Source organism: Pseudaminobacter soli (ex Li et al. 2025), assembly GCF_003012705.1.
GTDB lineage: Bacteria > Pseudomonadota > Alphaproteobacteria > Rhizobiales > Rhizobiaceae > Pseudaminobacter > Pseudaminobacter soli.
Genome location: NZ_PXYL01000003.1, coordinates 508,834 through 549,946 on the forward strand (window position 1 = coordinate 508,834; position 41,113 = coordinate 549,946).

A 41,113-nucleotide genomic window follows, 5' to 3' on the forward strand; every position below is an offset into this window, starting at 1 on the left:
TGTCGCTCGCCTTGATGCGCGAGAAATGCACCTGATTGGGGTTCATCAGGAACTGCGTGCCGTCGTCGTTGACGGCGAGCGAGAAATGGTTGGCCACCGCCTCGTGCATGTTCAGCCGCGCCGTCCAGCGGAAGGCGCAGGCCAGATCCACGCGCTCTTCATAATAGGGCAGGTTGCTGCGGTTTTTGGTCGACAGTTGCGTCACGCTCATGGCTTCTCCCCTCGGAGTCTTCGTTCCGTTTGGGGGAAGGATGCCCTGCCGATCACCTTGCGGCAACCGGATTTCGGTACTGCCTCAAGCGCTACGCTGCTGCTGGTCCACCGCAAGGCCACCGGTCTCGACGATGAAGTCGATCACCTTGTCCAGCCCCACGCCGCGCGACAGGTCGGTGAAGCCGAAGGGGCGTTTTCCGCGCGCATTGGCAGCGTCGCGATCCATCTGCTCCAGATCGACATTCACGTAAGGCGCAAGGTCGCTCTTGTTGATGATGAGAAAGTCCGAGCGGGTGATGGCGGGGCCGCCCTTGCGCGGAATGTCACCGCCCTGGCAGACCGAGATGACATAGAGCGTCAGGTCTGCGAGATCGGGCGAGAAGGTGGCGGCGAGGTTGTCGCCGCCCGATTCGATCAGCACGATGTCGAGGTCGGGAAAGCGCCGGTTCATCTCGGCCACCGCCGCCAGATTGATCGAGGCATCCTCGCGGATGGCGGTGTGCGGGCAGCCACCGGTTTCGACGCCGAGGATGCGGTCTTCAGGCAGCGCCTGCAGCCGCACCAGCGCCATCGCGTCTTCCTTGGTGTAGATGTCGTTGGTCACCACCGCGATCGAATAGCGGTCGCTGAGCGCCTTGCAGAGCTTTTCGGTCAGCGTGGTCTTGCCGGAGCCCACCGGGCCCCCGATGCCGATGCGCAGCGGTCCGTTTTGCGAAGTCATGTGCGGAAAAGCCTCGAATTCTGGGTTTCGTGTCGCATGGCCATGATATCGGCCATGATGGTGGACGAGCCAAGATCGTCCAAAGTGGATTTCGCCGCCCGTTGTGCGGTCTCAAGGATCTGGGCTTCCAGCGCGGCCAGCGTCTCGACGCCGCCGCTCTGCCCGGTGATGCCGAGCCGGATAGCTGCCTGCACGAGGTTGGAGACATAGGCATGCAGCCAGGCGCCGAGCGCGTCGGCAAGGGCGATGCCATGCGCGCCGGCCACCGCGCCGACGGCGATCGGGTAGGGGCAGTCGTCCGGCAGTTTTTCGAGCAGCGGATGCGGCCAGGCCTTTGCGGCATCGAGAAAGGCGCGGCCCTGCAGCATCGTTTCCATGTGGCGCTCGCGCGAGCCGGCCAGTGCTTCGCCAAGTTCGGCGAGGTCGTCGATATTCTCTTCGGCCAGCGCACGCCGCCAGGCCTCGGCCAGCAGAACCGCATCGTTCCAGCCGGAGCCGAAAGCGACGAGCTGCGACAGCCAGTCGAACAGTTCCTCGCGGTTGCGCACCAGCCCGTTATGCACGGCCCGCTCCAGGCCGTTGCTGTAGGAGAAGCCGCCGACCGGAAAGACCGGGGACAGCCAGGCAAGGAGCCTGAGCAGCGCCCGTCCTTGCTGCGCGTCAGTCATGGTGATGGTGGTCGCCATGGTGGTGGTGGTGATGATGGTCATCATCATGGTCGTGGTGGTGATGCCCGTGGCCGTGCGAATGGCCATGCCCGTCGCCGGAATAGGCGCCGGGCGTCGGCTGGAAGCGCTCGACCGTGTCGATCACGCTCGCGCCGAGCCCTTCCAGCATCGCCTTGATGACATGGTCGCGCAGGATGAGTATGCGGCCGGCCTCGATCGCCGCCGGCAAATGCCGGTTGCCGATGTGCCAGGCAAGCTCGGTCAGATGCACCGGATCGCGCCCGCGCACCTCGTGCAGTTCCTCACTGGCGGACAGGATTTCCACCGTGCGGCCGTCTTCCAGCACCAGCAGGTCGTGGTCTTCCAGCGCCACGGCCTGCGGAAAATCGACCAGAACGCGCGTGCCGCCGGCCAGCTCCAGAACCTTGCGCCGCAGATGGCGTTCGTCATGCGCCAGAACGGCGTTGTCGAAAGGCTTTTGAGCAGTGCGGGCGTCTTCCGCCCGGCTGATGGAAACGGCACGAAACATCGAAAGCTCCAGGGTTCCGGCCGCGATTCGAAAACGCAGCCATCAGCGCTTTTCTACACGCGGAGCTTGCTCATCTGAACAGGATTTGTCGGCCGCACCGACCGCTCACGCAATGGTGTCGAATAGGCGCAAGATCCAAGATACCTGATAGGCCAGCGCAACCGCGACGAACAGGATATGGAACGTCCGGTTGGTGGTGAAGATCGCTCCAACGCAGAGCAGCAGGAAGATCGGCGTCCGGACGAGATATTCGTGGCCGAAGTGAGCGAAATGCGCATCGCCCTTCAGCAGCGTGTCGACGATGTCGAGCACGAAGGTCGCCGCCAGCAGCCCGAAGAACCAGGTCCTGCGCGAAATGAAGAAGTCCTCATAGCTTTTGTAATCCAGCATGCTGTCTGGAAACAGCAGCGCGCACATGAGGAAGAGCACCGTCGAATAGCCGATCAGGAAGAGATATTTGCCGAAGGTCCAGCTTTCGATGTGGAACAGGCCGAATTCCCACCACCAGAAATGCACCAGCATCAAGAACACCATGCCGACCCAGGCGAGGTGGACCGGATAGAGCGCGTAGCCGCGCGGGTGCTGGACGATGCGGGCGACGCCGGACAGGAGCCGAGTAAGGCCAAGGCCCACCACCATGCCCATGACGATGCGGATATGCGGAAACACGTCCGCGATGCTGTGAGTGGCCTGATCCATGGAACTATGCGTAGGTTCTAAAATGGCTTTTCCGCAAAGCTAGGCCAAGCGTCGCGGGATGGCAAAGAAAAACCCCGGCGCGCGGGACGCGGCCGGGGTTGGTATCGAGCTATGCGCCGATGATCAGGCAGCTTCGGCGACGTCGCCCTTCTTGAGCGCCTCGAGGATATTCTGCGGCGAGGAGACGCCGTAGGGATCGCTCTCGCAGTTGTCGGAGTAGCCCTCTTCCTCGAACCACTTCTCGACAGCACCGTCATTGATGACGGCGGCATAGCGCCAGGAGCGCATGCCGAAGCCGAGATTGTCCTTGGCGACGAGCATGCCCATCTTGCGGGTGAACTCGCCCGAGCCGTCCGGGATCAGCTTGACGTTCTCGAGGTTCTGCGACTTGCCCCAGGCGTTCATGACGAAGGCGTCGTTGACGGAGATGCAGTAGATCTCGTCGACGCCCAGTTCCTTAAACTCACCATGGAGCTTCTCGAAATCCGGCAGCTGGTAGGTCGAGCAGGTCGGGGTGAAAGCGCCCGGAAGCGAGAACAGGACGACGCGCTTGCCGCCGAAATAATCGGCCGAGGTCTTGTCTTCCCAACGGAACGGGTTCGGGCCGCCAACGGACTCGTCGCGAACGCGCGTGCGGAAGGTGACGGAGGGAACTTTTTTCCCGAGCATGCAGAACTCCTCGAAATGATTGGGCAATCCCGCGCCTTGTCGGAGGTGCAAGGGGGTCTGCCTTACGGATTTTAGGTGCGGCGCGAAGATAGCAATTGAAAAAGGGCTGTCCAGCTTCGGCGGCGTGGCATCAGGTCGCGGTCCACAGGCGCGTGAGCATGGCGCCAGCGATGGCCGGAGACTGATTGCTGCAGGCCTGCCGATTCACGAGCCGCGCTTCACGGAACGTATATCTGCGCATCCATGAAGATCACGGCATCGCCCTTGAGGTAGACGCGTTCGGCTGCAACCTCGCAGGCCAGCGTGCCTCCACGCGCGGAAAGCTGCCGCGCGGACAGATGCATCTTGCCGAGCTTTTGCGCCCAGTAGGGCGCAAGCGTCGCGTGCGTCGATCCCGTCACCGGGTCTTCGGGAATGCCCGCGCCCGGTGCGAAGTAGCGCGAGACGAAATCGCTCGTCTCGCCGCGGGCCGTTATGCAGAAGCCGAAGGAGCCGAGCTCGGCAATGCGCGGCAGGTCGGGCCGGAAGGCCAGCACCTCGGCCTCCGAAGCGAGCTCCGCAAAGAAGTTCTCGCGGTTGCGGAAGGTCTGCAACCAGGCATCCATACGCATGCTGTTGATGAGTGCGTCTGCCTGAATGTCGAAGTCCGGATCGAACCTTGGAATGTCCATCCGGTAGCTGCCGCCCTCGGGCGTGACGACGAGGTCGCCGACCTGCCGCGTCGAAAACCGCATAGCGCGGTCGATACCCTTGCGCTGATGAAGCGCGCAGGCCGAGGCGAGCGTTGCGTGGCCGCAGAAGGGAACCTCTTCGGTGGGCGTGAACCAGCGGATCTCCCACTGCTCGCCCTGCGGCTTCAAGAATGCCGTTTCGGCCAGGTTATTTTCCAGCGCGATCCCTTGCAGCACCGCATCGGGCAGCCAGTCGTCGAGAAGCACCACAGCGGCCGAATTGCCGGAGAACACCTTGTCGGTGAAGGCATCCACCTGGAACATTTCGAGCTTCATGCTTCCCTCCGCGATCGATCCGCCGCCTTCCTAGAACAAGAAATAGCGCTGCGCCATGGGCAGCACGGTCGCCGGCTCGCAGGTCAGAAGCTCGCCGTCGGCGCGCACCTCATAGGTCTCGGGATCGACTTCCATGTGCGGGGTGGCATCGTTCAGCAGCATGGAGCGCTTGCCGATGCCGCCCCGCGTGTTTTCCACCGGCACCATCTGCTTTTCGACGCCGATGCGCTCGCGAAGGCCCGATTCATAAGCCGCCTTGGAAACAAAGGTGATCGAGCTGTTGGTACGCGCCTTGCCAAAGGAGCCGAACATCGGCCGGAAATGCATCGGCTGCGGCGTCGGGATCGAGCCGTTGGGGTCGCCCATCGGCGCGGTGGCGATCCAGCCGCCCAAAAGCACCATGTCGGGCTTCACGCCGAAGAAGGCCGGGTTCCACAGCACAAGGTCCGCGCGCTTGCCGACTTCGACCGAGCCGATTTCCTTGCCCATGCCATGCGCGATGGCCGGGTTGATCGTGTATTTGGCGATGTAGCGGCGCACGCGGAAATTGTCGTTGTCGCCCTTTTCCTGGGACAGGGCGCCGCGCTGGCGCTTCATCTTGTCGGCGGTCTGCCAGGCGCGGATGATCATTTCGCCCACGCGGCCCATGGCCTGGCTGTCGGAAGAGATCACCGAGAAGGCGCCGATGTCGTGCAAAATGTCCTCGGCCGCGATGGTCTCCTTGCGGATGCGGCTTTCGGCAAAAGCGATGTCTTCGGGGATCGACGGCGACAGGTGATGGCAGACCATCAGCATGTCGAGGTGTTCGGCAATCGTATTGACCGTGTAGGGCCGGGTCGGATTGGTCGAGGCCGGAATGACGTTCTGAAACTGGCAGACCTTGATGATGTCCGGCGCATGTCCGCCGCCCGCGCCCTCGGTGTGGAAGGAGTGGATGGTGCGGCCCTTGAAGGCGGCGACCGTGTCTTCCACGAAGCCGCTTTCGTTCAGCGTGTCGGTGTGGATCGCCACCTGCACGTCGTACTGGTCGGCCACCGAAAGGCAGGTGTCGATAGCGGCGGGCGTGGCGCCCCAGTCCTCATGGATTTTCAGGCCGCAGGCGCCGGCCAGCACCATCTCTTCCAGCGCGCCGGGCAGAGAGGCATTGCCCTTGCCGAACACGCCGATGTTCATGGGCAGGCCGTCGAAGGCCTGCATGATGCGGGCAAGGTGCCAGGGGCCGGGCGTGCTGGTGGTGGCGAGCGAGCCATGCGCGGGGCCGGTGCCGCCGCCCACCATGCAGGTGATGCCGGCGCAAAGCGCCTCGTCCACCTGCTGCGGCGAGATGAAGTGGATATGCGTATCGATGCCGCCGGCAGTGAGGATCTTGCCCTCTGCGGCGATGATCTCGGTGCCGGGGCCGATGATGATGGTCACTCCCGGCTGGGTGTCGGGATTGCCGGCCTTGCCGATGGCCGCGATGCGGCCGTCCCTCAGGCCCACATCGGCCTTGTAGATGCCCGTCACGTCGACGATCAGCGCATTGGTGAAAACGGTGTCCATCGCGCCCTCGGCACGCGAGAGCTGGCTCTGGCCCATGCCGTCGCGAATGACCTTGCCGCCGCCGAATTTCACCTCCTCGCCGTAGATGGTGAAGTCCTTCTCGACTTCGATGAACAGCTCGGTGTCGGCGAGCCGCACCCGGTCGCCGACCGTGGGGCCGAACATCTGGGCATAGGCGGCGCGCGAGAGTCTCGCTGGCATGGTCTTCAGGCTCCTCTGCTGGGTTTTGCGGCGATGGGGGCGAAGCTTTCGCGCAAGGCGCGGACGGCTCTTGCCTTCGATGCCGCATTCGTGAGACGGACAGCTCCCAAACCGGACCGTTCGTCCTGTTTGAGGGAACTTGACCCCGATAGCGTTCGTTTGGTTCGGTAGGTGCGCAAGCCGCCGGTTTCACAATGACAGCTTACGAGGAATGACTGATGACGATCTCGATGAGCCGCGACCCGATATGGATGCATGTGGTCGCGGTTTTTGCCTTCCTTATCGCACTCTCGCCCAATGTCGCGCTGATGGCGCAAGGCCTGGACAGCAAGAAGGCCATCGATGCGATCATAGGTTCGCAGGTTCAGGAAGAGCAGGCCCAGGCCGAGGTCGACGCCGATCGCATCATCGCCGCGATCGAGAATTCGGCCGCCACCAGCAGCGAAGTGCGCAAGACCTCCGAGCTCGAAAAGGTCGAGATCGTCTACCTGCCGGACGTCGTCAAAAAGGGGCTGCCGCCCAAGATCGACGCCAAGCTCAAGGAGCATGAGAAGGACGTCGGCAATCTGCGCAAGGACCTGGAGGGCAACGCCATGCTCTACCACGCCATCAATTCGCATGCGGTCTTGATGCGGGACGTGCTGGCCGTCGAGTTCAACGGCCAGAAGAGCGTCATCATTTACGCAGCCGCCGCCAAGCCCGCCAAGTAATGGGGCGAGCGCAAAGGGACGAGCAGCAGTGCAGGCGTGCATTTCAGAGCGCGCCCATGATCTTCTGGCGGAAGCCGTAGACCTCGCGCTTGCCGCCGAGCGGCACCAGCGTCACGTCGCGCTCCTGGCCCGGCTCGAAGCGCACGGCGGTTCCGGCCGGGATGTCGAGGCGCATACCGCGCGCCTTTTCCCGGTCGAAGCGCAGGCCTTCATTGGTCTCGTAGAAGTGGTAGTGGCTGCCGACCTGGATCGGGCGGTCGCCGGCATTCGCCACTTTCAGCGTCACCGTCGGCAGGCCTTGGTTCAGTTCGATCTCGCCGGCAGCCGGAATGACTTCGCCCGGTATCATCGCGCGTTTCTCCCTTAGCCCGCCACGACCAGCCAGGCGCCGCCGAGAGCGGTCAGTGCACCGGCTGCGCGGGTCACCAGCGTTCCGGTCTGGCCGCCGAAGGCGCGCCCAAGGCCAAGGCCGATGGCAATGCCTGCCGCGTGCAGCAGCGCGGTGGAGAGGGCAAAGCCGAGGCCGAAGGAGGCAGCGCCCGCAGCACCCAACTCGCCGCCATGGGCATGGCCGTGGAAGAAGGCGAAGAAGCCCACCATCGCCATGCCGGCGGCGGTCGGCACCTTGAGCGCCATCGCAGTCATGAGGCCGATGACCACCACCGAGGCGAGGATTACCGGCTCGACGAAGGGCAGCGGGGCGCCCCCGATGGCCGCAACGAAACCGGCAGCCATGGTTCCGACGAAGGCGGCCGGAACCAGCCAGATGGCGCGGCCGCCGAGCAGTGCTGCCCAAAGTCCGACGGCCACCATGGCCAGGATGTGGTCGACGCCGAACAGCGGATGCGAAACGCCTGCCAGGAAGGAGCCATGCTCTGCCGGGTTCAAATGCGCGAAGGCCGGGGCAACGCCCGCTCCCATTGCCGCAACGAAAACCGCAAACCGCTTCAACATGCTTTTCCTTCCTTTCCGGTAGAGCATGACTTTTCGAACAAGATCATGCTTCAAAAACAAAGAATTGGAGCGAGATGGCATCTCGCCCGGGACCATTCGGGTCCGTCACGCAGCCTTGCCCGCGCAGCCTTCTGCCTTCAGCACGCGGCGGGTCGAGGCGGGGTATTTTGCCAGCATTGCCGCGGGACGGATCGGGCGCGGCGAAAAATTGCCGCCGCAATTGGGGCAGGTGCCGCCGAGCAAGCCCTCGGCGCAATCGGCGCAGAAGGTGCACTCGAAGGTGCAGATCATGGCATCCGTCGCCTCGGGCGGCAGGTCCTTGTCGCAGCATTCGCAGTTGGGGCGCAGTTCAAGCATCATTGCCTCCCTTGATGTCCTTCAGCGGACGGGTTGATGCACTGTCACGAGCTTGGTGCCGTCCGGGAATGTCGCTTCCACCTGGATGTCGTGGATCATCTCGGGCACACCTTCCATCACCTGGTCGCGGGTGATGATGTGGGCGCCGGCCTCCATCAGCTCGGCCACGGGCCGTCCGTCGCGCGCGCCTTCGACGATGAAGTCCGAGATCAGCGCGATCACCTCGGGATGGTTGAGCTTGACGCCGCGCTCCAGGCGCCTGCGCGCAACCATCGCCGCCATGGCGATCAACAGCTTGTCTTTCTCACGTGGCGCCAGGTTCACGAAACCCTCCTGGAAATCAGCCATCGGGCGCGTCCGGACGGGGCGTCCAAACACGTCAAAAGGCTCAAATTCAAAAAAGTGCCAGCGCTGCCCTCATGCATCCTGTTCGGACACGCGGTGCGCCAAGCTGATCGGTCTAAAGATCGGTCCTAAAGTGACCAAACTTTCGGCAGGCCTGCCTGCCCGTTCAGTAATGCGATAAGCGAAGTCAGCGGCTTGCGCAACGTATATCCGTCCTTGGCATGAAGCCGAGCAAGAAGCTTGCCAGTCTGGCCTAAACGCCAGAAGCTCGCCGCGCCTTGCTCGCCAAGGATCGCGCGCGCTTCGTCGAGCAGATATTCACAATTCGGCGAGATGAGCAGGACGGTGGCGATTGCCGCGTCGCCCCCGGTCACGGCCGAGCGGCCGAGCGTGGCATCGATTCGCGGGCCGATCGAAAAATCCTCGGCGTGAATCAACCTGCGGCCGCAGCGCACGCGCCAGCGGTCGCGGAAAAGACCGTCCTTCACCGTCTCGCCCATGGCGCTGCGCCCGAATATCGTGGCCTCGACGATCAGCGCCTCCGCGTCCTCCGCCAGGTCGACATCGAGCGTGCGCGAGAAGGCCGCGCGATCGAACATGATCGTTTCCTGCGGCAGCCAGGCGATTCGCCCGCCGGCACCGGCCGAGAGCTTGACCGACGTTTCCGCCCGCCCCGACAGCGCGCGGTAGACCTTTTCGCAGGCCTGGGTCGTCGCCGTAACGCTCGCGCCTTCCGCGGCCGAGATTTCCCAGGAAATCCGGTCGCCGCCGGTCATGCCGCCAGCAGTATTGATCAGGATCGCCTCAAGCGCGTCGCCGCCGCTGCGCGGCATGCGGATCTTGGCGGCTCCTTCCTGGTAAAGTTCCGAAAGCCGGCTACGCCCTGCGTCGTGCCGCACCGTCAGCCGCGCGCCTCCCGATACGCGCTGCATGCGCGGCTGGAGGGCGTTTGACGGGTCGGTAGGCACGGCGATGATCTCCTCTACTTTCATTTCAGTTTGCATGCTGCTTTTGAAGGACGTTCCGGTTGCCTCCCGCGATTTCGCTTTCTATAGATAAACATCAGCTTCTTGCCGTGATCGCTTGGTTTATTTCGAGTAGATATGGCTGCGGTTGGTCGTTGCGAAGCGCACGAGGAACAAAGCGACGTTCGAATTGAGAACGTCCAACGTTGGGGGAGGCCGAATGGCGGATCAGCTTTCGCAGGAAATCATCGAGAAGATCAAGGCCCATGCCGACATGGACGGCGGCGAGATCTCTCCGGAAACGGAGCTCAATGCCTTGGGCATCCACTCGCTCGAGCTGACGGAGATCATCTTCGACATCGAGGAGGCCTATGGCATCGAGATCGAGATGAACACGGTCGAAGCCTGGAGCAATCTCAAGAATGTCGGCGACATGGTCGCCGCCGTGCGCGACCTGATCAGCGCCAAGGCCTGACATGGCCCGCTCCCGCATCGTCATCACCGGGCTCGGCGGTTTGTGCGGGCTCGGCACCAGCGCACCTGCCATCTGGGAAGCCATGCGCGCCGGTCGTTCCGGCATCGGCGAGATCACCACGGCGCCACTGCATGAGTTGAAAGTTCGCGTCGGCGGCGAGATCAAACAACTGCCGGAACACGGCATCGAGAAGAAGCGCCTGGTCACCATGGACCGCTACTCCCTCCTGGCGATCATTGCCGCCGGCGAGGCCATTGCCCAAGCCGGCGTGAAGGTCGACGAGGCCAACACTTCGAGGATCGGCGCTGCCATCGGCACCGGCATCTTCGGTGCGGAAACCATCGAGGACAATTATCGCGGCCTGTTCATCGAGGGCCGCTCGCGCGCCAACGTCTTTGCCGTGCCGCGCATCATGCCCGGCGCGCCGGCGGGCCAGGTCAGCATGGCGCACGGCCTCCGCGGCCCGGTGTTCGGCGTCACCTCGGCCTGTGCCTCGTCCAACCACGCGATTGCGATCGCCGCCGACCAGCTTCGCCTCGGCCGTGCCGATGTGATGGTCGCCGGCGGCACCGATGCGCCGCTGGCCTATGGCGTGCTCAAGGGCTGGGAAGCGCTGCGCGCACTTGCCCGCGAAACCTGCCGGCCGTTCTCGGCCGACCGCGACGGGCTGGTGATCGGCGAGGGCGCGGGCGTGGCCGTGCTCGAAACCTACGAGCATGCAACGGCGCGCGGCGCCACGATCCTGGCCGAGCTTGCCGGCTCGGGCATGTCGGCCGATGCTTCCGACATCGTCTCGCCCACCGTCGAAGGCCCCGCGGCCGCGATGCAGGCCTGCCTTGCCGAAGCGGGCTTGAGGCCCGAGGATGTCGACTATGTCAACGCCCACGGCACCGGCACCAAGGCCAATGACGAGATCGAGACGGCGGCGATCCGCCGGGTGTTCGGCGCCCATGCCGACCGGCTGTCGGTGTCCTCGACCAAGTCGATGCATGCTCATTGCATGGGCGCTTCGGGCGGGCTGGAAATGATCGCCTGCGTCATGGCTATCCGCGAGGGCCTGGTGCCGCCGACCGCGAATTATCGCGAAAAGGACGCCGCCTGCGACCTCGACGTCACGCCGAATGTCGCCCGCTCGCGCGAAGTGCGCGCCGCCATCAGCAACGGCTTTGCCTTTGGCGGCACCAACGCGGTGCTTGCCTTCAAGGCCGTTTGATCGGCCTGCCGGCGTGGCAAGTCCGCGCCGGCATGGTAGAAAGCGGTTCGCGCAGCGCCGCCCGGCGCGTTGGCCGCATCCTTCTCCCAACCGATCAGGGGATATCATGACCGATCTTTCCGCCTTTCCGATCACCACCCGCTGGCCGGCCAAGCACCCGGACCGCCTGCAGCTCTACTCCTTCCCGACGCCCAACGGCGTGAAGGTGTCGATTGCGCTCGAGGAGATGGGCCTGCCTTACGAGGCGCATACGGTGAATATCGGCAAGGACGAATCCTGGACGCCGGAATTCCTGTCGCTGAACCCCAACGGCAAGATCCCCGCGATCCTCGACCCCAACGGCCCCGGCGGCAAGCCGCTCGCCATGTTCGAATCGGGCGCCATCCTGCTCTATCTGGCCGACAAGACCGGCAAGCTCATCCCCGCGGATGCGGCGCGGCGCTACGACACCATCCAGTGGGTGTTCTTCCAGATGGCCAATGTCGGGCCGATGTTCGGCCAACTCGGCTTCTTCCACAAATTCGCCGGCCGCAGCATCGAGGACAAGCGCCCGCTCGAGCGCTATCGCGACGAATCGCGGCGTCTGATCGGCGTTCTCGACAAGCGGCTCGCCGGCCGCCAGTGGATCATGGATGACGAGTTCACCATCGCCGACGTTTCGCTGCTCGGCTGGATGCGCAACCTGATCGGCTTCTACGAGGCCCGCGAACTCGTCGGCTTCGACAGCTTCGCCAATGTCGCCCGCTGGCTGGAGCAGGGACTTGCCCGTCCGGCTGTACAGCGCGGGCTGGAGATTCCGCCGCGCGGTTAAAGCCGCATCTAGGCTTCCGTCAGTGCGATGCTCTGGATGACCAGGTCGGCGGGGCGTCGCTTCTGCGTCACCCGCTCGATATTGGGCAGGTCGTTGGTGGCGATCCAGTGGCGCGCTTCTTCCTCGGTCTTGCCGTGCTCGTGCCAGCGCAGCATCAGCCGGCGCTCGAGTTCGCTGCGCGGCAGGTCGAGGAAAATGGCGAAGTCGAAGAAGGACGACAGCTCGTTCCATGGCTCTTCGTCGAGCAACAGGTAGTTGCCTTCCACCAGCACGAACTTTGCGTCGGAATCGATGATCGAGGCGCCCGCGCGCGAAAGCTCCATGCTGCGGTCGAACACCGGCACTGCGATCTCCGGCTCCATCGAGCGAATGCGCCTGAGCAGCGAGGCAAAGCCGGCATAGTCGAAGGTCTCGGGCGCGCCCTTGCGCGAGCGCAAGCCGCGCTTGTGCAGGATCACGTCGTCGAAATGATACCCGTCCATCTGGACGATTGCCGCCGAGCCTTCGGGAAACAGGTCGAGGAGGTGGTGCGACAATGTGGATTTGCCGGCGCCGGGCGCCCCGGCGATGGCAACGACAAAGCGCCGCCCTTTGCCGGCGCGTTTGAAGATCGTGGCGGCAATGCTGGCGATTTCAGACATCGTTGCTCCATCCGCTGGCAATGCGCCATCTTGCGGCGACATTCGATAAAATTCAAACCCCGTCCGGGCATTCAATGCGGACGATCCCGGCCCGGTTCCAAACCCCGCATGCTTAAGGGACCGGAAACCGGATTGTGGTAAATATAACGAAGCTATGGCCGCAAGCGCGGTCGTCAAAGCCTGTAGGGTACATTCTTGCGTTTCCTCTCGTTCCTTCGCGCCGCATTCCCCGCCAAGGCGGCCTGCCTGTTGTTCCTCCTCGGCGCCGTCGCGGGCTGCTCCACCACCGGTACGCTGAGTACGGTCCAGGCGCTGCGGCCGTCGGGCGACCCGAGCCGGCATGCGGTGATCGTGGTCGACGGCAACAACGGCAAGGTTCTCTTCCAGGCCAATGCGGATGCCGCACGCTACCCCGCCTCGCTGACCAAGATGATGACGCTCTACATGACGTTCGAGGCGATGGATTCGGGTCGTCTTTCGAAGACCACCCATATCCCGGTCTCGGCCTATGCCGCCTCGCGTCCGCCGACCAAGATCGGCTTCCGCGCGGGCCAGACCATCGATGTCGATTCGGCCATCTACGCGCTGGTCACCAAGTCGGCCAACGACGTGGCGGTTGCGCTGGGCGAGCAGCTGGGCGGCTCGGAAGAGCGCTTCGCTGAGATGATGACGGCCAAGGCGCGGCAGATCGGCATGCGCAACACCGTGTTCCGCAACGCTTCGGGCCTGCCCGACGACCAGCAGATGACCACGGCGCGCGACATGGCGGTGCTGGGCCTGTCGCTGCGCAAGCGCTTCCCGCAATATTATCGCTATTTCTCGGCCCGGTCCTTCGACTTCAACGGCCGCACCATCCGCGGCCACAACGACCTGCTCGGCCGCGTGCAGGGCGTCGACGGCATCAAGACCGGCTATATCCGCGCCTCCGGCTTCAACATTGTCACCTCCGTCAGCGCCGACGGACGCAAGCTGGTGGTGGTGGTCATGGGTGGCGACACCGCGCGCAGCCGCAACGCCGAGGTCGAACAACTGATCGAGCGCTATCTGCCGAGCGCAAGCCGCGGGCCGGTTCCGGCGGCGGCGCCCGCCGATTCCATGCCCGCACCTGCGCCTGAGATGGCGCTGGCGGGAGCCCCCGTCCGTCCGGAAATGCCGATCGAATAGGCCGCTCCTTTCGAGCGGCCGTCAGGCCGGCGCGCCGTTCGCTTCGGCCGCCGGGTGCCGCCCGCCTTCACCGGCCTCCGGCTCCTCGAGGCGGAACCAGGCAACGTAGAGCGCCGGCAGGAACAGCAGCGTGATCGCCGTGCCGGCGATGATGCCGCCCATCATCGCATAGGCCATCGGCCCCCAGAACACTTCGCGGGCGATCGGGATCAGTGCAAGGCTCGCCGCCGCCGCGGTCAGCGCGATCGGGCGCATGCGGTGCTCGCTCGCCTCGATCACCGCCGACCAGCGATCGGTGCCTTCGGTGACCAGCTCCTCGATCTGCACGATCAGGATCACCGAGTTGCGGATCAGGATGCCGATCAGCGCCAGCACGCCGAGAATGGCGACGAAGCCCAGCGGCGCGCCGCTGGGCACCAGGGCGGCGACGACACCGATCAAGCCGAGCGGCGCCACCGCGACCACCAGGAACAGCCGCTGGAAGCTCTGCAACTGGATCATCAGGATCGTCGCCATGATGAACAGCATCAGCGGCACCACCGCCACGATCGGCGCCTGGCTGTTGTTGCTTTCCTCCACCGTGCCGGCGACCGCTACGCCGTAGCCGTCGGGCAGCTTGTCGGTGAAGGCCTTCACTGCCGGCGCCAGCTGCTTAACCACCGTTGCCGGCTGGACGTTGCCGACGATGCCGGCCTTGACGGTGATGGTGGGTATGCGGCTGCGCCGAATGACCGTCGGCTGCTCCTGGTCGTAGTGGAAATTCGCCACCGCAGCGAGCGGGATCGGCTCGCCCTTTCCCGTCGGGATTTGCAGACTCTGCAGCGTTTCGATCGAGCCGCGCTCGGTCTCGCGCGAGCGCCCGATGACATTGACGAGATAGGTCGCGTCGCGCACCTGGGTGACGGTGGTGCCGCCGACCACGCTGTTCAGGGAGCTCGCGATATCCTGCGAGGTGATGCCGAGCTGGCGCGCCTTGTCCTGCAGGACATCTACCTTCAGCACGCGGCCGGGCTCGTTCCAGTCATAGGTCGGCGATGTGAGGCTGCGGTTCTGAGCGATGACGCCGGCGAACTCCATGGCAAAGGCGCGCAGCGTCTGGATGTCGGGGCCGCTGACCCGGTACTGCACCGGCCGGCCCACGGGCGGGCCGAGTTCGAGCAGTTTCACATAGGTGTCGGTACCGACGAACTGCTCGCGCAGTATCTTCTCGAGCGAGGCCTTGACCCGGTCCCGTGCCTCCACGTCCTTGGGCACGATGACGATCTGGCCGAAATAGGGGTTGGCCGGCTGCACGTCGAAGGCCAGCACGAAGCGCACCGCGCCCTGGCCGATATAGGAGCTCCAGCGCGTGATGTCGGGATTGCCGGCGAGCGCCAGCTTCTCGAAGCGTTGGATCTCGGCGGTCGTTTCGGCAATCGAGCTGTTCTGCGGCAGGTTCCAGTCGACGATCAGTTCGGGGCGATCCGAGGGCGGGAAGAACTGCTGCTGGATGAAGCGAAAGCCGAGGAGCGAAAGCGCAAACAGAAGGACGGTGGCGCCGATGGTGATCCAGTAGCGGCGCACCGACGCGATCAGGAGGCGCGAAAAGCCCCGGGCGAAGCGGCCTTGGCCTTCGTGCTTCTGCTTCATCGTGGCCGGCAGGATGGTGACGCCCAAAAGCGGCGCGAACAGCACCGCAACGATCCACGACACCAGAAGCGAAACCGCGATGACCACGAAGAGGGTGAAGGTGTATTCGCCGGCGGAGCTGTTGTTGAGCCCGATCGGGATGAAGCCCGCGACGGTCACCAGCGTTCCGGTCAGCATCGGGAAGGCGGTCGAGGTGTAGACGAAGGTGGCTGCCTTGCGCAGCGAATCGCCCACCTCCAGCCGCGCCACCATCATCTCCACCGCGATCATGGCGTCGTCCACCAAGAGACCGAGCGCGATGATCAGCGCGCCGAGCGAGATGCGCTGCAGCGAGATGCCGAGATAGGCCATGACCACGAAGGTGATCGCCAGAACCAGCGGGATCGACAGCGCCACCACGAGCCCGGCGCGCAAGCCCAGGCTGATGAAGCTGACGACCAGCACGATGATGACCGCTTCAAACAGGGCGCGGGTGAAGCCCGACACCGCCTCCTTCACGATCACCGGCTGGTCGGCGACCAGATGGATGCCGACGCCGATGGGCAGCTCCGCGGTCACCTTCTGCATTTCGTTCCGCAGCGCCTGGCCGAAATCGAGCAGGTTGGCATTGGGCTTCATGCCGATCGCAAGGCCGATTGCCGGCTGGCCGTTCACCCGAAAAAGCGAGGTCGGCGGGTCGACATAGCCGCGCACCACGGTCGCCACGTCGGTCAGGCGGAAGAAGCGGTCGTTCACGCGCAGATTGATCTGCTTGAGGCTCTCTTCCGAGGTGAACTGGCCGGTAACGCGCACGCTGACGCGCTCCGGCCCGGCCTGGACGACGCCGGATGGCGTGATGGCATTCTGCGCCCGCAGGCTCTGGATGATCGCCTGCTGATCGAGCCCGAGTGCGGCGATCTCGCGCGTGGAGAATTCGAGATAGATCGCCTCGTCCTGCGCGCCGATCAGCTCGACCTTGCCGGCGTCGGGCACGGTCAGCACGCGCGAGCGCACCAACTCCACATAGTCGCGCAGCTGGCGCAGCGTCAGCCCGTCGGAGGTGAAGGCATAGATATTGCCGAACACGTCGCCGAAGCGGTCGTTGAAGAACGGCCCCTGCACCCCGTCGGGAAAGGTGCTGCGGATGTCGTTCATCATGTTGCGAACCTCCACCCAAGTCGGTTCGACGAGGCGGGCCTTGGTGGTCGGCTTGAGGTTGACGAAGACGATGGTCTGGCCGGCGGTGGTTATGCTGCGCGTGTAGTCGAGGCTGTCGAGCTCCTCCAGCTTCTTCTCGATACGGTCGGTGACCTGGTTGATCGTCTCCTCGACCGAGGCGCCAGGCCAGTTGGCCTGGATGATCATGGTCTTGATGGTGAAGTTAGGGTCTTCCTCGCGACCCAGATGCAGGTAGGAATAGACCCCGGCCACCAGGAAGATGAGCATGAAGTACCAGACCAGCGAGCGGTGGCTGAGCGCCCAGTCGGAGAGGTTGAAGCCCTTCACTGCGACTCTCCTTCCGGGATCTTCACCTTCTGCCCCGCAGTCAGGCTGTTCACGCCTGCCGTCACCACGCGCGCCCCGGGCTCCAGTCCACCCGCGACCGTGAAAATGCCGTCGCTGCGCGAGCCGACCTGCACCTCGTGCAGCGAAACCGTCGAGGACTGCCGGTCGACCACCCAGACGAAGGCCTTGCCGTCGTTTTCGAGCAAGGCGGTGAGCGGCAGCACGATCGAGGGCGGCACGTCCGTCACCCTGCGCGCCGTCATCGTCGCGCCGAGCCGGAAGGCCGGCGGCGGGTTGGTCAGCGTCAGCCGCACGCGCCGCGTCCGGGTGGCGCTCTCGGCCTGCGGGGCGATCTCGCGGATCTTGCCTTCGGCCCGGATCGAAGGCTGTGACTGCAGCACCACCTCGAACGGCGCGCCCACCTTCAGGCTGGCTGCGACGTCTTCGGGCACGTCGAACACCGCCTCCCTGATATCCGAGCGGGCGACGGTGACGACCATCTGCCCGGGCGAGACGGTCTGGCCGACCTCGGCGCCGGTCGCGGTGACGATGCCGTCGAAATCCGAGAACAGCCGCGCGTAGCCAAGCTCTTCCTGGGCCTTGGCGAGAGCGGCGCGGGAGCGTTCGAGATTGGCTCGCGCCGAGTCGCGCGCCTGCTTTGCCGCGTCATAGGTCGCCTGTGGGGTGTTGCCGCTGGCCAGCAGCGAACGCTGGCGCTCCTCGCTGCCGCTGGCATTGGCGAATTGCGCCTCGGCGCTGGAGAGGTCGGCGCGGGCCGCCTGCAAGGAAAGCTCCAGCGCAACGGGATCGAGGGCTGCGACCGTCTGGCCCTTCTTGACGAGGTCGCCGACATTCACCGGCCGCGACACAACCCGGCCCAGGATGCGGAACGCCAAGTCCGCGCTGACCTGCGGCTGGATCGTGCCGGCAAAGCCTTGCACTTGCTTCGTGCGTGGCTGGATCACCGTCGAAAGAACCGGGCGGATGATTTCCGGCGCCTGCTCCGGCTCGCCCGAACAGCCGGCAAGGGCAAGCAGCATCAACAGCGCGATCGTGCGTGCGGGCCGGTTCATTGGGCGTTCTCCGCGACCTCGACGGCCTGTCCCGGATGCAGCAGCTGCCCGCCTGCGGTGACCACGACGTCTCCCGGCTCCAGCCCCCTGTCGATGACGACGATGCCCGTATCATAGGCCAGCACCTCGACCGGCGTCATCGATACGCGGCGCGTTTCCGGATCGATGATCCAGACGGCAGGCTTGCCGTCGTTTGCCGTCAGCGTCTCCCAGGGCAGGATGATGGCCTTGCGCGGCTGGGCGGTGATCGAGCCCGTCACCGAAGCGCCCAGCGGCATGGTGGCCGGGGTGTTGGGAATGGCGACCTTGACCCGGACCGAGGCCGAGGCCGGGTCGATCACCGGCGAGACTTCGCGCACCTTGCCTTGCGCCTTCACCTGCGGGTTCGAGAGCAGCGTGATCGTAACCGGCGGTGCTGCCGGCGTGTTCGCCACCAGCGTCTCCTGCACGTTGAAGACGGCGTCGCGGTCGCCGTCTTCGGCGATGGTGAACACGGTCTGCGCCGCCTGCACAACCTGTCCCGCTTCGACGTCCCTGGCTGTGATGACGCCCGATACGCCAGCCCGCAACTCGGTGAAGGAGAGGTTTTCCTTGGCGTTGGCAACCTGGCTTTCCGCGCCCTGAACCGAGGCCTGCGCCGTGCGCATGCTCTGGTCGGCCTGGTCATAGTCGCGCCGCGTCGTGAAGCCCTGGCCCAGAAGCTTCTTCTGCCGGTCGAACGCCGCGCTCGCCTGCCGCAATTGTGCCTGTGCGGCGTCGAGATTAGCCTGCGCGGCGGTCAGGTCAGATTGCTGCGTTTGCGGATCGAGCCGCGCCAGCACCGTACCCTTGTCCACGTGCTGGCCGACATCGGCCATCCGCTGGGCAACGCGCCCGCCGACCCGGAAGGACAGATTGTCCAGCGTCTGCGCCGCGATCACGCCGGTGAGCGAGGCCGTCGGCGCATAGTCGGCAATCTCGACCTTCTGCGCGCGAACCATCAGCGGCAAGGGTTCGGGTGTTTCTTCCTGCCTCTGGCAGCCTGCAATCAGGGCGCAAATACCGAGCGCGGCAATGCCGAGGCGCAATCGGCCCACCGTGGCGAGCGGCTTTCGCCGGCAATGCGTTGCGCGGTGCGAGAATCGCCTCGACCGGAGACCTGCACTGCCCTTCATCATTCCCCCATCGACATTCGACGTTTGAAACGCCAGCCGAGAGTTTCGAAGGCGCGCTGCGTCGGACGAAAATCGAAGTTGCCGAAGAGGTTAGCATCTTCGCTCCGATCTTCAACAGTTGCCTGACGATAGCGTCGGCCCGAGGGGCTGCGCGACCGCGCCAATCGAAAGACGCTTCGTCAGCCTCGCCGGGCATATTCTTGACGAGATTGGCAGCCACACGGCCCCACGATTTGGCTCTCGGCCGGCTCGCCGGCGTGAGCTTATGATGATCAAGGGTGGACGTTAGAAAGTGACCAAGGGTTTTCTCAAGGGCGCAGCGCTCTGCGCCGTGTTGATGCTTGCTGCATGCCAGACTGCAAAAATAGTGCCGGGCCAGGGGGCAGGGGCTTCGGCCTCTGCCGACGCCTATCTTGCCGATATTCGAAAGAGCAACGGGCTGACTCGGATGACTGCCGATACGACGCTTGAGAAAGCCGCCCTGCAGCAGGCCGGCTACATGGCCAGCGCCGGGCGCATGTCGCACACCACCGGGTGGGGCAAGGACTTTGCCTCGCGCATGAGGAACAACGGGGTCCAGGGCGCGGCCGCCGAAAACATCGCCCAGGGGCAGATGGACATGGCTAAGCTGTTCTCCATGTGGATGAACTCGCCTGGCCACCGGCGCAACATGCTGGATCCCCGCTTCAGCAAATACGGCCTGGCCTATGTCCGCGAAGGCAATGGCAGCGACCGCAAATATTGGGCGCTGGTGCTGGGGCGTTAATGCGCGCCTCGGCCCAGTTTCGACCCTAGTCGTCCTGCGGCCCGCACCAGCCGGGCAGGAAGCTCGCCTCCGTGGCCTTGGCGAGCTTCATCGCCTGTTTCATGGCCTTGTCGAAATCGTCCTCGGCCTCGCCAGCTGAAATGTTGTGCCGGAAGTAGTCGGCCCACATGAACTCGCTGAAGGGCACGTTGTTCTTGGCGTAACCGCCCTGCCGCCGCACCTCGCCTGCAAGGCTGCGATAGGGATCGTCGGCCAGGTCCTTTATCGATTTGGGCAGGTCCGAGAAATTTCGCCGCTTGCCTGCTGCATCGAAGGTATGCAGCCAGGCCCGGTTGTCCATGAAGACCAGGAAGGGCTCTTTCTTCAGCGCTGAAAGATCGGCGATCACGGTTATCAATATCTCCTTCACGCCCTCTTCATGGAGCGCGCGGGCAAGGTGATGGTGGTCGACGATGTGATAGCGTCCCTTGGGGCCGAGCACGGCCGGAATGAAGTGGTGGCCGAGGAACGTGCCGGCCTTCTTGTCGGTGAGGTTGCGAATCTCCTTTCGCTTCAGTTCGACTTCCCGATAGCCGACGGTCATCTGTGTCGGGCGCAGTTCCTCCACCGGAACGGGCTTCACCATAGGTTTCATCTCGACTGTCATGACGAAGACTCCTTTTTTTGCCCTGTCGCAGCGTGCATGGGCGCGGAGGCGTTCCGCTGGTCGGGCAGCGCGTCGATGGCATTTTCCACGCTGCGGAATATCTGATCGGGGCCGAGGTCACCGGAGATGCCGAAGCGATCGAGCGCCGCCTGCGCCCTGACCGATTCCAGCCGGGCGATGGAAAATGTGGCGCCTTGCTGGCGGCAGTAGGCGATCATGTCCTTGAGCACGCCGCCGGCGGTGAAGTCGATGGCGATGATGCTGCTTGCCTCCAGCACGACGTGCTTCAATTCGCCCGCGCGCGCGTCGACCAGGGCGCGAAACCCCTGCTTGAATTTCTCGGCATTGACGAAGGAAAGCGGAGCCTGGAAGCCAACCACCAGCACGCCCGGCACACACTCGGCCTTGAGCGCATTGACCGGTGGCCACCAGATCGAGGTGCCGGGAACCCGCTCGAGCTCGATGGCGCTCGCCTGCGTCATGCTCCAGATGCCAAGCAGCAGCGACATGCCGATGCCGATGGCGACGCCGATTTCGATCGGCAGGGCAACGAGCGCAAGCGCGGTGATGAAGATCAGGACAAACTCGCCGCGGGCCTCGCGCAGCGTCTCGGCAAAGGTTTGCCAACGCAGGATGCGCAGGGCGACAAACAGCAGGATGCCGGCAAGGGCCGCTTGCGGCACGTGGGTTAGCAGCGTTCCGCCGAACAGCGCAAGCACCAGCACGATCGCCGCCGCAACCAGGCCGCCCACCTGCGAGCGCCCGCCCGTCGCGGCCACGATCGCGGTGCGCGGCGGGCTGGCGTCGACGGGAAAGGCCCCGGCCAGGCCGGCGAGCAGATTGCCGGCGCCGACGCCGACGAAATCGCGGTTGACGTCCGGGCTCTCGTCACCCGGAGGCGGGAAGGAGCGGGTGGTGGCCGCGGTCTGCACCATTATCACCACCGAAATCAGCAGGGCCATCGGCACGAGCGTCCTCAGGTCGTCCGGCGAAAGCGTGCCGAAGGCAAAGCCCGGGTGCATTCCGGGCAAGGGGCCTAAAACCTTGACGCCGTGCTGCTCGAGGCCGAAGGCCACCACAGCAAGCGTCGCCAGCGCTATCGCGATCAGCGCGCCCGGAATGCGCGGGCTGATCCGCTCGCAGACGATCACCAGCAGGAAGACCCCGAGCCCCAGCGCCAGGCTTGCGAGGTTCACTTGCGGCCACCCGGTCCAAATGGCGGCGACGCGCTGGAAGACGCTGCCGCTGCCCGGCGGCAGCCCGAGCAGGTCGGGCAATTGCGAGATGACGATGTGGACCGCAATGCCGGCGAGAAAGCCGGCGGTGACGGGCACGGACAATAGATCGGCCACCCAGCCCATGCGGAATATGCCGGCAAGGCAGACGATAATTCCCACCATCAGCGCCAGCGCGGCGGCAAGGGCCGCGTAGTGCGGCGAAGCGGACGCCGCGATCAGCACCAGGCCGCCGGCAAAGATCGGCGCGATCGTCGAGTCCGCGCCTGCCGACAGGTAGCGGCTGGCGCCGAAGATGGCGAAAGCCACGGCGCCGGCGATGAAGGCAAGGAACCCAAGCTCTGGCGAAAGGTTGGCGAGCCGGGCGGTCGCCATCTGCTCGGGAATGGCGATTGCCGCCAGCGTCAGGCCGGCTATGGCGTCGCTGCCGAAATCACGCCAGCTCCATCCGCGCATGGCGCCAAACAACAGTCGGGGCCTGCCGTTTGGCGATACGGTCCCGTCTTGAGCGTCACCTCTTGCCATGTGCGCTGATCCCCAGCGGAAACCGCACCCCAGGCCAGTTGCCGGGATGCGGAGCCGCCAGTCTAGTGGGTTCCAACCAGCGCTTCAACGCGCGACGACGCCGGTGGGTTGCGTCGCTCGCGCCCGTTCAATCTAGACGCGGGCGACGCTTTTTCGGAAAGCGGGCAAAGATCGCGTCGAATTTTCCCGGTGCGTCCAAGACGGGGAAACAAACGATCCCCGCCTCAGCCACAACAGCCCCCATTCAGCGAGTTGCCAGCCTGTCCGGCAGTCGCACCAGGATGATCTCGGCCAGCATCACCACCACCGCGCCGACCACGATGGAGTGTCCCGCCATCTCGGCGACGATTGCCGGCAGGCTGCTGGCGAAGGAACTCGCCAACGCCGGAATGCCGAGGCCGGCCATCAGACCGAGCGGCGCCACGAGGTTCTTCACCGCCGAGCCGCGTTCCTGGCTTGCGAGCTGGATGCCGGTCATGATCACGGTTGCCGCAGCCGGCAGGAACAGGCCGCCGACGACGGAAGCCGGCGTGGCCACCAGCAACGCCGCCACCTTGGGCAGGAAGGCAAGGACGATGAAGATGATGCCGGCCACCCGCACCACGTGCCGGCTGGCGACGCCCGTCATCTTCACCACGCCGAGGTTTTGCGCGTAAGCCGTGGTGCCGAAACCGCCGATGAGGGCTGCCAGCATCGAGCCGCCCGCCTCGCCGGCGATGCCCATGTTGACGCGGCGGTCGGTTAGCTCCTGGCCAGTGAGTTTTGCGGTCGCCTCATACATGCCCATCGCCTCGACGACCGCGACGAGGAAGACGATGCACATGGTGATCGTGATGCCGGCGTCAAACTGCAGCGCGCCATAGGGCAAGAGTTTCGGGAAGGCGATCCACGGCGCATCGCCAACGCTGGAAAAGTCCAGAAGGCCCAGCGAAAGCGCGAGCGCATCACCGATGACCAGCGCAATCAGGAAGCCGAACATACGCAAATTGCCGCCGAGCGCCGAGCAGATCAGCACGGCGCAGGTTGTCACGCAGGCAAGCAGCAGGCTGGAGCCCGTGCCATAAGTCGGCATGCCCGGTCCGCCGAAGAACTCCTGAAAGGTGAAGCCCGCCAGCGCGATGCCCACCAGCGTGATGATGGTGCCCGAAACCGCCGGTGACAGCAGCCGGCGCAGACGCGCGAGCTGGCCGCCGATCGCGGCGAGGAACACCAGCGCCGCGCCGATGATCAGGCCGAGGCTGGCTGCCGAGATGGTGCCGGCCTTGTAATAGCCGATCGCCAGCGGCGAGAAGGCCGAGGACGGTCCCTGCACGACCGGCAGGCGCACCAGCCTGGTGCTTTGCAGCACGGTGACGACGCCGGCGGCAAGGAATGTCGCCGTCACCAGATTGGTCGCCAGCGTGGCCGAGAACCCGGCCACAGAGGCGATGAAGATCGGGTCGAGCCAGGCATTGGAGACGAGGGCCTGTTGCAGGCCCAGCGCTACCCTTCGCTTGGCGGGGATGATCTCCTCGACATCCCCGATGGTGCTGATTTGCGAGATTTGATCGTGGTGTCCCTGCAATGGGACGTCCATCAGACCGGCCATGATACTTCCTCCTCCAAGAAGCAGACGTGCGGTTTGGTAATTGTTGTTTTGGAGTTCCTGCCGGCGCGTGGCCGGCAGGCGGTCAGGCGGCCAGCCGCTGGATGCGGCGGGCGTGCCTGGCGTGTTCGCGCAGCACGTCGTTCAGCCCGGCCATGGTCGGCCGGCTGTTCTCGACCAGCACCTTGCCGTTGACGATCGTAGTGCCTGCGGTTGCTGGACCGCAGCGCAGCCAGGCTTCGACAGGGTCGGTATGCGCACCGGCAAGCGCGATGTCGGACATTTCCCAGATCACGAGGTCGGCGCAGGCGCCCGGCCGCAGATGGCCGATCTCGTCCTCCCAGCCCAGGCAGGCCGCGCCCCCGCGCGTGGCGATGTCGAGCGCATCGCGCGCCGACATGGAATTCGGGCCGTTGCGGAAGCGGCCGAGCAGCAGCGCGGTGCGCGACTCCAGCCACATCGAGGCGTGGTCGGTAGAGGCCGAGCCGTCGCAGCCCAGCCCCACCATCATGCCGCGGGCGCGCAGGCCCATGGCGTCGGCAGCACCGCCGCCGATCAGCATGTTGGAGCAGGGGCATTGCGCGGTGCAGACGCCGGCATGGGCCAGCCGGCCGATCTCGTCATCCGAAGGATAGATGTAATGCGCCACCCAGGAGCGGTTGCTCGCCCAGCCGACGCGCTCGAAATATTCGGTCGGCGTGCAGCCATAGACCTCGGCGCAGTAGATGTCCTCCTGCGGGTCTTCGGCCAGATGCGTGTGCAGCCTGAGATCATATTTCTCGGCGAGCCGCGCCGATTCCGACATGATGCGCTCGGTGACCGAGAACAGCGAGCAGGGCGCCAGCGCCACGCGCGTCATCGAGCCGGCGGAAGCGTCGTGGTATTTTTCGACCAGCCGCACGCTGTCGGCGAGGATGGTTTCCTCATCCTGCACCACCGATTTCGGCGGCAGGCCGCCGTCCTCCACCGAGCGGGTCATGGAGCCGCGCGTGGCATAGAAGCGGAAGCCGATGTCGGTGCTGGCGCGGAACTGCGCATCGATCAGGAAGGGCTTTGGATGGACATACATATGGTCCATCGAGGTGGTGCAGCCACCCATCAAAAGCTCGGCCATCGCGATATAGGTCGAGAGATAGACCGACTCCTCGTCGAGATCGGCCCACAGCGGGTAAAGCCCGGTCAGCCACTCGAACAGCGTGCCGTTGGTCACAGGCGCGTAGGAGCGCGTCAGGTTCTGGTACATGTGGTGGTGGGCGTTGATCAGGCCCGGCGTCACCAGCCGGCCGCGCGCCGAGATGGTGCGCTTGGCCTCCGGCTCCTCGCCGGGCTTGCCGATGGCATGCACCCGGTTGCCCTTGATGGCCACCCAGCCGCCGGCCACTTCCCAGCCGCGATCCACATAAACATGCGCATCGCGGACAAGCAGGTCTACAGTCATACGTCGTCGTCCTTCCAGGTCTGGTTCCCATGCGGTCCCGAAGGCGCGGTCTTCGCCGCCTTCGCGCTATGAGCCCTGTCCCTGGAGGTGCGAACTCCGGATCGTCATCGACTGTAAAAGGTTGAGCGGGCTTGCTCTGCTATGCCTTGCCGGTCCGGCCGCCGATCAGCTTGCCGATGCCGTGCCTGAGACGGCTGCGGAAACCCGCAACGCATCGCCAAGCACCGTCGATGCAATCCGATATTTTCCCTGCTGTCAAATTATTTTCATGTGGAGGGGCGCCAGCCGTTGCCTGCTGGCCGAGCCCGCTTTCGAAATCCCCGGCGCATGGCTGGAACTGTTTGGCGAAGCAGCTTAAACGGAGGCAAAGCGGCGAGGGCCGCATACTGACGCAGGAACAATCCGTGGCAACAGTGTTCGAACCCGCAGCGGCGACTTTCCTCAAGACCGTCGACGGCGACGATTTTCCGGTGCGGCGGGTGTTTTGTATCGGCCGCAACTATGCCGCCCATGCCCGCGAAATGGGCAAGGACCCCGACCGCGAGCCGCCGTTTTTCTTCACGAAATGGGCCGAGACGGCGGTGAACGCCGACCCCGCCGATGCCTGCCGCATCGCCTATCCGTCCGAGACACAGAGCTACCATTTCGAGGTCGAACTGGTCGTGGCGCTCGGCGCGCCCGCCTTCCGGGTGGATGCGAATGAAGCGATGAAGGCCGTCTGGGGCTATGGCGTCGGCCTCGACATGACCCGCCGCGACCTGCAGTCGGCCGCCAAGGATCTCGGCCGGCCATGGGATGTCGCCAAGAATGTCGAAGAGTCCGCGCCGACCGGGCGCCTGGTCTCGGCGGCAAAGGCCGCCGCCGCCGGCTTCGACCCGGCCCGAGGGCGCATCGCGCTGTCGGTAGATGGTGCTGCGAAGCAGGACGGCGACCTTTCCGAGATGATCTGGCCGGTGGGTGACGTCATCGCCCATGTTTCGCGCTTCTACCGTCTCGGTGCCGGCGATCTTATCTTCACCGGTACGCCCGCCGGCGTCGGTGCTGTGGTACCGGGCAACCGGCTGGTGGGCGAGATCGCCGGCCTGCCGCCGCTCGACGTCACCATCGGCGAGCCGGCCTGATCTCAACACGCTTGGCGATGACCTGAAACTGTGATCAGATGATCACAGGCGGGCGCGGAGTCGCGGGAGGCAGCGATTGCGCCCCTACGCGTGCCGGGAAAGAGGGAAGCATGGCAGTCGATGTTGGATTTGAGCCGGTGGCATCGCGCATGACGGTGCAGGACGGCGTCTATCAGCAGCTGCGCCATGCGCTGATGATCGGCCGCTTCGATCCTGCACAGACGTTGACCATCGCGTCGCTCGCCGAAGCCTTCGGCACCAGCAACATGCCGGTGCGCGAGGCGCTGCGCCGGCTGGCAGCCGAAAACGCGCTCGAAATCGCCGCCAATGGCTCGGCCTGCGTGCCGCCGGTCACGCTCGCCCGGCTCGACGACCTTTGCCGCGCGCGTGTCGCCGTCGAAGGCCTTGCCGCCGAGCTCGGCGCGCCGCGCCTTACCGCGGCGGACATAGCCGCGCTCGAGCAGATCGTGGCCGAGCAGCAGGACATAGGCCGCAACGACAGCATTTACGACCTCATCAGCAAGAACCAGCAGTTCCATTTCATCATCTACCGCGCCTCGGGTTCCGATGTGCTGTTCCAGCTCATCGAGACGCTGTGGCTGCGCTTCGGCCCCTACATGCGGCTGCTTTCGCACCATGTCGCGCCGTCGATGAAGGCCGGTGTCATGGAGCCCTCCGGCCGCCACACGGCAATCATCGCGGCGCTGAAGGACCGCGATTTTGCCCGCACCCGCGACGAGATCGAGGCCGATATCCGCGCCACGCAGGAAACCCTGCGCGGCATCTGCCCGGACGTGCCGTAGGCCGGATTGGCGGATAGGACGAAAAGACAGCTGGAGCCACCCTCGTGGTTCGAGGCTTCGTTTCGCTTCGCTCCACTCCGCACCTCACCATGAGGGTGGGGGCGTGCCACGGCGCTACCCTTCAAGCGAAAAATGCGCCACGGGCCTCATCCTGAGGTGCTCGCCCGCTGGGCGAGCCTCGAAGGGCCCGCTCAATTCTCGCCAATTTTCACATCCAGGAACGGGATAACTGTCAGCCCCTGGGGGCTCCCGAAAAATGTTCGCCCGGCCTCGGTTGATCTGGATCGGATTTTATGATCACATGATCACAAGGCAGGGAGTGAGCATTGTCTGGCTATTTTCTTTATCACTCGATCGGCACCTTTCCAGGCAAGGCTGAGGCGATGGCGGCCGCCTTGTCGGACTTTTCGTCGGTTTGGTCGGCTAAGGATGATGGCCAGTGGCCTGCGGCCATGGCCGCCCGCCAGCGCTTCGTCGACGCCTGGAGCAAGCTGATCGACGTGCCGGCCGGCTCGCTGACGACCGCCGAAAACGTCACCACCGCGCTTTACAGCCTCATTGGCGCCCTGCCGGAGGCGCATTTGAAGGGCCGTCGCTTCCTCGTTGCCGGCGATTGTTTCCCGAGCCTGCATTTCCTGCTGGCAAAGCTTGCCGAGCGTTTTGGCTTCGTGCTCGACACCGTGCCGCTGCGCCCCGGCGAAACCTGGGTGCGTGATGAGGACGTCAGCGCCCGCTGGGGGGCGGATGTCGGCGTCGCGCTGCTGACTTTCGTCACCTCCACTGCCTCGCACCGCTGCGACGTCGCGCGCCTTGCAGAGCATGGCCGCCGCATGGGCTCCATCGTCGGCGTCGACATCACCCAGGGCGTCGGCGTGGCGCCCTTCACCGTGCCTGAAACGGGCGTCGACTTCGTCGTCTCCTCCTCGCTGAAATGGCTGTGCGGCACCTCCGGTGCCGGCGTCCTGCATGTGCGGCCCGAACTGCTCGCAGCTTGCGAGCCGGAACTGCGAGGCTGGTTCAGCCAGGAAAATCCCTTCTCCTGGGATCTCGACAAGTTCACCTACGCCTCGGATGTACGCCGCTTCGACCACGGCACGCCGGCGATCCTTGCCAGCGTCGCTTCGCTGCCGGGGCTGGAATGGGTCATGCGCACCGGCATCGATGCCGTCCGCGCGCACAACCTGGTGCTTACCGAGCGCATCATCGAGCGCGCGCTGGAAAATGGCTGGGCGGTGGCCTCGCCGACCGACGAGCGCGAGCGCGGCGGCAGCGTCATGCTGACTTTGCCGGAAGGCGTGGATGCGCCTCGCCTTGTCTCGGAACTGCGCGCGGAAAAGCTCTATTGCGATGCGCGTGGCTCCACGCTCCGGCTCTCGCCGGGCACCGTCACTTGCGATAATGCGGTCGAGGCGCTGTTCTGCGGCCTCGAGCGGAGGATCGGCTGGCGCGAGCGGCGCGCTTCATAGGGAAGGTTTCAGGCATCCCCCGCCTGCAGCGTCCGGGCAACGGGACGCTGGAAGAGGTGGAAGTTTAGGGCGCCACGTTGTGTGGCTACATAGAGGGAGTGAAAATGCTCAAGCGCTTGAGTCTAATGGGAATGGTGGTGGCGGCCGGCTTTGCCTTCATGGCGCCGACCTTCGCCGACACGATCACGGTTGGTGCCTATCCGGCCAATCCGCCGTGGGAATTCAAGACCGATGCCGGTGACTTCGAAGGCTACGAAGTCGACGTCGCCAATGAAGTCGGCAAGCGCCTCGGCATGGAAGTCGAGTTCCAGGACATGGGCTTCCAGGCTCTGTTCGCCGGCACCAGCTCGGGCCGCATCGATTTCGCCATCTCGTCGATCTCGATCACCAATGAGCGCCTGCAGAACCAGTCCTTCACCCAGCCTTACTACGACAGCGATGGCACCGTGGTCGGCAAGGAAGATTCCACCGTCACCACGCTGGAAGACCTGAAGGGCAAGACCATCGGCGTCGTCGCCGCCACCACGGGCGAAGCTTGGGCCAAGGAAAACGCCGAGAAGCTCGGCATCGCCGAGGTCAAGAGCTACGCTTCGCAGCAGGACCTGCTGCTCGAGGTGCAGAACGGCCGTATCGAAGGCGGCGCGGGTGAGCTGGCAGGCTTCCAGTATGCCATGACCAAGATCCCGGGCCTGAAGGTCCTCGTCCGCATTCCGACCGGTGAACGCTTCGCCATGATGGCCAAGAAGGATCATCCGCTGGTCGAGAAGGCCAATGACGCGATCTCGGCTATGAAGGAAGACGGCACCCTGGCCGAGATCCACAAGAAGTGGTTCCAGGCCGACGCCGACCCCGAGACCAGCACCATCAAGGTCATGCCGCTGCCGAAGGCGGAATAAACCGAGCCAGAAGCGCCGGTGCGGTTGCGCCGGCGCTTCCGGTCTTTATCCTACCGCTCGCCGGTCGGCCGGCGGGTTTCTTTCTTAGCGGGCCTCGTCCATGGAACTGATCAATACCTTCTTCAACTGGGACATCCTGGTCAGATCCTTCCCGATCCTGCTGCGCGGGCTCGGCAACACCGTTCTGCTCGGCTGTGCCAGCATCTTCTTCGGCTGCATCGTCGGCCAGCTGGTCTGCCTGGCGCGTCTCTACGGGCCGCGTCCGCTCAAGATGGTGGCGGTCTTCTATGTCGACGTGTTCCGCGCCCTGCCGATCCTGGTGGTGCTGATCCTCATCTATTACGCGCTGCCCTTCGTCGGCATCCGTCTGTCGTCCTTCGCCTCGGCCACGATCGCGCTGTCGATGGTGCTCGCGGCCTTCACCGCCGAAGTCTGCCGCGCCGGCATCGAGAACATCCCGCGCGGCCAGTTCGAGGCGGCGGCAGCACTTGGCCTGCCCTTCTGGCTGGCGCTGCGCAAGGTGGTGTTGCCGCAGGCGCTGCGCGTGGTCGTGCCGCCGCTCACCTCGAACTGCGTCTCGGTCTACAAAGACACGGCACTCGCCTCGGTCGTGGCCATGCCCGACCTGTTGAAGCAGGCCACCGACGCGCAGGCGCTGATGGCCAACCCCACCCCGCTCATCGGGGCGGCGATCATCTACCTGGCCTTCCTGTGGCCGCTGGTCCGCCTCGTCAGCTATCTCGAAGCACGCAGCAAGCGCGCCTACGGAAGAAGCTGAACCCTCAATCCCATGCAGAACCCCCGCGGCGTCCGCGCCGCGCGACCCAACTCGACCTCAGAAAGCATCTTTTCATGACCCAGCATCGCCCCATCGAGCCCGCCGACGCCGCGTCGTTCCCGGTCGACCAGGTGCGCGCCATGTTCCCGGCGCTGCAGAAGGCCGGCGACTTCATCTTCTTCGACAACGCCGCCGGCGCCCAGATCCCGCAGAGCGTTCTCGAAGCAGTGCAGAACCACCTCGTCGGCCACAACGTCCAGCGCGGCGGCCGCTATGGCCGCAGCGTCAAGGTCGACCAGTCGGTCGCCGAGGCGCGCGAGAGCGTGGCGCTGCTCATCAACGCCTACAGCCCGGCCGAAATCTGCTTCGGCATGAACGCCACGTCCTTCATCCGCCTGGTCAGCCTCGGTATCGGCCAGATGCTGGGTGAGCGCGACGAGATCATCATCACCGACATGGACCACGACGCCAACATCGCCACCTGGCTGGCGCTGGAATCGGCCGGCGCCAAGTTCAAGTGGTGGCGCATGCGCGAGGACGGCAACCTGCATGTCGACGACCTGCGCCCGCTGGTCGGCGAGCGCACCCGCCTCGTCGCCTGCACGGTCACGGCGCATTCCATCGGCTCGATCGTCGACGTCGCCTCGGTGGCCGAGATCGCGCATGCCGCCGGCGCCGAAGTGTTCCTCGACTGCGTCCACTACGGCCCGCACGGCCTCATCGACGTGCAGGCCTGGGATTGCGACTATCTCGTCTGCTCGGGCTACAAGAACTTCTCGCCGCACATGGGCTTCCTGTGGGGCCGCTTCGAGACGCTGAAGCGCCTGCCCACCTTCCGCGAGGATTTCATCCCCGATGAGCCGCCCTACAAGGTCGAGGCCGGCACCTTCATCTACGAGAACGTCGCCGGCATGGATGCGGCGGTGCAGTATCTGGAATCGGTCGGCCGCAACTTCGCGCCGTCCAACAACCTGTCGCGCCGCGAAAACATCGTCGCCGGCATGGGCGCCATCCGCGCCTATGAGCTCTACCTCGCCCGCGAGATGATGCGCGTGCTGAAGGATTGCGGCGCCACCATCTATGGCGTCGACGACGAAGCCCGCATCGACGAGCGCGTGCCGACCTTCTGCTTCAACATCGGCAAGCTGTCGCCGCAGATGATCGCCGAAGAGATGTCCGAGATGCAGATCGGCATTCGCGACGGCCACATGTATGCGCCGCGCCTCATGGCCCGCCTCGGCCTGAGCATGGACAGCGGCGCGGTGCGCCTCTCGCTCGTGCACTACAACACGATCGAGGAAATCCACCGCTTCGAGAAGGCGCTGAAGGAACTGATCGCCCGTCATTCCTAAAGCATGATCCCGAAAAGTTGCAGACTTTTCGGACAAGATCATGCTTCAAAAACAAAAGGTTAGAGCGAGATGGCGATTCAAGGAAAAGCCATCTCGCTCTAAAGCTCAAAGACAAAAGCTTGGGGCGAGGTAGCGAAAGCCGTCTCGCCCTGGGCGGTTGCCGGGTCGGGGCACGCCCGGCATATGAGAAGGGGCGCGACCGCGAATGGTCGCGCCCCTTCTATTTGGTCGCTGCGTCTGCTGCCCGGCGAACGTTCAGCTCGGGTTCTCGAGCGTGAACATGTCGGTCTTCTCGTCATAGGCGAAGAGCTCGGCATAGCGGGCCCAGCTGGTTATCGCCCGCAGCGTGTATTCCGCGTTCTCTTCCGACATGTGCTCTTCTAGCTCGTCGCGGAAGCGGCGGGCCGGCGCCTCGTGGCTTGGCCGCTCGTCCAGCACCCGGCGGATATGCGAGGCAAGCGGAACATGCGCGACCAGTTGGTCCGCGAACAGCTGCTTGCGCTCGTCCACCTCGGACTCGGCAAAGCGCATGCCCGCTTCCGTCAGCTGGATGTCGCCTTCCGCCAGTTCGGCGAAATGCAACAGTTGCAGCGTCTCGGCGATCGGGAACAGGTCGTCGATCTCGAGCTGCAGGCTCGCCGCTAGCGGCGGCAGGTCGGCCTTGCCGCGATAGGGTTCGGCCGCGATCGTCTCGACAAGACCCGAAAGCACATTGGTGGAGACGCGCGGCAGCACCATGTCGATGCCGGTTTCCGCGACCGCGCCTTCGCGCGCCGGCTCGGCCACCGGCTTCCTCGCCGTCATGCGCTCGTAGATATCCTCCACCAGCGCGCGGAACGCGGGGTCGAGGCGGTCGCGCGGCTGCGGCAGGTTGATGCGGATCTCGGCCGCCACCCGCCCCGGATTGGACGAGAAGATCAGCACGCGGTCGCACATCAGCACCGCTTCCTCGATATTGTGCGTGACCATCAGGATCGACTCGATGGGCATGCGGCCTTCCGACCAGAGGTCGAGCAAGTCGGTGCGCAGCGTCTCCGCCGTCAGCACGTCGAGCGCCGAGAAGGGCTCGTCCATCAACAACACCTTGGGATGCACCACGAGCGCCCGGGCGAGGCCCACGCGCTGGCGCATGCCGCCCGACAGCTCCTTGGGATAGGCGCTCTCGAAGCCGTCGAGGCCGATCAGGTCGATGGCCTCCAGCGCACGCTTGCGCCGCTCGGCGGACTCGATGCCACGCGCCTCGAGCCCAAGTTCGACATTCTGCAGCACGGTCAGCCAGGGGAAGAGCGCGAAGCTCTGGAACACCATGGCGATGCCGTCCGGCGTGCCGGTGACGGGCTTTCCCTCGAAGGTGATCGAACCGGAGGTCGGATGGATCAGGCCGGCAATCGAGCGCAGCAGCGTCGACTTGCCCGAACCGGAGCGCCCGAGCAGGCCGACGATCTCGCCCGGGTTCAGGGTCAGCGCGACATCGTCCAGCACGACGAACTGGCCGTTGTCATAGCTCTGGCTCACGCCCTTGACCTCGACCAGCGGTACGGCGTTCGCGGCGGTTACGGTGGTGTTGACGAATTCGTTCATGGTCGGTCTCCCGATCGAAATAGATATAGTGTCGGTTCAGTCGAGGCGCAGGCGGCGCTCGGCAAAGACGTAGAGCGGGCGCCACATCAGCCGATTGAACATGGTGACGAACAGCGACATCACGGCAATGCCCAGCACCACGCGCGGAAAATCGCCGGCCTCGGTCGCCTTGGCGATGTAGGAGCCAAGCCCGTAGGCCTCGAGATGCGTGTTGCCCCAGCTTGCCACCTCGGCAACGATCGAAGCGTTCCACGAGCCGCCAGTGGCGGTCAGCGCGCCGGTCACATAATAGGGGAATATCCCCGGCAGCATGACCTTGGTCCACCAGCTCCATGAGCTGAGCTTGAACACGGCAGCCGCTTCCCTGAGATCGGACGGGAAGGCGCTGGCGCCGGCAATCACGTTGAACAGGATGTACCACTGCGTGCCCAGGATCATCAGCGGCGACAGCCACACATTCGGGCTGGCGCCGGTGGCGACGATGGCAATGACCACGAAGGGAAACAGCACATTGGCCGGGAACGCGGCCAGGAACTGCGCCACAGGCTGCACCTTCTGGGCAACGGCCGGCCGCAGCCCGACCCAGACCCCGATCGGCACCCAGACAAGGCTGGCGAGCGCGACCAGAACCACCACGCGCACAAGCGTCGCGAAGCCGCCGCCAAAGGCCTCGGCCACATCGCCCCAGCCAAGCGTGCGGCGGATATAGAGCACCGTCACCATGGCGCCCGCAATCGCCATGAGCGCAACCAGGACGATCCACAGGCGATCCACCAGCTTGCTGGTCGGGCGCGGGGCGGCCAGACGCGGCGCCTGGCGCGTGCGGCGGGCGCCCACCAGCATCAGCCGGTCCCAGCCGGCGGCCAGCGGCACGCCGATGAGCTTCAGCAGGCGGGTGCGGCGCAGCAAGTCATAGACCCAGGAGCGCGGCTTCTGCTGGCTGGCGGTCTGCTCGGCGCGGAACTTGTCGGCCCAGGCCACGATCGGACGGAACAGCAGCTGGTCGTAGAGCAGGATCAGGATGCCCATGGCGAGCACCGCCCAGCCCACGGCCACGAAATCTTGCTTGGAGATCGCCAGCGCCAGCCAGGAGCCGATGCCCGGCAGCTCGACGGTGGTGTCACCCACGGTGATGGCCTCCGAGGCGACGACGAAGAACCAGCCGCCCGACATCGACATCATCGTGTTCCAGATCAGGCCGGGTGCTGCGAACGGTGCCTCCAGCCGCCAGAAGCGTTGCCAGGAGGTGAGGCCAAAGCCGCGCGAGACCTCGTCCAGATCGCGGGGCACGGTGCGCAGCGACTGGTAGAAGGAGAAGGTCATGTTCCAGGCCTGGCTGGTGAAGATCGCGAAGATCGATGCCAGCTCGGCGCCCAGCTGGCTGCCGGGAAACAGGCCCATGAAGAAGGTGACGGTAAACGTCAGGAAGCCCAGCACCGGCACCGACTGCAGGATGTCGAGTGCCGGAATGATGATGATCTCGGCGCGCCGGCTCTTGGCGGCCAGCGTCGCCACCACGAAGGTGAAGATCAGCGAGGCGATGATGGCCGCGAACATGCGCAGCGTGGTGCGCACCGCATATTCGGGCAGGTTGGCCGGGTCGAGCGTCACCGGCGCGGTGGAGAGGAGTTCGATCGAGCCGCGCATGGCGATGGCCGCATGCGCCAGCAGGACGAACACCGCCGCCATGATCGACAGGGCCAGAATGTCGTAGACATTCGGCATGATGCGGCCGCGCGACAGCGTGGCGGCCTCGCTCAGCGATTCGCGATTGTGGGGCAGGAAGATCATTTGCGAACCTCGATGTCCGAGTGCAGAAAACTTTAGTTTGTTCGGACGCCAGCCCGCCGCTTGTGCCACGAGGGCGTGACGGCGGGGTGACTCTGGACGAAAGGCACGCGGTCGTCCGCCGCGACCGGCAAGGGTTGCGGCGGGTGGAGGATCTTCGCGATCAGGAAAAGAGAATCTGCAGCGCGGAGCGGAAGATCAGGCTGCGAGAGCGTATCCGAAGCTGCAACTGACACCCTCTTCGGAAAGGGTGCGGTGCTCGCGCGACCAGCGGCCCTCGAGCCGTCCGGTCAGCTGGTCACGCTGCCAGCGGCAGGTGAGTTCGTTGTGGTGGGCCTCTGCCATGGCGGCAGCAGCCGTCCGAAGGCGCTTGCGGGCGACGGGTGCTGCTGCACGCGCGGCGAGGCGCACATAGTCGCGATCACGGAACGAGAGGATGATGTTGTTCATGGCTCACCTCCTTGGCCCGACAGGACCCGGAAGCGAGCGGACAGACCGTCAGGCCTTGCCGAGGCTCGCCCGGCGGGACATGCCGGGAGTGGTATCGATTGACGGATGCGTTGTCCGGTTCCGGCTCAGAGCTTTCCCCGAACAGCGACTAGAATGACTGTCCATAACCTGGTCGTTTTGTTGTTGACTGCCTCGGGCACACCCGAAGCAAGGGTGCCTTACGCCCGGTGCGTTTGAAGTGTCAAGCTCGAATTGGCCCAAGATGATGCGCCTCGCCGCAATGTGAAGCACAATGGCCACGATCCTGCCTGGCCGCTGGGCGAATCGGCAGGAAAAGCTGGATTAGAAGCGTTTGTAAGCCGGCAAATTGTGCCGCGTCGCGGGGGCTAGGCCCACATCTGTTCCTGCGCTTCCGCCCACAGCGCGCGCGTCAGTTCGCCGGCCGGCAGTTCCCGTCCAAGCCGCACCGCCTGCCCAGACCAGAGAGAGCTGAAATCGGCCGAGCCCGCCGCCTCGCTCCTTGCCTTGAGCGGCGCCAGCGCGCCGCCGGCCAGCGGAAAGGCCGGCGGCAGATCGGATATCGGCCCCACCTCGCGCATCACGCGGTTGAGGATGCCGCGCGCCGGCCGCCCGGTGAAGACATTGGTGATGGCGATCTCGTCGCTGCGCCGAGCGCAGCGCCTGCCGGTGCAGCACTGAGACCTTGGCCTCCGGCGTGAAGAGATAGGCCGTGCCGATCTGCACCGCCGAGGCACCGAGCGCGAAAGCGGCGACGATGCCGCGCGCATCGGTGATGCCGCCGGCCGCGATCACCGGCGCCGATACCGCATCCGCCACCTGCGGCACCAGCGCGAAGGTGCCGATTTGGGTCGAGACGTCATCGGTCAAGAACATGCCGCGATGGCCGCCGGCTTCCGCGCCCTGCGCGATGATGGCGTCGCAGCCATGGTCTTCCAGCCAACGCGCCTCTTCCACCGTGGTCGCGCTCGAAAGCACCTTCGCACCGGCCGCCTTCACACGGTCGAGCAGCGACTTTTCCGGCAGGCCGAAATGAAAGCTCACCACCTCTGGCCGGTACTCCTCCACCATCTCGCACAGCGCGCTATCGAAGGGCGTGCGGCTGGAGCTCGGCGCCGGCGCTTCGGGGTCGAGCCCGAGCTCGACATAGTAGCCGGCCAGCCGCTTGCGCCAGGCAGCCTCGCGCCCAGCGTCAGGCACCGGCGGCGTGTGGCAGAAGAAGTTGAGGTTGATCGGCTTGGCCGTCCGCTGCCGGATGATGCCCAGCTCGCTGCGGAACTGTTCCGGCGAAAGCAGCGCGCAGGGCAGGGCACCCAGCCCGCCCGCCTCGGCTACGGCGATTGCCAGTTCCGATGTCACCGGCCCGGCCATCGGTGCAAGCAGGATCGGCAGGTCGATGCCGAAGAGTTCCTGGAAATGGCGATCGGTGTGCATGGCTGCGCTCCGTGATCTGGAAAGTTGAGTGGCTTTGCGGGCGCAGGCACCGTTTAGCCGATGATGATCCTGTCCATTGGTATGTCGTGGACCTGCGGATAGATGGTGGCGATCCGGGCTTCCGCATAGCCGATGCCGAGCACCAGCGGCTTTCGCGGCATGGCCGCCAGCGTGCGGTCGAAAAAGCCGCCGCCATAGCCCAGCCGATAGTTTTCGGCGTCGAAACCGACCACCGGCGCGATCACCACGTCGGGAAACACTGCCGGCCCGTTGGATGGAACCAGAATGTTCCACACGCCGCGCTCCAGCGGTTCGCCCGGCGCCCAGGCGCGGAATTCCAGCGGATGGCCGGCCTGGATCACCACCGGCAGGGCGAAGCGGCCGCCCGCTGCAATAATCTCGTTCATCCAGCCGCGCAGGTCGGGCTCGCCCTTGAACGGCCAGTAGAGGCTGATGAGTTTACCGCCCGGCGTGCCGATCGCCTCGGTGAGCCCCACCGCGATCGTCTCCGTGCGCCGCGCCCGTTCGTCGGCTGACATGGCCATGCGCGCATCGATCAGGCGCTGCCGCTCGGCCTTGCGCCAGCGCTTTACGTCGGCCCAGGCGGTCGGATCCGCCGGCCGGTCGCCGGGCTGGAACTCCGGCGTCAGCTCATGCATGAAACAGGGTGGAGAGGCATAGCCGCGCACATTGTCGTTGTCGCTCATGGGACGTTCTCGCCGTAGGCTGCTTGCCCCAACTATTGGCCCGCAAGCCTCGAAAGGCAAACGAAACGCGCCCTGGCCGAATACAAAGCCGGCACTGCTGCCCGCGTTGACGCCAGGGCCCGCCGCTGCTGGAATGAGCGACGGGGCGGAGGCATCATGCGGCAGCCATTCTTCACCATCGGTCATGGCACGCGCACGATCGACGAATTCGTCCATCTGCTGCAGCGCGCCGAGATCAAGCTGGTGGCCGACATCCGCACCGTGCCGCGCTCGCGCGCCAACCCGCAATACAATGCCGACGTGCTGCCTCAAAACCTCACGCCCTTCGGCATCGGCTACATGCATCTGGTCGAACTCGGCGGGTTGCGGAGCCGCTCGAAGACGGTGCCCGCCGCGGTCAACGGCTTTTGGGAAAACCAGAGTTTTCACAACTACGCCGACTACGCCATGAGCGCGGAATTCCGCGCCGCGCTCGACCGGCTGGTGGAGCTTGGTCAGGCCGGACGACTCGCCCTCATGTGCGCGGAAAGCGTCTGGTGGCGGTGCCATCGCCGCATCGTCGCCGATTATCTCATCGTGCGCGGCGAGACGGTCTTCCACCTGATGGACGACGACCGGATCGAGCCGGCCAGCATGACGCCCGAAGCCGCGCCGCAGGCGGACGGCACGCTGGCCTATCCGCCGCAGCCTCGTATCTGAACTACGGTCTTACCAGCCTGGCTCGAACTCGCTCGGCGTCACCACGCCCTTCTTCAGGATCAGGTTGGCGTAGAGCTGCAATTCGCCGGTCGCCACCACATAGGCCGCCTTCCGTGACCGCTCGTAGAAGGCGAAGCGCTCCAGCGGCGCCACCACGAAGGGGCCGGCCAGCCGGTCGATGATCGTCTGGAAGGAGGCGCAGATCGGCGGCACCTCCTCAGGCGTTTCGACCATGGCCATGCGGAAGGCAGAGGCGGGTGCGAAAGTGTCGAGCGGCATATGGGTGAGGATCGCCTCGACCAGCGGCTCGGCCTTGACGCCGTCGGCGCGGATCACCGGGCAGCCAAGCGTGCTGGCCGGGAAGTTGGCGTCGGCAATCACGATCTCGTCACCATGGCCCATGGTTCGCAGCGCGTGCAGCAGCTCGGGGCCGAGCAGGGGGTGGATGCCTCGCAACATGTCTTGTCTACCTCATCTCTCGCGTCTTGGGTCCGGTCCGCGCCGGCAGCAGTCGGCGGAAACGCGCAAAGAAAGGCGAAATGATCGCGCCGCCAGGCATGCCGCGGTCGACCTCCGATGCGCCGCCCGGCGGCGCTCTCGCATTCCTCCTCCCAAGCGCGCTCCCGTTCCGGTCCTGCCGGTTGCGGTGCGGCTCTTGTCACTATGGAGCACGGTTCGGCGTGCGACGCCAAGATATGGCAGCACAATTTTGCCGCGCTATTTGACCCCTTGGCGTCCTCCGGGGCGCCATCTCAGGCGTAAACAGGAGGTAAAGGCCATGCGCTTGCTTCTCCTTGCGGCACTGCTTCTAGTGCCGGCTCTTACTGGCTGCACGACGACTTCGTGGGTTGGCAATCGCGACTATGCCCAGCCCTGGGAGACGCCGTATCTGGGCTACAGCGGCATGGGCTCGACCCACTGATAGCGGCGGTCAGGATAGCGGAGGGGCAAGCGAGTGCGGCCGCTGCAGTGCGGGCCGCCGGCCTGAACGGCTATATGGAGCCGGGCTTGCCGGGCTGGCATCCGCACGTGGCTGACAGAACCATCGAAAGGGATCGAAGCATGACAAGACTGTTATGGATCGCCGCTTTGGTTGCGACAGTTTCCTGCGGCTCGGCATTCGCCCAAGCCGAAGACGAGGATGCACCGGAAGGACCGGGCACGCAGCGGGTGATCGCCGACCCGGATATCGTCGGGTCATTCTACACCGACGGCAGCATGAGCCGGCTTGCCCCGCCCGAACAGCTGGTGCGCGCGTGGAACGCCCTGTCGCCGGACCTGCGCAACCAGATCCGGGCCGAATGCGCATCTCCGGAGGATGATCAGGAAGACGGCTTTTGCTCCGCCGTGAGCAATTTCGAGTAAGCGGCCGGCCGCCACATGTTGCCGGAATGCTGGAGCCCTTGGCGATGGCAGCGCGGCAGGGCTAGACTTGGCCCCGCCCTGCACGGGATTGGAGCCATCGACATGTTCTTCGGTCACCTTGCCTTGATCTGCGCTGCGGTGTTCACCGGCGCGGCGCTTTATATCAACGTCGCCGAACAACCGGCGCGTCTCACCCTCGACGACGCCACCCTGCTGTCGGAATGGAAGCCGGCCTACAAGCGGGGCTTTGCCATGCAGGCCCCACTCGCCGCCGTCGGCTGCCTGCTCGGCCTGATCGCGTGGTGGCAAACGGGCGGGGCATGGTTCCTGGTCGGCGCCATTTTCATGATCGCCAACTGGCCCTGGACGCTCCTGGCCATCATGCCGACCAACAACACGCTGATGGCTACCGGCGAAACGGAGGCCGGCCCGCAAAGTCGGGCGCTGATCGAAAAATGGGGCTCGTTACATGCGGTTCGCACGCTGCTCGGCGCATTGGCGGCGATCGCGTTTCTGATCGCGCTGTCCGGGCTGTGAGCCCTTAAACGGTTGCTCTGACGACATCGGCCCGCGGGCCGCGACCTGTGCCGCTCCCGCGCCAAAGACGAGCAAAACCGCTCGCCATCCGCGATGGCCAAAAGTCGAAAAAATTTGGAAAAGCGAGGAAAAACAAGACCATCCGAAGGGATGGTGCCCAGGAGAGGACTCGAACCTCCACGCCTCGCGGCACACGGACCTGAACCGTGCGCGTCTACCAATTCCGCCACCTGGGCTAGGTGTGCCGCCGATGTAAGCGGACAGCGGGGCCGTGTCAACGCGGTTTCGGCAAAAAAAACATCGGAACTGAAAGTTGCTGTGGGCAGGTTGTCGCGCCCCACCTCTTCGAACCCGCCAGATGCTTGAAAACCCGGGAAAATCGGGTTGAGCAGGAGCGGAGCGCAAGGGCGTCGGCAGGGTGTGGATATGCGAATCGGCGTCGGCGGGCGACAAAAAATGAGTCGCGAATCGCTTTGCCGACTGCCCGATTCGGAATCGGCAGCGGCCGACACGTCATTGTTGCGTCGGCAAACGCAGGGGCGGGCGAGACCTGGCTTGCTCACCCGCGAACAAAAAAGATCGGATGATTGGGGCTCCCGTGGCGCTCCCGCTGCGGGGGTGACAGGATTTCAATCTGCGGGCAGGCTCCTCAAGCTTAACTGGTCAAGGAGCCATGCCCATGGATCTGTTCGTCGGTC

At 65.0% G+C, this 41,113-nt stretch carries 41 protein-coding genes, 1 tRNA gene and 2 pseudogenes (1 of these 44 cut by a window edge); 16 read left to right on the top strand and 28 right to left on the bottom strand.

Going from position 1 to position 41,113, the window contains the following annotated elements; all coding sequences use genetic code 11:
- The 8 genes from C7I85_RS08605 to ureC form a co-directional block, all read right to left on the bottom strand.
- On the bottom strand, positions 1–211 hold the start of the coding sequence (locus C7I85_RS08605; protein ID WP_106723533.1) for a class II aldolase and adducin N-terminal domain-containing protein. The gene continues 557 nt to the left of window position 1, outside the view; the window shows 211 of its 768 coding nt (coding positions 1–211); its start codon is at positions 209–211; its stop codon lies beyond the left edge, outside the window.
- 84 nt (positions 212–295) lie between these two features.
- Positions 296–934: an urease accessory protein UreG gene (gene ureG, locus C7I85_RS08610; protein WP_106723534.1), complete on the bottom strand. Its 639-nt coding sequence runs from the start codon at positions 932–934 to the stop codon at positions 296–298.
- On the bottom strand, positions 931–1,650 hold the full coding sequence (locus tag C7I85_RS08615) for an urease accessory protein UreF (RefSeq protein ID WP_428832837.1): 720 nt from the start codon (positions 1,648–1,650) through the stop codon (positions 931–933). Before C7I85_RS08615 ends, ureG begins: the two co-directional genes overlap by 4 nt.
- Complete coding sequence (gene ureE / locus C7I85_RS08620) at positions 1,595–2,131, bottom strand: urease accessory protein UreE (protein ID WP_106723535.1); 537 nt, start codon at positions 2,129–2,131, stop codon at positions 1,595–1,597. Before ureE ends, C7I85_RS08615 begins: the two co-directional genes overlap by 56 nt.
- 105 nt (positions 2,132–2,236) lie before the next feature.
- On the bottom strand, positions 2,237–2,830 hold the full coding sequence (locus C7I85_RS08625) for a hypothetical protein (protein ID WP_106723536.1): 594 nt from the start codon (positions 2,828–2,830) through the stop codon (positions 2,237–2,239).
- 123 nt (positions 2,831–2,953) lie between these two features.
- Complete coding sequence (locus tag C7I85_RS08630; protein ID WP_106723613.1) at positions 2,954–3,499, bottom strand: peroxiredoxin; 546 nt, start codon at positions 3,497–3,499, stop codon at positions 2,954–2,956.
- A 218-nt stretch (positions 3,500–3,717) separates the two neighbouring features.
- Positions 3,718–4,506 carry a PhzF family phenazine biosynthesis protein gene (locus tag C7I85_RS08635; protein ID WP_106723537.1) on the bottom strand — a complete coding sequence of 263 codons (789 nt, stop codon included), beginning with the start codon at positions 4,504–4,506 and terminating at the stop codon, positions 3,718–3,720.
- A 30-nt stretch (positions 4,507–4,536) separates the two neighbouring features.
- Positions 4,537–6,249, bottom strand: a complete 1,713-nt coding sequence (gene ureC / locus C7I85_RS08640; protein ID WP_106723538.1) for an urease subunit alpha — start codon at positions 6,247–6,249, stop codon at positions 4,537–4,539.
- 218 nt (positions 6,250–6,467) lie between these two features.
- Here ureC and C7I85_RS08645 point away from each other — a divergent pair, with 218 nt between their 5' ends.
- Positions 6,468–6,959, top strand: a complete 492-nt coding sequence (locus tag C7I85_RS08645) for a hypothetical protein (protein ID WP_106723539.1) — start codon at positions 6,468–6,470, stop codon at positions 6,957–6,959.
- A gap of 43 nt (positions 6,960–7,002) precedes the next feature.
- Here C7I85_RS08645 and C7I85_RS08650 read toward each other — a convergent pair whose 3' ends face one another.
- The 5 genes from C7I85_RS08650 to C7I85_RS08670 all read right to left on the bottom strand — a co-directional run bounded on the left by C7I85_RS08650 (position 7,003) and on the right by C7I85_RS08670 (position 9,547).
- Positions 7,003–7,308 (bottom strand): urease subunit beta, encoded by a 306-nt coding sequence (locus tag C7I85_RS08650; protein WP_106723540.1) that lies wholly within the window; start codon positions 7,306–7,308, stop codon positions 7,003–7,005.
- Between the two features lie 14 nt (positions 7,309–7,322).
- Positions 7,323–7,913 (bottom strand): HupE/UreJ family protein, encoded by a 591-nt coding sequence (locus C7I85_RS08655; protein ID WP_106723541.1) that lies wholly within the window; start codon positions 7,911–7,913, stop codon positions 7,323–7,325.
- A gap of 105 nt (positions 7,914–8,018) precedes the next feature.
- Positions 8,019–8,270 carry a DUF1272 domain-containing protein gene (locus C7I85_RS08660; RefSeq protein ID WP_106723614.1) on the bottom strand — a complete coding sequence of 84 codons (252 nt, stop codon included), beginning with the start codon at positions 8,268–8,270 and terminating at the stop codon, positions 8,019–8,021.
- Positions 8,271–8,291: 21 nt separating this feature from the next.
- Entirely contained in the window at positions 8,292–8,594 is a 303-nt protein-coding gene (locus C7I85_RS08665) for an urease subunit gamma (protein WP_106723615.1), read from the bottom strand.
- A gap of 149 nt (positions 8,595–8,743) precedes the next feature.
- Positions 8,744–9,547: an urease accessory protein UreD gene (locus C7I85_RS08670; protein ID WP_106723616.1), complete on the bottom strand. Its 804-nt coding sequence runs from the start codon at positions 9,545–9,547 to the stop codon at positions 8,744–8,746.
- A gap of 253 nt (positions 9,548–9,800) precedes the next feature.
- Here C7I85_RS08670 and C7I85_RS08675 point away from each other — a divergent pair, with 253 nt between their 5' ends.
- From C7I85_RS08675 to C7I85_RS08685, 3 genes are all read left to right on the top strand, one after another.
- Positions 9,801–10,055, top strand: coding sequence for an acyl carrier protein (locus C7I85_RS08675; RefSeq protein ID WP_106723542.1), 255 nt, complete (start codon positions 9,801–9,803; stop codon positions 10,053–10,055).
- A 1-nt stretch (position 10,056) separates the two neighbouring features.
- A complete protein-coding gene (locus C7I85_RS08680) occupies positions 10,057–11,268 on the top strand; it encodes a beta-ketoacyl-[acyl-carrier-protein] synthase family protein (RefSeq protein ID WP_106723543.1) in 1,212 nt (403 codons plus the stop codon).
- A gap of 106 nt (positions 11,269–11,374) precedes the next feature.
- A complete protein-coding gene (locus C7I85_RS08685; RefSeq protein ID WP_106723544.1) occupies positions 11,375–12,079 on the top strand; it encodes a glutathione S-transferase N-terminal domain-containing protein in 705 nt (234 codons plus the stop codon).
- A gap of 8 nt (positions 12,080–12,087) precedes the next feature.
- Here the strand turns inward: C7I85_RS08685 and C7I85_RS08690 are convergent, their stop codons facing one another.
- The gene (locus C7I85_RS08690; protein ID WP_106723545.1) at positions 12,088–12,720 is read right to left on the bottom strand and encodes a nucleoside triphosphate hydrolase; all 633 of its coding nucleotides are present in this window, start codon (positions 12,718–12,720) and stop codon (positions 12,088–12,090) included.
- A gap of 195 nt (positions 12,721–12,915) precedes the next feature.
- Between C7I85_RS08690 and C7I85_RS08695 the strand changes: the two are divergent.
- Positions 12,916–13,827 (top strand): annotated as a pseudogene (locus C7I85_RS08695) (D-alanyl-D-alanine carboxypeptidase family protein); the annotation flags it as partial.
- A 78-nt stretch (positions 13,828–13,905) separates the two neighbouring features.
- Here the strand turns inward: C7I85_RS08695 and C7I85_RS08700 are convergent.
- From C7I85_RS08700 to C7I85_RS08710, 3 genes are read right to left on the bottom strand one after another with little or no spacing between them, the layout of a single operon-like run.
- Complete coding sequence (locus C7I85_RS08700; RefSeq protein WP_106723547.1) at positions 13,906–16,998, bottom strand: efflux RND transporter permease subunit; 3,093 nt, start codon at positions 16,996–16,998, stop codon at positions 13,906–13,908.
- Complete coding sequence (locus tag C7I85_RS08705; RefSeq protein WP_106723548.1) at positions 16,995–18,071, bottom strand: efflux RND transporter periplasmic adaptor subunit; 1,077 nt, start codon at positions 18,069–18,071, stop codon at positions 16,995–16,997. Before C7I85_RS08705 ends, C7I85_RS08700 begins: the two co-directional genes overlap by 4 nt.
- Positions 18,068–19,147 carry an efflux RND transporter periplasmic adaptor subunit gene (locus tag C7I85_RS08710; RefSeq protein ID WP_428832836.1) on the bottom strand — a complete coding sequence of 360 codons (1,080 nt, stop codon included), beginning with the start codon at positions 19,145–19,147 and terminating at the stop codon, positions 18,068–18,070. The genes C7I85_RS08705 and C7I85_RS08710 overlap by 4 nt, the downstream gene beginning before the upstream one ends.
- 415 nt (positions 19,148–19,562) lie before the next feature.
- Between C7I85_RS08710 and C7I85_RS08715 the strand changes: the two genes are divergently transcribed.
- Positions 19,563–19,991: a CAP domain-containing protein gene (locus C7I85_RS08715; RefSeq protein ID WP_106723618.1), complete on the top strand. Its 429-nt coding sequence runs from the start codon at positions 19,563–19,565 to the stop codon at positions 19,989–19,991.
- 25 nt (positions 19,992–20,016) lie between these two features.
- Here C7I85_RS08715 and C7I85_RS08720 read toward each other — a convergent pair whose 3' ends face one another.
- The 4 genes from C7I85_RS08720 to C7I85_RS08735 form a co-directional block, all read right to left on the bottom strand.
- Positions 20,017–20,637, bottom strand: coding sequence for a ParB-like protein (locus C7I85_RS08720; protein ID WP_106723549.1), 621 nt, complete (start codon positions 20,635–20,637; stop codon positions 20,017–20,019).
- Positions 20,634–22,328, bottom strand: a complete 1,695-nt coding sequence (locus C7I85_RS08725; protein WP_245444850.1) for a SulP family inorganic anion transporter — start codon at positions 22,326–22,328, stop codon at positions 20,634–20,636. The genes C7I85_RS08720 and C7I85_RS08725 overlap by 4 nt, the downstream gene beginning before the upstream one ends.
- A 313-nt stretch (positions 22,329–22,641) precedes the next feature.
- Positions 22,642–23,985, bottom strand: a complete 1,344-nt coding sequence (locus tag C7I85_RS08730; RefSeq protein ID WP_245444851.1) for a uracil-xanthine permease family protein — start codon at positions 23,983–23,985, stop codon at positions 22,642–22,644.
- 82 nt (positions 23,986–24,067) lie between these two features.
- Entirely contained in the window at positions 24,068–25,420 is a 1,353-nt protein-coding gene (locus C7I85_RS08735) for an 8-oxoguanine deaminase (RefSeq protein ID WP_106723551.1), read from the bottom strand.
- 404 nt (positions 25,421–25,824) lie between these two features.
- Between C7I85_RS08735 and C7I85_RS08740 the strand changes: the two genes are divergently transcribed.
- The 6 genes from C7I85_RS08740 (at position 25,825) to C7I85_RS08765 (ending at position 31,836) form a co-directional block, all read left to right on the top strand.
- Positions 25,825–26,541 carry a fumarylacetoacetate hydrolase family protein gene (locus C7I85_RS08740; RefSeq protein WP_245444852.1) on the top strand — a complete coding sequence of 239 codons (717 nt, stop codon included), beginning with the start codon at positions 25,825–25,827 and terminating at the stop codon, positions 26,539–26,541.
- A gap of 110 nt (positions 26,542–26,651) precedes the next feature.
- The gene (locus C7I85_RS08745; RefSeq protein ID WP_106723553.1) at positions 26,652–27,344 is read left to right on the top strand and encodes a GntR family transcriptional regulator; all 693 of its coding nucleotides are present in this window, start codon (positions 26,652–26,654) and stop codon (positions 27,342–27,344) included.
- Positions 27,345–27,670: 326 nt separating this feature from the next.
- Positions 27,671–28,810 carry an aminotransferase class V-fold PLP-dependent enzyme gene (locus C7I85_RS08750; RefSeq protein WP_106723554.1) on the top strand — a complete coding sequence of 380 codons (1,140 nt, stop codon included), beginning with the start codon at positions 27,671–27,673 and terminating at the stop codon, positions 28,808–28,810.
- Positions 28,811–28,914: 104 nt separating this feature from the next.
- On the top strand, positions 28,915–29,706 hold the full coding sequence (locus tag C7I85_RS08755; RefSeq protein ID WP_106723555.1) for an ABC transporter substrate-binding protein: 792 nt from the start codon (positions 28,915–28,917) through the stop codon (positions 29,704–29,706).
- Positions 29,707–29,806: 100 nt separating this feature from the next.
- Positions 29,807–30,484 (top strand): amino acid ABC transporter permease, encoded by a 678-nt coding sequence (locus C7I85_RS08760; protein WP_106723556.1) that lies wholly within the window; start codon positions 29,807–29,809, stop codon positions 30,482–30,484.
- 74 nt (positions 30,485–30,558) lie between these two features.
- The gene (locus C7I85_RS08765) at positions 30,559–31,836 is read left to right on the top strand and encodes a cysteine desulfurase-like protein (RefSeq protein WP_106723557.1); all 1,278 of its coding nucleotides are present in this window, start codon (positions 30,559–30,561) and stop codon (positions 31,834–31,836) included.
- Positions 31,837–32,091: 255 nt separating this feature from the next.
- Here the strand turns inward: C7I85_RS08765 and C7I85_RS08770 are convergent, their stop codons facing one another.
- The 5 genes and pseudogenes from C7I85_RS08770 to C7I85_RS08790 all read right to left on the bottom strand — a co-directional run bounded on the left by C7I85_RS08770 (position 32,092) and on the right by C7I85_RS08790 (position 37,814).
- On the bottom strand, positions 32,092–33,417 hold the full coding sequence (locus C7I85_RS08770; protein WP_106723558.1) for an AAA-associated domain-containing protein: 1,326 nt from the start codon (positions 33,415–33,417) through the stop codon (positions 32,092–32,094).
- Between the two features lie 36 nt (positions 33,418–33,453).
- The gene (locus C7I85_RS08775) at positions 33,454–35,208 is read right to left on the bottom strand and encodes an ABC transporter permease (RefSeq protein ID WP_106723559.1); all 1,755 of its coding nucleotides are present in this window, start codon (positions 35,206–35,208) and stop codon (positions 33,454–33,456) included.
- Between the two features lie 195 nt (positions 35,209–35,403).
- A complete protein-coding gene (locus tag C7I85_RS08780; protein WP_106723560.1) occupies positions 35,404–35,655 on the bottom strand; it encodes a hypothetical protein in 252 nt (83 codons plus the stop codon).
- 386 nt (positions 35,656–36,041) lie between these two features.
- A pseudogene (locus C7I85_RS08785) lies at positions 36,042–37,107 on the bottom strand (NAD(P)H-dependent flavin oxidoreductase).
- A 53-nt stretch (positions 37,108–37,160) separates the two neighbouring features.
- Positions 37,161–37,814, bottom strand: a complete 654-nt coding sequence (locus tag C7I85_RS08790) for a 5-formyltetrahydrofolate cyclo-ligase (RefSeq protein ID WP_106723561.1) — start codon at positions 37,812–37,814, stop codon at positions 37,161–37,163.
- Positions 37,815–37,970: 156 nt separating this feature from the next.
- Between C7I85_RS08790 and C7I85_RS08795 the strand changes: the two genes are divergently transcribed.
- On the top strand, positions 37,971–38,513 hold the full coding sequence (locus C7I85_RS08795; RefSeq protein ID WP_106723562.1) for a DUF488 family protein: 543 nt from the start codon (positions 37,971–37,973) through the stop codon (positions 38,511–38,513).
- Positions 38,514–38,522: 9 nt separating this feature from the next.
- On the opposite strand, the gene C7I85_RS08800 is transcribed toward C7I85_RS08795, so the two are convergent.
- Complete coding sequence (locus tag C7I85_RS08800) at positions 38,523–38,972, bottom strand: RbsD/FucU family protein (protein ID WP_106723563.1); 450 nt, start codon at positions 38,970–38,972, stop codon at positions 38,523–38,525.
- Between the two features lie 319 nt (positions 38,973–39,291).
- Between C7I85_RS08800 and C7I85_RS30930 the strand changes: the two genes are divergently transcribed.
- From C7I85_RS30930 to C7I85_RS08810, 3 genes are all read left to right on the top strand, one after another.
- Positions 39,292–39,435: a hypothetical protein gene (locus tag C7I85_RS30930; protein WP_181257120.1), complete on the top strand. Its 144-nt coding sequence runs from the start codon at positions 39,292–39,294 to the stop codon at positions 39,433–39,435.
- Positions 39,436–39,482: 47 nt separating this feature from the next.
- Positions 39,483–39,878 carry a hypothetical protein gene (locus C7I85_RS08805; protein ID WP_106723564.1) on the top strand — a complete coding sequence of 132 codons (396 nt, stop codon included), beginning with the start codon at positions 39,483–39,485 and terminating at the stop codon, positions 39,876–39,878.
- A 102-nt stretch (positions 39,879–39,980) separates the two neighbouring features.
- On the top strand, positions 39,981–40,415 hold the full coding sequence (locus C7I85_RS08810) for a DUF1772 domain-containing protein (RefSeq protein WP_106723565.1): 435 nt from the start codon (positions 39,981–39,983) through the stop codon (positions 40,413–40,415).
- 151 nt (positions 40,416–40,566) lie between these two features.
- Here the strand turns inward: C7I85_RS08810 and C7I85_RS08815 are convergent.
- Positions 40,567–40,651 (bottom strand) — tRNA-Leu (locus C7I85_RS08815).
- Positions 40,652–41,113: the final 462 nt, after the last annotated feature.

Coding starts and splice junctions, on each gene's coding strand:
- ureG (WP_106723534.1), bottom strand. CDS start 934: ATGACTTCGCAAAACGGACCGCTGCGCATCGGCATCGGGGGCCCGGTG.
- C7I85_RS08615 (WP_428832837.1), bottom strand. CDS start 1,650: ATGATGATGACCATCATCACCACCACCACCATGGCGACCACCATCACC.
- ureE (WP_106723535.1), bottom strand. CDS start 2,131: ATGTTTCGTGCCGTTTCCATCAGCCGGGCGGAAGACGCCCGCACTGCT.
- C7I85_RS08625 (WP_106723536.1), bottom strand. CDS start 2,830: ATGGATCAGGCCACTCACAGCATCGCGGACGTGTTTCCGCATATCCGC.
- C7I85_RS08630 (WP_106723613.1), bottom strand. CDS start 3,499: ATGCTCGGGAAAAAAGTTCCCTCCGTCACCTTCCGCACGCGCGTTCGC.
- C7I85_RS08635 (WP_106723537.1), bottom strand. CDS start 4,506: ATGAAGCTCGAAATGTTCCAGGTGGATGCCTTCACCGACAAGGTGTTC.
- ureC (WP_106723538.1), bottom strand. CDS start 6,249: ATGCCAGCGAGACTCTCGCGCGCCGCCTATGCCCAGATGTTCGGCCCC.
- C7I85_RS08645 (WP_106723539.1), top strand. CDS start 6,468: ATGACGATCTCGATGAGCCGCGACCCGATATGGATGCATGTGGTCGCG.
- C7I85_RS08650 (WP_106723540.1), bottom strand. CDS start 7,308: ATGATACCGGGCGAAGTCATTCCGGCTGCCGGCGAGATCGAACTGAAC.
- C7I85_RS08655 (WP_106723541.1), bottom strand. CDS start 7,913: ATGTTGAAGCGGTTTGCGGTTTTCGTTGCGGCAATGGGAGCGGGCGTT.
- C7I85_RS08660 (WP_106723614.1), bottom strand. CDS start 8,270: ATGCTTGAACTGCGCCCCAACTGCGAATGCTGCGACAAGGACCTGCCG.
- C7I85_RS08670 (WP_106723616.1), bottom strand. CDS start 9,547: ATGCAGCGCGTATCGGGAGGCGCGCGGCTGACGGTGCGGCACGACGCA.
- C7I85_RS08675 (WP_106723542.1), top strand. CDS start 9,801: ATGGCGGATCAGCTTTCGCAGGAAATCATCGAGAAGATCAAGGCCCAT.
- C7I85_RS08680 (WP_106723543.1), top strand. CDS start 10,057: ATGGCCCGCTCCCGCATCGTCATCACCGGGCTCGGCGGTTTGTGCGGG.
- C7I85_RS08685 (WP_106723544.1), top strand. CDS start 11,375: ATGACCGATCTTTCCGCCTTTCCGATCACCACCCGCTGGCCGGCCAAG.
- C7I85_RS08690 (WP_106723545.1), bottom strand. CDS start 12,720: ATGTCTGAAATCGCCAGCATTGCCGCCACGATCTTCAAACGCGCCGGC.
- C7I85_RS08705 (WP_106723548.1), bottom strand. CDS start 18,071: ATGAACCGGCCCGCACGCACGATCGCGCTGTTGATGCTGCTTGCCCTT.
- C7I85_RS08715 (WP_106723618.1), top strand. CDS start 19,563: ATGCTTGCTGCATGCCAGACTGCAAAAATAGTGCCGGGCCAGGGGGCA.
- C7I85_RS08720 (WP_106723549.1), bottom strand. CDS start 20,637: ATGACAGTCGAGATGAAACCTATGGTGAAGCCCGTTCCGGTGGAGGAA.
- C7I85_RS08725 (WP_245444850.1), bottom strand. CDS start 22,328: ATGCGCGGATGGAGCTGGCGTGATTTCGGCAGCGACGCCATAGCCGGC.
- C7I85_RS08730 (WP_245444851.1), bottom strand. CDS start 23,985: ATGGCCGGTCTGATGGACGTCCCATTGCAGGGACACCACGATCAAATC.
- C7I85_RS08735 (WP_106723551.1), bottom strand. CDS start 25,420: ATGACTGTAGACCTGCTTGTCCGCGATGCGCATGTTTATGTGGATCGC.
- C7I85_RS08745 (WP_106723553.1), top strand. CDS start 26,652: ATGGCAGTCGATGTTGGATTTGAGCCGGTGGCATCGCGCATGACGGTG.
- C7I85_RS08755 (WP_106723555.1), top strand. CDS start 28,915: ATGCTCAAGCGCTTGAGTCTAATGGGAATGGTGGTGGCGGCCGGCTTT.
- C7I85_RS08760 (WP_106723556.1), top strand. CDS start 29,807: ATGGAACTGATCAATACCTTCTTCAACTGGGACATCCTGGTCAGATCC.
- C7I85_RS08765 (WP_106723557.1), top strand. CDS start 30,559: ATGACCCAGCATCGCCCCATCGAGCCCGCCGACGCCGCGTCGTTCCCG.
- C7I85_RS08770 (WP_106723558.1), bottom strand. CDS start 33,417: ATGAACGAATTCGTCAACACCACCGTAACCGCCGCGAACGCCGTACCG.
- C7I85_RS08775 (WP_106723559.1), bottom strand. CDS start 35,208: ATGATCTTCCTGCCCCACAATCGCGAATCGCTGAGCGAGGCCGCCACG.
- C7I85_RS08780 (WP_106723560.1), bottom strand. CDS start 35,655: ATGAACAACATCATCCTCTCGTTCCGTGATCGCGACTATGTGCGCCTC.
- C7I85_RS08790 (WP_106723561.1), bottom strand. CDS start 37,814: ATGAGCGACAACGACAATGTGCGCGGCTATGCCTCTCCACCCTGTTTC.
- C7I85_RS08795 (WP_106723562.1), top strand. CDS start 37,971: ATGCGGCAGCCATTCTTCACCATCGGTCATGGCACGCGCACGATCGAC.
- C7I85_RS08800 (WP_106723563.1), bottom strand. CDS start 38,972: ATGTTGCGAGGCATCCACCCCCTGCTCGGCCCCGAGCTGCTGCACGCG.
- C7I85_RS30930 (WP_181257120.1), top strand. CDS start 39,292: ATGCGCTTGCTTCTCCTTGCGGCACTGCTTCTAGTGCCGGCTCTTACT.
- C7I85_RS08810 (WP_106723565.1), top strand. CDS start 39,981: ATGTTCTTCGGTCACCTTGCCTTGATCTGCGCTGCGGTGTTCACCGGC.